51 protein-coding genes and 1 pseudogene (1 of these 52 running past the window's edge) are annotated in these 57,671 nt (G+C 49.8%); 31 read left to right on the forward strand and 21 right to left on the reverse strand.

All coding sequences use genetic code 11. The features are described from left to right. Window positions 1–246 precede the first annotated feature (246 nt). The 10 genes from E5987_RS04565 (at window position 247) to E5987_RS04610 (ending at window position 9,081) form a co-directional block, all read left to right on the forward strand. Entirely contained in the window at window positions 247–1,785 is a 1,539-nt protein-coding gene (locus E5987_RS04565; RefSeq protein WP_160334914.1) for a COG3014 family protein, read from the forward strand. Continuing rightward, window positions 1,785–2,285, forward strand: coding sequence for a DUF1425 domain-containing protein (locus E5987_RS04570; RefSeq protein ID WP_160334915.1), 501 nt, complete (start codon window positions 1,785–1,787; stop codon window positions 2,283–2,285). Before E5987_RS04565 ends, E5987_RS04570 begins: the two co-directional genes overlap by 1 nt. A gap of 21 nt (window positions 2,286–2,306) precedes the next feature. After that, window positions 2,307–2,843 (forward strand): hypothetical protein, encoded by a 537-nt coding sequence (locus E5987_RS04575; RefSeq protein ID WP_160334916.1) that lies wholly within the window; start codon window positions 2,307–2,309, stop codon window positions 2,841–2,843. A 531-nt stretch (window positions 2,844–3,374) separates the two neighbouring features. Further along, window positions 3,375–3,587 (forward strand): AbrB/MazE/SpoVT family DNA-binding domain-containing protein, encoded by a 213-nt coding sequence (locus tag E5987_RS04580; RefSeq protein WP_160334917.1) that lies wholly within the window; start codon window positions 3,375–3,377, stop codon window positions 3,585–3,587. 221 nt (window positions 3,588–3,808) lie between these two features. Continuing rightward, complete coding sequence (locus E5987_RS04585) at window positions 3,809–5,122, forward strand: circularly permuted type 2 ATP-grasp protein (protein ID WP_160334918.1); 1,314 nt, start codon at window positions 3,809–3,811, stop codon at window positions 5,120–5,122. Beyond that, window positions 5,104–5,778, forward strand: coding sequence for an alpha-E domain-containing protein (locus E5987_RS04590; protein WP_160334919.1), 675 nt, complete (start codon window positions 5,104–5,106; stop codon window positions 5,776–5,778). The genes E5987_RS04585 and E5987_RS04590 overlap by 19 nt, the downstream gene beginning before the upstream one ends. A 3-nt stretch (window positions 5,779–5,781) precedes the next feature. Beyond that, the gene (locus E5987_RS04595; RefSeq protein ID WP_160334920.1) at window positions 5,782–6,552 is read left to right on the forward strand and encodes a transglutaminase family protein; all 771 of its coding nucleotides are present in this window, start codon (window positions 5,782–5,784) and stop codon (window positions 6,550–6,552) included. A 1-nt stretch (window position 6,553) separates the two neighbouring features. Continuing rightward, window positions 6,554–7,495 (forward strand): M14 family metallopeptidase, encoded by a 942-nt coding sequence (locus E5987_RS04600; protein ID WP_160334921.1) that lies wholly within the window; start codon window positions 6,554–6,556, stop codon window positions 7,493–7,495. Further along, window positions 7,492–8,427, forward strand: coding sequence for a M14 family metallopeptidase (locus E5987_RS04605; RefSeq protein ID WP_160334922.1), 936 nt, complete (start codon window positions 7,492–7,494; stop codon window positions 8,425–8,427). Before E5987_RS04600 ends, E5987_RS04605 begins: the two co-directional genes overlap by 4 nt. Window positions 8,428–8,439: 12 nt before the next feature. Continuing rightward, on the forward strand, window positions 8,440–9,081 hold the full coding sequence (locus E5987_RS04610) for a YigZ family protein (protein ID WP_160334923.1): 642 nt from the start codon (window positions 8,440–8,442) through the stop codon (window positions 9,079–9,081). A gap of 46 nt (window positions 9,082–9,127) precedes the next feature. Here E5987_RS04610 and E5987_RS04615 read toward each other — a convergent pair whose 3' ends face one another. From E5987_RS04615 to E5987_RS04625, 3 genes are all read right to left on the reverse strand, one after another. Then, window positions 9,128–12,553 carry a coiled-coil domain-containing protein gene (locus tag E5987_RS04615; protein WP_160334924.1) on the reverse strand — a complete coding sequence of 1,142 codons (3,426 nt, stop codon included), beginning with the start codon at window positions 12,551–12,553 and terminating at the stop codon, window positions 9,128–9,130. A 21-nt stretch (window positions 12,554–12,574) separates the two neighbouring features. Beyond that, window positions 12,575–12,853 carry a lysine transporter gene (locus tag E5987_RS04620; protein ID WP_160334925.1) on the reverse strand — a complete coding sequence of 93 codons (279 nt, stop codon included), beginning with the start codon at window positions 12,851–12,853 and terminating at the stop codon, window positions 12,575–12,577. Window positions 12,854–12,978: 125 nt separating this feature from the next. Further along, the gene (locus E5987_RS04625) at window positions 12,979–13,392 is read right to left on the reverse strand and encodes a DUF3597 domain-containing protein (RefSeq protein WP_160334926.1); all 414 of its coding nucleotides are present in this window, start codon (window positions 13,390–13,392) and stop codon (window positions 12,979–12,981) included. Window positions 13,393–13,634: 242 nt separating this feature from the next. On the opposite strand from E5987_RS04625, the gene E5987_RS04630 reads away from it, so the two are divergent. The 4 genes from E5987_RS04630 to E5987_RS04645 all read left to right on the forward strand — a co-directional run bounded on the left by E5987_RS04630 (window position 13,635) and on the right by E5987_RS04645 (window position 18,336). Next, complete coding sequence (locus E5987_RS04630) at window positions 13,635–14,288, forward strand: tetratricopeptide repeat protein (protein WP_160334927.1); 654 nt, start codon at window positions 13,635–13,637, stop codon at window positions 14,286–14,288. Between the two features lie 44 nt (window positions 14,289–14,332). Continuing rightward, window positions 14,333–16,204, forward strand: a complete 1,872-nt coding sequence (locus tag E5987_RS04635; RefSeq protein ID WP_160334928.1) for a heme lyase NrfEFG subunit NrfE — start codon at window positions 14,333–14,335, stop codon at window positions 16,202–16,204. Then, the gene (locus tag E5987_RS04640; protein WP_160334929.1) at window positions 16,201–16,590 is read left to right on the forward strand and encodes a cytochrome c-type biogenesis protein; all 390 of its coding nucleotides are present in this window, start codon (window positions 16,201–16,203) and stop codon (window positions 16,588–16,590) included. Before E5987_RS04635 ends, E5987_RS04640 begins: the two co-directional genes overlap by 4 nt. Window positions 16,591–16,689: 99 nt before the next feature. Further along, a complete protein-coding gene (locus E5987_RS04645; RefSeq protein ID WP_160334930.1) occupies window positions 16,690–18,336 on the forward strand; it encodes a M20/M25/M40 family metallo-hydrolase in 1,647 nt (548 codons plus the stop codon). Between the two features lie 85 nt (window positions 18,337–18,421). On the opposite strand, the gene E5987_RS04650 is transcribed toward E5987_RS04645, so the two are convergent. From E5987_RS04650 to E5987_RS04670, 5 genes are all read right to left on the reverse strand, one after another. Beyond that, a complete protein-coding gene (locus E5987_RS04650; protein WP_160334931.1) occupies window positions 18,422–20,491 on the reverse strand; it encodes a glutamine--tRNA ligase in 2,070 nt (689 codons plus the stop codon). Window positions 20,492–20,554: 63 nt separating this feature from the next. Then, the gene (locus tag E5987_RS04655; protein WP_160334932.1) at window positions 20,555–22,063 is read right to left on the reverse strand and encodes a tripartite tricarboxylate transporter permease; all 1,509 of its coding nucleotides are present in this window, start codon (window positions 22,061–22,063) and stop codon (window positions 20,555–20,557) included. A 15-nt stretch (window positions 22,064–22,078) separates the two neighbouring features. Continuing rightward, window positions 22,079–22,549, reverse strand: a complete 471-nt coding sequence (locus E5987_RS04660; protein WP_160334933.1) for a tripartite tricarboxylate transporter TctB family protein — start codon at window positions 22,547–22,549, stop codon at window positions 22,079–22,081. A 59-nt stretch (window positions 22,550–22,608) separates the two neighbouring features. Beyond that, complete coding sequence (locus tag E5987_RS04665) at window positions 22,609–23,589, reverse strand: Bug family tripartite tricarboxylate transporter substrate binding protein (RefSeq protein ID WP_160334934.1); 981 nt, start codon at window positions 23,587–23,589, stop codon at window positions 22,609–22,611. 374 nt (window positions 23,590–23,963) lie between these two features. After that, on the reverse strand, window positions 23,964–24,701 hold the full coding sequence (locus E5987_RS04670) for a cyclic nucleotide-binding domain-containing protein (RefSeq protein WP_160334935.1): 738 nt from the start codon (window positions 24,699–24,701) through the stop codon (window positions 23,964–23,966). 142 nt (window positions 24,702–24,843) lie between these two features. Between E5987_RS04670 and hemN the strand changes: the two genes are divergently transcribed. From hemN to E5987_RS04730, 12 genes and pseudogenes are all read left to right on the forward strand, one after another. After that, window positions 24,844–26,235, forward strand: coding sequence for an oxygen-independent coproporphyrinogen III oxidase (gene hemN / locus E5987_RS04675; protein WP_160334936.1), 1,392 nt, complete (start codon window positions 24,844–24,846; stop codon window positions 26,233–26,235). Window positions 26,236–26,473: 238 nt separating this feature from the next. Beyond that, entirely contained in the window at window positions 26,474–29,101 is a 2,628-nt protein-coding gene (gene alaS / locus E5987_RS04680) for an alanine--tRNA ligase (protein WP_160334937.1), read from the forward strand. An 831-nt stretch (window positions 29,102–29,932) separates the two neighbouring features. After that, window positions 29,933–31,981, forward strand: coding sequence for a multiheme c-type cytochrome (locus E5987_RS04685; protein WP_160334938.1), 2,049 nt, complete (start codon window positions 29,933–29,935; stop codon window positions 31,979–31,981). A 63-nt stretch (window positions 31,982–32,044) separates the two neighbouring features. Next, window positions 32,045–32,470, forward strand: a complete 426-nt coding sequence (locus E5987_RS04690) for a rhodanese-like domain-containing protein (protein ID WP_160334939.1) — start codon at window positions 32,045–32,047, stop codon at window positions 32,468–32,470. A gap of 48 nt (window positions 32,471–32,518) precedes the next feature. Beyond that, a complete protein-coding gene (locus tag E5987_RS04695; protein ID WP_160334940.1) occupies window positions 32,519–33,286 on the forward strand; it encodes an FKBP-type peptidyl-prolyl cis-trans isomerase N-terminal domain-containing protein in 768 nt (255 codons plus the stop codon). A 131-nt stretch (window positions 33,287–33,417) separates the two neighbouring features. Then, window positions 33,418–34,179 (forward strand): 4Fe-4S dicluster domain-containing protein, encoded by a 762-nt coding sequence (locus E5987_RS04700; RefSeq protein ID WP_160334941.1) that lies wholly within the window; start codon window positions 33,418–33,420, stop codon window positions 34,177–34,179. A gap of 2 nt (window positions 34,180–34,181) precedes the next feature. Continuing rightward, a complete protein-coding gene (gene nrfD, locus E5987_RS04705; RefSeq protein WP_160334942.1) occupies window positions 34,182–35,117 on the forward strand; it encodes an NrfD/PsrC family molybdoenzyme membrane anchor subunit in 936 nt (311 codons plus the stop codon). Window positions 35,118–35,213: 96 nt separating this feature from the next. Then, window positions 35,214–35,708 (forward strand): nitrous oxide reductase accessory protein NosL, encoded by a 495-nt coding sequence (locus E5987_RS04710; protein ID WP_160334943.1) that lies wholly within the window; start codon window positions 35,214–35,216, stop codon window positions 35,706–35,708. Beyond that, on the forward strand, window positions 35,708–37,003 hold the full coding sequence (nosD, locus tag E5987_RS04715) for a nitrous oxide reductase family maturation protein NosD (RefSeq protein ID WP_160334944.1): 1,296 nt from the start codon (window positions 35,708–35,710) through the stop codon (window positions 37,001–37,003). Before E5987_RS04710 ends, nosD begins: the two co-directional genes overlap by 1 nt. Before the next feature lie 52 nt (window positions 37,004–37,055). Next, window positions 37,056–37,727: pseudogene (locus tag E5987_RS04720) on the forward strand (ABC transporter ATP-binding protein); the annotation flags it as partial. After that, complete coding sequence (locus E5987_RS04725; RefSeq protein WP_160334946.1) at window positions 37,724–38,527, forward strand: ABC transporter permease subunit; 804 nt, start codon at window positions 37,724–37,726, stop codon at window positions 38,525–38,527. The pseudogene E5987_RS04720 and the gene E5987_RS04725, both read left to right, overlap by 4 nt. A gap of 30 nt (window positions 38,528–38,557) precedes the next feature. Further along, the gene (locus E5987_RS04730; protein ID WP_160334947.1) at window positions 38,558–39,172 is read left to right on the forward strand and encodes a TlpA family protein disulfide reductase; all 615 of its coding nucleotides are present in this window, start codon (window positions 38,558–38,560) and stop codon (window positions 39,170–39,172) included. Between the two features lie 280 nt (window positions 39,173–39,452). Here E5987_RS04730 and E5987_RS04735 read toward each other — a convergent pair whose 3' ends face one another. The 6 genes from E5987_RS04735 to lpxK all read right to left on the reverse strand — a co-directional run bounded on the left by E5987_RS04735 (window position 39,453) and on the right by lpxK (window position 45,123). Then, a complete protein-coding gene (locus E5987_RS04735) occupies window positions 39,453–41,105 on the reverse strand; it encodes an IS1634 family transposase (RefSeq protein WP_160334948.1) in 1,653 nt (550 codons plus the stop codon). Window positions 41,106–41,282: 177 nt separating this feature from the next. Beyond that, window positions 41,283–42,302, reverse strand: a complete 1,020-nt coding sequence (galE, locus tag E5987_RS04740; RefSeq protein ID WP_160334949.1) for a UDP-glucose 4-epimerase GalE — start codon at window positions 42,300–42,302, stop codon at window positions 41,283–41,285. Between the two features lie 52 nt (window positions 42,303–42,354). Next, complete coding sequence (adk, locus tag E5987_RS04745) at window positions 42,355–43,008, reverse strand: adenylate kinase (RefSeq protein ID WP_160334950.1); 654 nt, start codon at window positions 43,006–43,008, stop codon at window positions 42,355–42,357. A 99-nt stretch (window positions 43,009–43,107) separates the two neighbouring features. Next, window positions 43,108–43,878 (reverse strand): 3-deoxy-manno-octulosonate cytidylyltransferase, encoded by a 771-nt coding sequence (gene kdsB, locus E5987_RS04750; RefSeq protein WP_160334951.1) that lies wholly within the window; start codon window positions 43,876–43,878, stop codon window positions 43,108–43,110. Further along, window positions 43,875–44,069 carry a Trm112 family protein gene (locus E5987_RS04755; protein WP_202074548.1) on the reverse strand — a complete coding sequence of 65 codons (195 nt, stop codon included), beginning with the start codon at window positions 44,067–44,069 and terminating at the stop codon, window positions 43,875–43,877. The genes kdsB and E5987_RS04755 overlap by 4 nt, the downstream gene beginning before the upstream one ends. Window positions 44,070–44,082: 13 nt before the next feature. Beyond that, complete coding sequence (gene lpxK, locus E5987_RS04760) at window positions 44,083–45,123, reverse strand: tetraacyldisaccharide 4'-kinase (RefSeq protein WP_160334952.1); 1,041 nt, start codon at window positions 45,121–45,123, stop codon at window positions 44,083–44,085. A gap of 466 nt (window positions 45,124–45,589) precedes the next feature. On the opposite strand from lpxK, the gene xseA reads away from it, so the two are divergent. Beyond that, on the forward strand, window positions 45,590–47,206 hold the full coding sequence (gene xseA, locus E5987_RS04765) for an exodeoxyribonuclease VII large subunit (RefSeq protein ID WP_160334953.1): 1,617 nt from the start codon (window positions 45,590–45,592) through the stop codon (window positions 47,204–47,206). A gap of 58 nt (window positions 47,207–47,264) precedes the next feature. Then, window positions 47,265–47,852: a superoxide dismutase gene (locus E5987_RS04770; RefSeq protein ID WP_160334954.1), complete on the forward strand. Its 588-nt coding sequence runs from the start codon at window positions 47,265–47,267 to the stop codon at window positions 47,850–47,852. Window positions 47,853–47,935: 83 nt separating this feature from the next. On the opposite strand, the gene E5987_RS04775 is transcribed toward E5987_RS04770, so the two are convergent. Next, on the reverse strand, window positions 47,936–48,373 hold the full coding sequence (locus tag E5987_RS04775) for a DUF192 domain-containing protein (RefSeq protein ID WP_160334955.1): 438 nt from the start codon (window positions 48,371–48,373) through the stop codon (window positions 47,936–47,938). A gap of 59 nt (window positions 48,374–48,432) precedes the next feature. Next, window positions 48,433–48,639, reverse strand: coding sequence for a cold-shock protein (locus tag E5987_RS04780; protein ID WP_160334956.1), 207 nt, complete (start codon window positions 48,637–48,639; stop codon window positions 48,433–48,435). Between the two features lie 301 nt (window positions 48,640–48,940). On the opposite strand from E5987_RS04780, the gene E5987_RS04785 reads away from it, so the two are divergent. Together E5987_RS04785 and E5987_RS04790 are read left to right on the forward strand one after the other, a co-directional pair. Continuing rightward, complete coding sequence (locus tag E5987_RS04785) at window positions 48,941–49,249, forward strand: ATP-dependent Clp protease adaptor ClpS (RefSeq protein ID WP_160334957.1); 309 nt, start codon at window positions 48,941–48,943, stop codon at window positions 49,247–49,249. A 12-nt stretch (window positions 49,250–49,261) separates the two neighbouring features. After that, window positions 49,262–51,439, forward strand: coding sequence for an AAA family ATPase (locus E5987_RS04790; RefSeq protein WP_160334958.1), 2,178 nt, complete (start codon window positions 49,262–49,264; stop codon window positions 51,437–51,439). A 7-nt stretch (window positions 51,440–51,446) separates the two neighbouring features. Here E5987_RS04790 and dut read toward each other — a convergent pair whose 3' ends face one another. Genes dut through E5987_RS04815 form a run of 5 tightly spaced genes read right to left on the reverse strand, consistent with a single transcriptional unit; the run spans window position 51,447 to window position 57,457 of the window. Next, a complete protein-coding gene (gene dut / locus E5987_RS04795) occupies window positions 51,447–51,893 on the reverse strand; it encodes a dUTP diphosphatase (protein ID WP_160334959.1) in 447 nt (148 codons plus the stop codon). Further along, window positions 51,865–53,088 carry a bifunctional phosphopantothenoylcysteine decarboxylase/phosphopantothenate--cysteine ligase CoaBC gene (gene coaBC / locus E5987_RS04800; RefSeq protein WP_160334960.1) on the reverse strand — a complete coding sequence of 408 codons (1,224 nt, stop codon included), beginning with the start codon at window positions 53,086–53,088 and terminating at the stop codon, window positions 51,865–51,867. The genes dut and coaBC overlap by 29 nt, the downstream gene beginning before the upstream one ends. Window positions 53,089–53,105: 17 nt before the next feature. After that, window positions 53,106–53,609 (reverse strand): signal peptidase II, encoded by a 504-nt coding sequence (gene lspA / locus E5987_RS04805; RefSeq protein ID WP_160334961.1) that lies wholly within the window; start codon window positions 53,607–53,609, stop codon window positions 53,106–53,108. Further along, window positions 53,609–56,476 (reverse strand): isoleucine--tRNA ligase, encoded by a 2,868-nt coding sequence (gene ileS, locus E5987_RS04810; RefSeq protein WP_160334962.1) that lies wholly within the window; start codon window positions 56,474–56,476, stop codon window positions 53,609–53,611. The genes lspA and ileS overlap by 1 nt, the downstream gene beginning before the upstream one ends. Window positions 56,477–56,509: 33 nt before the next feature. Further along, window positions 56,510–57,457 (reverse strand): bifunctional riboflavin kinase/FAD synthetase, encoded by a 948-nt coding sequence (locus E5987_RS04815; RefSeq protein ID WP_160334963.1) that lies wholly within the window; start codon window positions 57,455–57,457, stop codon window positions 56,510–56,512. 192 nt (window positions 57,458–57,649) lie between these two features. Here E5987_RS04815 and purN point away from each other — a divergent pair, with 192 nt between their 5' ends. Beyond that, window positions 57,650–57,671: the start of a phosphoribosylglycinamide formyltransferase gene (gene purN / locus E5987_RS04820; RefSeq protein WP_160334964.1), read on the forward strand. 632 nt of this gene lie beyond the right edge of the window; 22 of the gene's 654 nt are visible here — the first part of the coding sequence; the start codon lies at window positions 57,650–57,652; its stop codon lies beyond the right edge, outside the window.

The raw sequence follows: 57,671 nt of genomic DNA on the forward strand, positions 1-57,671 counted from the left end.
GGCGCCACCCTTGCAAGTAGAAACAAACATAGACCACCTCCAATAATGATCTAATTATAACATACCTACTACATATCCACAAGCGAATAATGAATAAAAAGGCAAAAAAACAGACCCCATGGCCGTTGACGACCAAGTGGTCAGTTAGAATCTGCCAAACTCAGGAGCAGAGATGCCGTTTCTAAGAAATCGGCAGTCACCTCTGCGCTAGATGTTTTTTAAACCTATAAAGTCCAGGGAAATCCCATGAAATTAAAAAGAAAACTTCTTATAACAGCAATTTTGGTTTCCGTTGCTGCGATGTCCGGTTGTGCGACGCACAGCGACCGCATCGGAATGACCGGAGAGGCTGAAAGTACGCAAACTTATGCTCAGGCATACCAGCCGGCACGAGAAATGCTGAACTCCGGGAAGGTTGAGGACCTGAGAGCCAAGATGCTGGAAAATGATAAGACTGCTGACGGCAAAGTTCTGACAAATGAAGAAATGAAAGAAAAGCTTCTTGAAACAGCAGGAGAGCTTGCTATTTTGGAAAGAGCTCTTTTGGCTTTGAATGCAGGAAGTCCTGAACGTGCCCGTTTCTTCTTTGATGTTGCAGAAGAGAAGCAGGCTAAAACAGAAAGCAGCGGCGTAACAGGAGCGTTAAGTTCGTTCGGCAAGAGCGGCGCGGCAGTTCTGACCGGCGCAGAAGAGATGCGCAATTATGAATTAAGAGGCTATGAAAAAGTCATGCTTCTTAACTACAAGTCGCTCACCTACCTGCTTACCGGAGATACGGAAAAAGCATATAACGTAGCTCGACGCGCTATTGACGTACAGCAGGAAGAGCATGAGAAGTTTGAAAAAGAATTAGCCGCTCTCAAAGAAAAAGGAGAAGAGGCTAAAGAATCTGGAACAGATGTCACCAAAGAACTGGGTAAATACAAGAAAGAGATTCTTAAGGACGCTAACAGCACTATGAGCTCCGCAGACGTCAAGAAAGCGAAACTTGTTAAATCCGCGTACGTCAATCCGTTTGGCGACTACATGGACGCGCTTATTCTTGAATTAGACGCAATCGGACAGCAGGCGGCCGATCTTGGCAGCGCGAAGACAGCTTATAAAAAAGCTCTGGAAAATAATCCTTCCTGCGGCGCGGCAAAAGAAGGTGTAAACAATGTAGAGAAGGGAGTTCCGGAAGGAAAGAAAATCGTTCAGGTTATCTTGTCTGACGGCTTCTCACCGGTAAGAGAGGAAAAGACGGCTAAGTTCAAGGTCGGCACTTATGCAGGCGAAATTCATTACGCCGATCTTGAATCTCAGCCGACAAACTTTGGTTCCGCAAGCGTTTCCGTTGGCGGACAGACGAAGAAGATGTCGAGTTTAACCAAGATGGAAAGTTTGATCTATCGTGATGAACTCGATCGTATGCCTTGGCGCCAGGCCATGTTCTTTGCGGCCTTTGCTCGTCATGTCGCTGCCGGCATCGCTCAGGCAGCCGCAGAGAAGAAGGCTGGTGTTTTCGGAACACTGGCAGGAAATATGGTTAGTAAGACGATCGGTGCGGCTCAGCATCCGGACACCCGTTCTTGGATGACTCTGCCGAATCAGATCATGGTTGCTCGCTTTATCGTTCCGGCCAATCAGCAGTCTCTGACGATTACTACCTATAACAAGGCTGGCGGAAAGCTCGCTTCTAAGTCGGTGAAACTGGAAGGCACTGACTCGACAGTGGTTTATGCCACGAGTTACAACAAGAACTTAACGGTTTCCGAGTTCCAGAAAAAAAGTAAGCAGGAAAACTAATGAAAAATATCTCTAGAAAAATTGCGCTGGTTTTGAGCCTGAGTGCAGTTCTGGGCCTTTCAGCCTGTGCAACTCAGGAACCGCAGCCGCCGGTTGCTCTTGAAGATACTTCTGTTTCTGGTTTAACGATCATCTACGGAACAGAGCCTTTGGCCAGATCCGTAGGATTTCTCGGCGGCAAGGTTTATCAGGACGGCAGCCTCAAACGAATGAGCGGCTCTATTAAAAACCTGACGCAAGCGACCTTCCCGGTAGAGTATCAGGTAACGTGGCACGACGTGAATGGTGCTCCGCTGCCGAATGCTTCATCCTGGACCCGTGTTACGTTAAATCCGAGAGCTCAGAAACCGATTTCCAGCTTTGCAAAGGGCACTGAAGGGCAGAGCGCTGTCCTGACGTTTAAGGTTCCTGCCGATGTCGAAATTTTTATTCCGGAGCCTGATCCGGTCGAAGTGATGAGATATCAGCAGGAGCAGGCAGCCAGAAATGCCGCTCAATAAAAATTCAAGGAATTAACTTATATGAAATTAAAACTTTTATCGTTGGTGTTGGCGACTGCTGCTTTAACCGGATGCGCAACAAGCGACAGTTCCAACACCGGATCTTTCCTGCCTATTGGGCGGACTCAAACAGTGTCCATTCAGGATTCTTCTGCAAGAATTCATTTAGATACCAAGGTAGCATTGAATGACATCATTGCTTTTTCTGAGAATCTGACCAACAAGATGCTTGCATCTCCGGTGTTTAAAAACGCCAAAAACAAGCCCAAGATTGTGGTTGGCAAACTTAGAAATACTACACACGATGAGAACATTCGAATCCAGGATATTCACGACAGAATTCAAGAAACCCTTTTCAATTCCGGAGTCGTGAGAGTTTTGGACGGATCTGCAACGAATTTCAACTACATTATGCAGACTGAAATTACAGACACCGTGCAGCGTGCACCTGACGGCCAAAAGATGGTCGACTACTCCATGAAAATCAAACTTTTCAACGTGAGCGGCGAACTGGTCGGACAGTGGAGTGATGATCTGTCTTTATTTAAGTCACGGTAACAAGTCATTCGGTCTCTTTTGTGTGAAAAGCGGTTTTACTACTACAGCAAAAGGGACTGAGCTTGTTATTGGCAGGGATGGATATGAGTCCGTCCCTATGACTGATGAGAAAATTCGAAGGTCTCTAAATCATTAAGAGCTCGCTTAATGCGGGCTTTTCTCATAACTGGATTTAATAAACGAATTCAGATCATGATTGCCGGAAGGCATGCGGTTTTCGTTATCACGGTCTTCAGAACGAATGAGCAGCGAGCAGATTCCTCGCCGGAGTGTGTTGGCGGTACGGTCTTACAAATAAGCCGCAGAATGGCAGCAATCATAGAGCTCACGTCGTTTTCGGACTGTATTTTTAAATACAAAACTGTGCCGAAGATTGAGCTTCAAGGTCTGTTGCTCACATTAGGGAAATCCCTTATTAAGATCAAAACTAAATAGTAAAATCAAATCATGGAAGTTGATTTGATCGCAGGGTTCTGCTAACGCAAATAAGAACGGACGCAGTCAAAGAAGTTGAGAACATAGGAGGCTTTTATGTCGAACAGTTTTTCTTCTAATTCTGTTGTTTGGGTGGACGGCCAGGTAACTCTTCCGAAACACATTCTTAAAGCGCTGGGTATCGAGAGCGGCCGCCGTTCAAATGTCACGTTTATTGTCGAAGACGGTCAGGTGCGCATCGTCAATAGTGCGGAATTCGCAATGAGCAACCTCAAGAAATATCAGCAGGACAGCAAAGAAGCTGCATAAGCAGCTGTCTTCATTCACCCGCATAATTGAGCGTCGTTTCGAGCGCTCGCCCCTTTAAGTTTAGCCTCTGGACCTTATCTTCAGGATGAGGGTTACAGGGGCTGTAATTTCTTATGTCGCAGATAAATAATTCCCTGAGAAACTGAATAAAAGCTGTAATTTCATATAATGAAAGAAGAATAAAAAATCCCTCAACTGTCCATTACCCACAAGGAGCTGATATGGATGCATTACTGTCCAATACCGCGGCAATTAATCAGCTGTTGGCACGTTACGGAGTGAAATTCGGAATTTATAAAGATGGGCAGTTCCATGAACAGCTTTTCCCTTTCGATTCACTTCCTCGCGTCATAAGTGCTGAGGAGTTCGCAGAACTGGAGAATGGCCTTATTCAGCGCGTTGACGCGCTCAACGCGTTTCTCAGAGATATTTACAGCAAAAAGCAAATTGTGGCCGACGGAGTTATTCCCGAAGACTTTGTGTTTTCCTCCGGAGGCTTTTTACCGGCTTGCGACCAGTTTATCCCGCCTGCGGGTATCTTCTCTCATATCTCCGGGATCGATCTGGTTCAGGCAAAAGATAAAACATGGTATGTCCTCGAAGACAATCTGCGGATTCCTTCCGGGGCTTCCTATCCGCTGATCGCTCGAAGACTTTCACGCATGGCTTCTCCTGAAACCTTTAAAAACAATGCGGTTTCGAGCAACAGCAATTACGGACTTCTGCTTCGTGAAGCAATGGAAAGCGTCAATCCCGGCGGAAAATGCGTCATTATGACGCCCGGACGCTATAACGCCGCTTTCTTTGAACACAGCTATCTTGCTGAAGTCACCGGTTATCCCCTTGTCATGCACAATGATTTGTTCGTTCAGGACAATAAGCTCTATTTCAAGGGCCGTTACGGCGTGCAGCAGGTCGGCGCGGTTTACCGCCGCATCTCCGATGATTTCCTTGATCCGCTGACTTTCCGAGCGGACTCACTCATCGGCGTGCCGGGAATTATGAATGCTTATCGCGCCGGCAATGTCGCGATCATTAACGCGCCCGGAAACGGCGTCGCGGATGACAAAGGCATCTATTACTTCGTGCCGAAGATGATTGAATACTATCTCCACGAAAAGCCGATTCTCAAAAATGCTCCGACTTATCTGCCTTTCTACGAGGAAGACCGCAAGTACTGCCTCGAGAACCTCGAAAAGCTGGTTATTAAAGATGTGGCAGAAGCGGGCGGCTACGGAGTGCTCTTTGGAAAAGATCTTTCTGCTGAAGAGCTTGAAGACTGGAAAGTGCGTCTGCAGACGGAATCTCGACGCTTCATTCTGCAGGAGGTTATCGATTTTATTGACCTTCCGGTATTGGAAGGCGCTGAAGTGAAGGACAGAAAGGCTGATTTGAGAGCCTTTGTCATCACCTCGGCAAACGGAACAAAAGTTTGGCACAGCGGTTTGACACGCTTCTCCCGCGTCGCGGATTCTTTTGTCGTCAACTCTTCACAAGGCGGAGGCTTTAAAGACACATGGGTTTTATCTCGATAGAACAAAGCGATAACCTCTTCTGGTTAGGCCGGTATGCCGAACGTGTATACCGCACGATTCGTAGCTTCGAAGCCTTATGCGACGTGATGCTTGATATTGATGAACAGGCATACAAACCGTTCTGCGCTGCGCTGAATATCCCGGATATCTACAAGGATTCCCTCGACTTCATCGACAGCTATCTGTATGAGCCGCAGAATCCGGATTCTCTTTACAGCAATCTGTCCCGCGCTTACGACAATGGATTGGTGCTTCGCAACACCATTTCGTCTCCGAGCCTTTCCTATCTTCAGCTCGCGATGAACTGCATGGAAGAAGGAAGAAGAAATCGGGCAAACGCGCTGGTCGGACGACAGGTTATGGATTACCTGCTCGCGTTCTGGGGCAGTGTCGATGAATACGTCGCGTCAGGCCAGGAGCGCTGTCTGATCAAGGCAGGCCGTTACCTTGAGCGCTTGGATATGCAGATTCGTCTTGGCGAAAGCTGGGAAAGCATCGGAGTGACGCTGGGCAAACTGGAAAGACGCCTTATCGGCGCGAAACTTCTTTACGATACGAATAAATTCAGACTCCTGCTCAACTTCGCTCAGTTGGCAGACGATGATGAAGAAGTAAGAGAAATTGCTTTAGAAAATATAAGAACACTTCTGCTCTAAACAATGAAAAAATACCTCTATATGCTGCGCGCGGATTTGTTTTTTTCCGAGCCGGTCACCGAACATACTTTTGTGCTTCGTGCGCTCCCTGTGAGCGACGTGACTCAGGAAATTACCCGAGCGTCATTGACTTGCCAGCCAAACGCGCGCCTCTCCAACGGGACCGACAGCCAGGGAAATAATATTTCTCTCGGTTATATCGCTGAAAAACATTCGACGTTCTCCTTCTGCTCAACCGGAGAAGTGCAGCTGAATCCGCAGTTTCGAAGCCGCGAAGGCGCTTATCCGTATTATCGGTACTCGACAGCACTAACCCGTCTGAGCGGCGGCTTGGAAGACTATTATCTGACGAATCAGATTTCGGGGACCCCGACAGAAAAGGCCTATCACTGGATGGATCTGCTCTCACGCGATCTTCGCTACGAAAAGGGTGTGACAACCACCGAGACGAATGCGGCGGCCTGCTGGGAAATCGGCGCCGGTGTCTGTCAGGATTTTACGCATGTCATGCTTTCGCTCTTACGCGCTGACGGGATTGTCTGCCGATATGTGGCCGGCCTTCTCAAGGGTGAGGGCGCGACACATGCGTGGGCTGAATATTTCGACGGAGAGTGCTGGATTCCGATTGACCCAACACACAACCGAGTCTGCGGCAATGAATATATGAAAATCTCTCATGGATTGGACTTTAGCTGCTGTGCGCTTGAAAGAGGAATTTTCCACGGAGGCGCTCATCAAAGCATGTTCTCAAAGTGCGCGTTGACAGAGATCTGAAATGATTGAAAACGTTGTGACGGTCAAACTCCCCGTGGGTGAGTCTTTGGTGATTCGTAAAAACCGACATGAGCCGGCCGCTGCGGGAACTAAAAAACTCAAAAGACTCTGCATAGTCTCGGGCACCCACGGCGACGAGCTTGAAGGCCAGTGCGTCTGCTACTTTCTCAATAGAATTCTGAAGGAAAATCCTCAGCACCTTAATGGGATTGTCGATATTTATCCTGCGCTCAATCCGATGGGTATTGATACGATTCAACGGGGCTTCCCCGGGTTCGATCTGGATATGAACCGAATCTTCCCGGGAAGCGCTGACGGAGCGCCGACCGAGTGGGTCGCGAGTCGTTTGATGGATGAATTTGCCGGTGCGGATTTTGCGATCGATATACATGCAAGCAATATCTTTCTCCGAGAAATTCCTCAGGTCAGAGTCAATATCACGACGGCTGACTCACTGGTTCGTTACGCCAAAATGCTCGACGTGGATTTTGTGTGGGTACATCAGGCCTCAACCGTTTTGGAGTCGACACTGGCCCACAGTCTGAATTCGATCGGAGTGAAGACTCTGGTAGTAGAGGCAGGCGTCGGTATGCGCATTACAGTCGATTACTGCCAACGGCTCACAAACGGCATACTGAATCTGATGAAAAACGAGGGCATGTGGACTGGTCCGGTGCGCCCCGTAAGCGCTCCGATTATTTCCTTGGACCGTGCGGTCAGTTTTGTTAACGCTTCTGTCCCGGGTGTGTTTATTCCGAGTGTCCGACACAGTGACAATGTGAAAAGAGGCGAAGAATTCGGAACAATTGTGGATCCGCTGACAGGAGAAGTTCGTCAAAAATGCGTCTCCGAAGTTGACGGGCTGCTGTTTACTTTGCGTGAGTATCCGATCGTTAATGAGGGCTCGCTTATCGCAAGAATTCTTCAGGAGGCGTCGCGATGAGAGAAGAACTTCTTTATCGAATGGAGTCAGCCTATCGGGAGGACTTCGAAATTAAGGCCTTCCATTTCGGAGGAACAGAAAAGACGCTTTGTATCGTCGGCAGCCTTCGCGGCAATGAAATCCAGCAGCTCTATATTGCCGGCTGTCTGGTTAAGAGATTCAGAAAGCTGGAGGAAGAAGGCAGGATCTGCCGAAAACACGGTCTCACGGTTGTTCCCTGTGGTAATCCTTACTCTTTAAATGTCCGCAAGCGATTCTGGGCGATGGACAACTCCGATATTAATCGGATGTTCCCCGGTTATGACAAGGGTGAGACGACACAGCGTATCGCCGCGGGCCTTTTTAATAAGATCCAGGGATACAAGTACGGTGTGCAGCTTTCATCCTTTTATTTGCCGGGGGACTTTGTTCCGCATGTTCGCATGATGCGCACAGACTATCAGGATATCGGTCTGGCTCAGCTCTTCGGTCTTCCGTTTGCGGTGCTGCGCAAACCGATACCGTTTGATACCACAACGCTGAATTTTAACTGGCAGGTTTGGGACACAAAGGCGTTTTCTCTTTACAGCCGCTCAACGGATCGGATCGATCCACAGGGTGCAGAGCTTGCGGTATCAGCGGTCTGCCGCTTCCTTGCGCGAATGAATGTGATTACGGACAACGTTTACGGCGGTTATGAATCAACCGTACTCTTAGAGGAAGAACTGCTGACCGTCAAGTCTCAGGCTTCCGGATTGTTTGTGCCGCTCGTCAGTTCATTCACTTCCGTGGAGAAGGGCCAGCCGCTCGCCAATATCATTGATCCGCTGAGCGGAGAAATTATTTCTCAAGCCGTTTCTCCGGATGTGGGCATAATCTTTTTTGCTAAGGACGACTCTCTGGTCATGGAGAATGAAATTCTCTTTAAAATTGTGGGCAAGCTTCACAAGTAACAGAGAGAATCAATGGCTGATGAAAGTTATAACGTTCCGAACCTCGCCGACGGCGAGGTTTTTCGGGTTGAGCAGACTATCAAGCGCAGCCGTTTCATAACTTCAGTCGGCCGTACTGACAGTGTGGAATCAGCCAAAGCTTTTATCGAAAAAATTAAAACGGAATTCGCGGACGCCCGCCATAACTGCTGGGCCTATTGCGCTGGCGCAGCCGGTTCCTCCGATCGTGTCGGCGCAAGCGACGACGGAGAACCGCACGGAACCGCAGGGCGTCCGATGCTGACCATCGTGACGCACAGCGGAATCGGAGAACTTACGGTGGTTGTGACACGTTATTTCGGCGGCATCCTTTTAGGAACGGGCGGCTTGGTTAAAGCCTATCAGTCAAGCGTCAAGATGGCGCTTGAAACGCTCCCGATTCGTAAAAAAGTGCCGGTAGAAGTAATCACGCTCAGTATTGAACACCGATTTATCAACCAGTTTCTAAGACTCCTTGAAGACTTCGAGGGGCGTGTCCTCAGTAAAGAATTCGCGATGGATGCGGAGTTCTCTTTAGAAGTGCCGAGAGACCGCGCTGATGATTTTTGCAAAAAAATCGAAGAAGTCACAGCGGGCTCTCTCCTGCTTGAGCGGGAAAAGAGAGCGGAATCCTAGTCTGTCAAAGCGGTCGCCGAATTGAACTTCGGCGGCCGGACGCTGTTTAACTGACGAGAAGACGAATGTTGTTTGCGGAAAGCTTATCCGCAATATCTCGGTAAGCGCTCTTATTTTCAGAAGATGATTTCACCAGAACAAATCCTTCCGTTATGGCCTGCGGAGCAATGAGCTGCGTGCGGGCAAGCTGAAGTGCCATGGCAAGCCTTGATCGTTCTTGTTCAGAAAGTGCGGAAATCGGAGAAATCGTCGGACCGTTTAAAGTGGAACTGGTTTTGACGAGCAGACTGCTGCCTTGGAAACGAAGCTTAAAGCCGGCCTCTAAGAGTCCGAGATACTCGTTAGCGAACTGAACCAGTAGTTTGCGGGCCAGTTCAACCGGGTTTTCAGGATGCTCGGACGTACCGATCAGAGACTTCCAGCCCTGAATTTGTTCACTAAGGGAAGTAGATTCTTTTTCTTCGCGTCTTCTTCTGTTTCTGTTGTTAAGATTGCTGGCGACTTTCTCCCGCAGAACTGCGGCTTGCCCGCTTACGACGTGGAACTGATCGCTCTTCTGATTCAGAATTTCATCGAGCTGAGATCGTGTGAGATGCGTCAGTTCAAGTTTTTCAAGTCCCGCAAGCTCTTCTTTCTTTTGATCGAGCTGCGTCTCGTAAGTTTTAAGCCTTTCGCTGAGTTCAGTGCTCTGACGTTCAAGTTCGCTGAGCTGTGTAGACGAAATCACGGAAGAGAGGAAAGTGACTTCGTTCGGGAAACCGTATTTGTTCAGGTTCAGCACAAAGTTAGCGGAAAGCTCAGCCACCTTCAGCTGAATCTCGTTTCGCTCACCTTCAAGTGAATCAATTTTTTCCAGGTTTTCATTTAAGGCGTTCTGTCTGGCTTCGTAGACGGTCTGAGCCTCGTCTTTAAGCCGCTTCGCGTTCTCGCACTCGGACTCTATCGCACCGATAAATTCGTCCGGGCTGTGGTTGGCGATGGCTTCGTGACGATCCTTCTGCAGTTTTTTGAGTTTCTCTGCAATTGCTTCGAGGTTCGTTTCGATGTCTCCCACAGTCTTTTTCTGGACGGTATAAAGCTCGTTCTCACTGCGAAGCTGCTCCGCATCTTTAGCGATAGCCGCAGAGAGCTCTTCATGCTCGCTACTCCACGCAAGCCACTGTTCGCGCCGTTTCACCAATGTCGGGAAGTTCTGCTTCTGCATGGCCGGCGTCGAGGCTTTAAGGCCGTAGCGGGCAAAGGTGCGCTCTAAAAGTCGGGTTGTGTTGACGCGGGCAAGCTCGGATTCTTTTTCTTTTTTGTAGAGCTGCTGGAGTGAATCCGAATCATTTTTAATGGTCAGTTCCAAAGAGTCGCAGCTTTGACGAAGTTTGCGAAGTTCTTCTGACGTTTCGGAAAGCGCTTCTTCTAAAGCGGCTATCTGCTCTAAACCTGCGTCAATTTTTTCTAACCGGGTTTTGAGATCATCGCGCCGATTGACAAGTGCTGTCTGCTTCTGGCGAATGAGCGGTCCCCATACGATGGGCTTTTTCTCTCTTAATCCGGTCAGTCCGAGCTCAGCGGTTTCGCTCAAAATAAAATCTTTTTCGCTTTCGAGTTTTTTCGTCAGATCGCTGAGCCTGGTTTCGTGCTCGTTTAAGCTCTGCTGCAAAGCGAGGTGATCTGCCTCTAAAGATTCTTTGGTTTGTTTTGCGGCAGCCGCTTCAGCTTTTGCTTTTTCAAGTTTCTCAGCGGTGTTGGTGTCGAAATGAAGACCGGAGGCATAAGGATGATGAATCGCGCCGCAAAGCGGACATGGTTTTCCGTTCATGAGCTCGCTTCTGGCCTTTTCATAAGAGAGGACCTGAAGATAGAACGCATGGGCTGAGGAGGTTGCTTCAACCAGAGCCTGCTTATCCCGCAATGTCTGGATTGCCGCGGACAGTGAGAGCGACGAGATGCGAAGGGCATGCTTGGTTCCCTCGAGCAGCTCTTTCTCCTTAACTTGTTCTTCGTGATCCATGGCCAGAAGAGAAATTCGTTCGACCATTTCATTGACCTTGGCAAGATGCGCTTCACGCTCGGCGAGTAGGACATGAAGCGATTCGGGGGAGTCATGTCCGACCGTTTTAATGAGAATTCGCTTTTTTGTCGTGAGTTCGCTCTGCAGCGAAAGTTCTTTCGCTTTTTGCTGAGACAGTGCGGCTTGTGTTGCGGTCAGCTGAGAGCGGTTGAGTTCGATTGTTTTCTGAAGTTTGCGCTGATCTTCCTGAAATTTTTCAATATTGCTGTTTTCATCCTCGATGATCAGGAGCTCTCTTTCATATTCGTCGAGCTCGGAGACAAGCAGCGAGTCGCTGCTCTGTTCATTCATCTTTTTAGCAAGCAGCTGCTCGCGCATATTGGCTTGAGAAAGCAAAGCTTTCAGTCGGTTAACGTTTTCCTGAATCAGACGCAGTGCGGTTTGTTCGCGAACCAAACTGTCTTTGGTGTTCTTCTGTTCAATTGAAAAAGAAGAAATATCCTCATCAAGCGTACGCACTCTTTCGACAATCGTGCGCTTTTCATGGAATTCTTTTAGCGTGAGCTGGTAGTTCTTATCCGCTTCGTTCAGTGCTGAGGCGGCCGAACGAACTTTTTCCGACAGAAACGGCGTAGTTTTCTTCAGGTCGGATAGATCTTTCTGGATTTCTTTTTCATGCTCCCTCTGCTGAACGATAACGTCGTATTCGGGCTGGAGCTTGTCCGCTTTCCTGGCCTTCTCGAGGACGGTTTGCTTGACGCGGAATCGGGCGATGTCCGCATCAACGACGGCCTTCTGTTTGGAGAGCTTAGAGATTTCCTCCTTGAGTAGAGCAATTTTTCCAACCCATTCAATTTGGGACTGATTTTTTTGAACGTCGCGCTGAAGCGCGGCAAGTTCCTGTTCCGTTCGCACGAGCATCTGGCTGAGGTTTTGCTCTTCCTCCTGAGAAACCGCGGGAATGGAGGCGATGACTTTCTCGGAAGCCTGAAGCATCGCTTCTTTTTGTTTCACGATGCCTTCTGCCGCGAGCTGTAGTCGCTGAGTGTCAGTGTTTGGCGCGCTCAGGCATGATCCAAAAGCAAAAATGCCGTCACTGGCAGAAAGTTTATGGTTCCAGTGTTTCGCGTCTAAGAAAATTGCGCTGAAAAATTCTTCTGAAGAGAGGCTGGTCAGCTGTGAAATTTTCCATTTGGCTGAAGAGTCGTCTTTTTTTGTCAAAACGGCTTCCGAGCCGTTCCATTCAGCATCGAAAATTCCCTCTGAGGATTCGAGCTCAGCCCGCACTGACTTAAATTCAGTGCCGCCGTCTTGATCGGAGCGTCCGAATAGGGCGAGCCTCAGGGCGCGTGCCGCGGATTCCGCATCCGCGCTCTTTTCGGCGAAGTAATTTTCCTCAACCGTGAAATCAACATGAAAAGGAGATCCCGAAAAATCTGAGGGAACTGCCTCTAAAGAAAGAATTTTCATGCTTACCTTGATATTTTTTCGTTAGTAGGTGACTTTAGTCAGACCGTAGCCAAGTACAAAGAAAATCACAGACAGAATGATCCACATGATCGTGAGGATGCGTGTTGTCTGCAGAATTTTTTCACGCTGATATGCGGAAAGATCAGGGGTCAGAAGAAGTCTTCCGAACTTGCTGAAGTAGCTGCCGCAGAAGCCGCCGATGAGCACAGGGATAATGCCCCACCAGTAACTGAATCCGATCCAGCCGATTAAAGCTCCTGAACCGACAAGAAAAGCAATAAGAATTGGGTACGCAAACATTGAATATAACCTCCACACAGCACTTTACCGCAATCGACCGATGTACACAAAACGGAGATTTCAAGGAGTACAAAAATGCCATAAAAAAACGCCGCGAAAAGCGGCGCTTTGGTGGTTAAATCAGTTTACTTGGTTAGATCGGCCGGTACTTTGCCGCCGTTCTCAGCAAGCTTCTGCATCACGGCTTTGTGAAGCCAAACATTCATTTGAGCATAGTCTCCGCCGATGAGATCTTTCGGGCATCCGAGCTCTTCAGCCAATGTTTTGCGATTAGCTAGAGAGGAATCAATACCGAGAAGCTTCATCAAGTCAACGATAGAAGTTTTCCAGTTCAGATTTGCCCCGTTCTTGCTTGCAATCTCTTCGCATACTGCAATGACGTCAACGGTCTGGGGAGCTTCAGAAGCAGAGACCTCGGGCGCAGCGGGTTCAGCTGCGGCTGGGGCTTCCGCGGCTGCGGCTTCAGTGCCGGCAACAGCTTCAACTGCCTTATCTTTCACTAAACCGAGTTTTTCCATGATTGTATTGAAAATGCCCATATGGCCTCCTGTATCTCAATGACTAATTAAACGGAACTACCGTGTTCTTAATTCTGAATATTACTCTCAGCCTCAAAAACGGATTGGTACAAACCCCGATTTAGGCAAAGGAAGCTGATTGCCTGAGATTAGATATTTATCGCAGGTCGGCTAAAAAGAAAATCAGCCGGAATAAACAATCGGTAAACTTAGAGTCGGATCACGAAAATATCCAAAAAGAAGTTAATCTAAGGAGAATTCGCTTGTTTACGCTAACTCTGCTCATGGCTGCGGCATCTGTCTTTACAGCGGCAGTGTTTATCTATTGCTTTAAGAAGCAGAACGCGGGGCGGATTTCCTTTTCGATACTTCTTTTGACGGGCGTAATCCTTATTGCCGCATCTGCCCTGTATGCGGGACTCGGCCGCTTCAGTGATTGGCAGGACGCTAAGGTTGAGACGCATATCGATCCTCGGCTTGCGGCAAAAATCACCGAAGCAAGAAGAGAAGTGCTGCGGTTTCCGGACAGTGCGGATAAGAAAATCGAACTTGGAAGACTGCTGCTTCAGGGCGGACGCTTTAGTGATTCGGCACAGGTATTTGAGCAGGCGATTGCCCAATATCCGCAAAGAGCTGATCTGTACGGCCTAAAGGCAAGAGCGCTTTATTACGCAAACGGAAGAAAAATCACGGACGATGTTCGGGAGAGCATTGATGCGGCCCGGGCGTTAAAACCCGCGGAAGCTGAAAGCACGATGCTCGTTGCAGAAGACGCTTATCGAAGAGGAGAGTACAGGGTCGCTGTTGAAGAGTGGCAGAAAGTGCTGAAATCCGGTTCAGCCGGGATCAATCGAGAGGCGGTCGCAAATGCGGTTAGAAGCGCACAGACAAAGCTTCAGAAGTCGGAGCAACAATAACAGACCGTTTGGATATCGGTGAAAGCGACAAAGAGGAGAATCACGTGTTACCTGAGTTCGGACATTTTCTTTTAATCCTTGCGGCAGTGATCGCTTTCGTTTTTCCATGGACAATACTCTACGGCGTTCTGAGGAAGCCTCCTGCATTCACAGGGCTCTGGCGTCCTGCGGTTCTGACGGTGTTTTCCGGTCTGACGCTTTCGCTCTTTTCACTCGCATACGCTTTCCTGACCAATGACTTCTCCGTCACTTATGTTTCAGAGAACTCAAATTCGTACTTGGAGACTTTTTATAAAATCGCGGCGGTTTGGAGCAGCCACGAAGGTTCCATGCTGCTCTGGATTTGGCTGATTTCCTGCTGGACAACCTTGTTTGCGCTTCTGACGAACGAATCCGAAGAAGTGAAAGCGCCAGCCGTCGCTTCAGCGCTGCTGATTATCGGTCTGCTGTCTCTTTTTCTCGTTTTTACTTCGAATCCGTTTGCGCGTCAGCTCCCGATGGTACCTGCCGAAGGCAAGGATCTGAATCCGATTCTTCAGGACATCGGAATGATTTTTCATCCGCCGCTTTTATTTTTGGGTTACGCAGGGATTTCTCTCTCGTTTGCTTTCTCAATCGGCTGTCTTCTTCGCAGGCAGCTGACTCCGACTTCTCTGAATTCACTGACTAAAATTTCGAGCATAGCCTGGGGCTTCTTGACGGCGGGCAATGTTCTCGGTTCCTGGTGGGCTTATAACGAGCTCGGCTGGGGCGGCTGGTGGTTCTGGGATCCGGTTGAGAACTCCTCATTTATCCCGTGGCTGCTTGCAAGTGCTCAGCTTCATGCGCTTTTGCTTGCCCGTAAACGCCACAAACTCTGCAAGAGCGTGCTTTTTATCCCGATTGCCGCTTTTACCGTTTCACTCATCGGCACCTTTATTGTGCGCTCAGGCGTGATCCAGTCGGTTCACGCCTTCGCTTCCGATCCGAATAAGGGGCTCTTCCTGATTGCAATAACGGTGCTCATGGCACTGCCTGCGCTGATTCTTTTTGCCAGAAACGCGGTCTTTTTTAAAGGCGATACTTCAGAAATCAATGCTTATGATGCCGCCGTATCCGTGGCTGTCATGATTCTTAGCGCGGCTGCGGCAGTGGTTTTATTCGGAACCGTGTTCCCGCTTATTTATCAGGGGTTCGGACTCGGAAGTCTGTCTGTCGGGGCTCCGTACTTTAATTCTATCTTCGCGCCGCTGACGATTGCCGCGGCTTTGCTGATCAGCGGCTTTACGCTGTTTAGACAAAGAGCAGCCTCTGCCGCCGCGGTTATTGCGGTAAGCGCTGCCTCATCGGTTGCGATCGCTTTTTTCCTGCATCCGAAGGATCCGATTATGACGGCCTTCGCGGTCTTTTCCTGTGCAATGCTGTTTCTGAGCCTTATCACAGAGGCGCTGACAAAACGCGCCGGACAAAATTGGTTTGCGTTTCTCGCTCATTTGGGCATCGCGGTATCAATGGTCGGTGTGATCGGCGATACGCAGTTTCAGCAGGAGGCGCTGGTCCGAATGGGGCCGGGCTGCGGAAGACCGCTTGGCGACGTTATCTTTGTCTACGACAGAACGGATAAAGTTGACAGCAAGTCTTTTTATGCGGACGAGGGTCGCATCATTGTGCTTGATAAGAATGAAAAAGAAATTACCGAGCTTCGCCCGCAGCGTCAGACGTTTAAGAGCAACGGGATGCAGATGACGCATGCCGGCATCAGTCATGGCCTGTTCCGTGATTTGTACGTTTCAATGGGCAATCAGCTTTCCGCGGAAGAGTATCTGATGCGTCTGAATATTAAACCGATGATGATATGGCTTTGGCTTGGCGGACTCTTGATGATATTCGGTCTTTTCTTTGCTCGGACGTTTAGAAGAGAAAAGGATCTCTCATGAAAAAAATTATCTATGTCCTGACATGCTGTTTGGCTTTGTGTTTCGCATCCCTGTCGTTAGCGGCGGTCTCAAGTGCTGATATCCGCACTCAGGCGATAGAGATATCCAAAGAGCTGAGATGTCCCTCCTCAATGACTCAGTCTCTTTATGAGTCGGAAGCGCCTATCGCGGCTGAGCTGAAAGGGCTTATCTATAAAAAGTTAGCGGCAGGGGAATCAAAAGAGCAGATTCTTACGTTTCTAAGCGAGCGCTATGGTGAGCAGATTCGATATGAACCAGCGATGAACGCTTCTACTGCAATGCTGTGGCTCTTTCCGGCGTTTTTATTTTTAACGATTTTCTTCTGGTTTGTCATCGCAGTCCTGCTCAGGAAAAAATTAAAGTAAGCGGGTTAATAAATCATGGGCGAAGTTCTGTGAAGAGAACGCAGAAAGCGGGATAATCATAGATTCGCACTATCTGTTTTTACTGTGAATATATAGAAAATGAAAACGCCCGATTCCGCGCGCATTCTCGAAATTCTAAAGCAGCTTTGCGCAATTGCTTCTGTTTCCGGTCGAGCCGAACAGGAGAACCGCTGCGCTCAATATATTGCCGATTTTCTTAATCGTCTCATCCCGGAATCCGAAGGCCGCCTCTCGGTCAGATTGGTTCCCTGTGAGGGAGACGCGCTGGGACGAAATGCGGTGATTGCCCTTTTGAGGGCTTCGCGGGCAACCGACAAGACGATTATTCTGACCGGCCATTTTGATGTTGTGGATACAGCGGTCTGCGGCGAACTTCGCGAGCAGGCTTTTAATCCCGACGCTTACACAGAATCTCTGAAAGGCTTCGCGATTTCTCAGGAAGCGAAGAAAGATCTGGAAAGCGGCAACTGGCTCTTCGGACGCGGAACGATGGATATGAAGGCGGGACTTGCTCTTTTTCTTGCCTCAATGGAGCAATGGATCAGAGACCGAGATCTCGCAGTCAACATTCTCTTTTGGGCGGTTCCGGATGAGGAAGCCAACAGCGCGGGCATGATCGGAAGTCTGAGAGCTTTCAGTGATTTATGCCGCAGCGAACATTTAAAGTGTGTTGCTGCGCTGACCGGAGAACCGTGTTTCTGGACTTCCGAGACGGAAATGACCGAAGCGGTTCGTCCATATTATTTGGGGACTACCGGAAAACTCATGCCGTTTTTCTATGCACTCGGGAAACCCGCACATGTCGGCAATTATTTCGAAGGCTTGAATGCCGCTCTCATGCTGAGTGAAATCGTTACCGAAGCGGAGACGGATATCAAACTCTTTGAAGGTGAGGGGCTTGATTTGCTTGCTCCGCCGACCTGTCTGTATATGCAGGTCAGACGCGAAAGCTATTCGGTCACGCTGCCCGAAGCGGCAGTGGCGTACTTCAACGTTTTAACCGCCCGAAAAGATGTCGAAGACATTATGCGCTGGGCATGCCTGACAGCGGCGAGCGGAACCGCAAAGACCAGAAGAAGAATCGAAGAAGCGCGCCTCTTTGCCCTCACAAAAGGCGCGGATTATCCGGATTGCCCGCAGGTGAATATTCTTCAGTACAAGCTTTTGAGAAAAATGGCGGCAGCCAAATGCAAAGAGCGTTTTGAGGAGGAACTGGCCGGTTTCTGGAAGAGTGTTCCTTCAGACATCGATGCCCGGGAAGCGGCGATCAAAGAATGCGAATGGCTGATCAGCAAAGCGAATCCGCCTCGTCCCGCGATCATTGTGGGACTTCTGCCTCCGTACTATCCCGCCAGAGTCAACCGCAGCGCCTCGGAAGAAGAGCGCGAGCTCAGAAGCCGGATGGAAGAAGTGGTGGCGCAGGCCAAAGAGATGAGTTCCGACGGTGCGGTGCGCATGCATGAGGTATTCGGAGGAATTTCCGATCTCTCGTTCCTCGGCTTTAAAACGTTGAACGAACAGGCCTTGAGAGCGGCGCCAAACATGGCCGGCTGGGGCAGAGTATTCCATCTTCCGACCGACATTGATTTCAGTGAAGAGATTCCGGTCGCGAATATGGGCCCCGCGGGCAGGGACGCGCATCAGATGACTGAAAGACTTGAGCTGGATTATTCGCTCAATATCGCGCCGAAACTGCTTTTGGAATTAATCCGCAAACTCTCCTAAAAACACCAAAGCCCGCTTGTTGCGGGCTTTAGTGACTGAGGACTGCGGAATTTACTGCGGCGCATCCCGCACCGCAGTAAACCGACTATTTGCCGAAGCTGTCCTTAAGGGCAACGGCAAGGTTGAATACAAGATTATCTGCGGAGAAGTCCTTCTGATCGGCGACATAGTAGCCGTTGCGCTCAAACTGGAAGCGATCTTCTGGTTTGGCAAGCTTCAGAGAGGGTTCAACGTAGGATTTGCAGACTGTCTTGCTGTCCTTATTGATGAGTGTGCGGAAATCTTCCTCTCCGCTGTCAGGTTTCGGAACGCTGAATAAGCGGTCGTACAGTCTGATCTCGGCAGGCAGCGCCTCCTTACAGGAGAGCCAATGGATTGCAGCCTTCGTCTTGACGTTGTTGGCGCCGGCCGAACCGCTGCGGGTTTCCGGATAGTACTTGGCGTGGACTGTGACGACTTTGCCGTCCGCATCTTTTTCCACAGAGGTGGCTTCAACCACGTAGGCATGACGCAGACGGACCGGTATTGCGGGCTTCTCTGCAGTTGCCAGAGTAAGACGGCGATAGCCTTTCGGAGGATTTTCCGAGAAGTCGGAGCGCTCAATCCAAAGTTCCTTAGAGAACATCAGGCTGCGCGAGCCTCTTTCAGGATGCTGCGGATGATTCGGCGTTTCAACCTCTTCGGTCTGATCTTCCGGATAGTTGTCGATGACCAGTTTGATCGGGTCTTGCACGGCAATTCTTCTGTCGGCCTGAGCGTCAAGAACTTCTCTGAGGGCACCTTCCAGCACAGAGTGGTCAATCCATGCACCGGTCTGTTTAGAAACTCCGATTCTTTCACAGAAGAGTCGGATCGCCTCAGGTGAGTAGCCGCGGCGGCGAAGACCGACGAGTGTCGGCATGCGCGGGTCATCCCAGCCGTCGACCAGACCTTCTTTGACGAGCGCGATCAGTTTGCGCTTGCTCATGACCACATAAGTTAAGTTCAGGCGATTGAATTCGTACTGATGCGGAAGCAGGAAGTAGTTAGCTTTGACCGTCTGACTCAGAACATCCTGAAGCAGCGGAGTGAAGACGGCCGGGTTTGCGCTGACCGCATCAAGAACTGTTTTAGCGGTTTCCGCGCTGAGTTTCGCCGGGTCTTCTTTGATCGCCGTCAGAATTTCAAAGACCTTTCTTTCATCAGCGGTCTGTCCGAGTTTCCACTTGAATTTAACCGCGGCTTCCATAAAGGGCTTCTGCGCTTCAAAGTCTTTGCCAGCAAGCTCACCGATATAAGCGGCGGCTTTTTCAAAAAGCGGAGCTCGGGTGATTGGAACTGAGCGTTCGGTAGCCCAATTGTAGAAAGCACGCTGATCTTCGAATTCCAGCGTGCAGATCGAGTGCGTAATATTTTCCAGAACGTCTTCGAGCGGATGCGCGAAGGTATACATCGGATAGATGCACCACTTATTGCCTGTGCGGTGGTGTTCGGCAAAACGAATACGGTAGATCGCCGGGTCACGCAGATTGATATTGCGGGAAGCCATATCGATCTTGCTGCGGACAACCATGCTGCCTTCAGGATGTTTGCCTTCTCTCATCTCGCGGAAAATGCGAAGATTTTCTTCCGGAGAACGGTCGCGGTACGGAGAGTTGACACCGGGAGACTTGAGCGTGCCGCGGTTTTCACGAATTTCGTCTGCGCTCTGTTCGTCAACATAAGCGCAGCCGATCTTGATTAAATGCTCCGCGATCTCATACATGTAATCAAAGTAATCGCTCGCGAAGTAGTAGTTGATTTCTTTATCGTCTTTCCAATCAAAGCCGAGCCAATTGACAGAGCCTAAGATGGAGTCGACATACTCCTGATCTTCTTTGACGGGGTTCGTATCGTCAAAGCGCATGTGGCAGCGGCCCTGATAGTCTTTGGCTAAACCGAAGTTAATGCAAATACTTTTGGCGTGACCGATGTGAAGATAACCGTTGGGTTCCGGCGGGAAACGCAGACGAACTTTGGCTTCGTCAACCGGTCCTTCCATTTGCTCGGTGTAGGTGCCGGGAGCGCCCCTCCAGTGACGGGGTTCATTTGTCCCCTGTTCCAGATCTTCGTTAATGATATTGCGAAGAAAATTTGTAATGTGGCTGGATGCCGTCTTTTCTGTAGTATCGCTCATTGTTTTCAATCGGTTTGAATAGATTCAGACTTTTTATTTTACCGTTTTAAAGACTGAATCGCCTTAATCTTCCTGGAATGCGGTTTCTCTGGTCTTCTTAATGCTCGGAAGCAGAATCAGAAGAAGCAGGAAGAGCGCGAACATCAGAAGCACAAGTGAGATCGGACGTGTCAGGAAGGTCGTCGGGTCACCGCGGGAGAGCAGCATGGCTCGGCGAAGGTTTTCTTCCATCATGGGTCCGAGGATGAAGCCTAAGATCAGAGGCGCCGGTTCGCATTTCAGTTTGTAGAAGAGGTAGCCGAGGGCGCCGCAGACAATCGTGATGTAAACGTCAAACGGATTGTTATTGATGGAGTACACGCCGATGCAGCAGAAAGTCAGAATCATCGGGTAGAGCAGACTGTAAGGAATTCTGAGCAGCTGCACCCAGATGCCGATCAGCGGAAGATTCAAAATGACAAGCATCAGGTTGCCAATCCACATGGAGACAACCAGCCCCCAGAAGAGGGAGGGGTTGGAGCTCATCACCTGCGGGCCCGGTGTGATGTTGTGAATCATCAGGGCGCCGATCATCAGCGCCATTGTGGCGTTGCAGGGAATGCCCAGCGTCAGCATCGGAATAAAGCTGGTCTGCGCTCCGGCGTTGTTCGCGGATTCGGGGCCCGCGACGCCGGCAATGTTGCCATGGCCGAAAGGCGGTTTCGCGTTCTCGCCTGCGACTTTCTTTTCCAGTGTGTAAGACGCGAAAGACGCAAGCAGAGCGCCCCCGCCGGGAAGGATGCCGAGGAAAGAACCGAGCAGGGTTCCGCGTGTAATGGCGGGCGCAGCTGCCATCAGCTCCTTAAACGAAGGCCAAATAGAGCCCACTTTCTCTGTTAAAGATTCTCGGGTTTCACCTTTGGAAAGGTTCACGATAATTTCGGTGAATCCGAAGAGACCCATGGAGATTGCGACGAAGTCGATGCCGTCCTGAAGCTCGGGCACGCCAAAGTCAAAGCGGAACGCGCCGGAGTTGACGTCAGCGCCGATAATGCCGAGCAGCAGACCGAGGATGATCATGGCAAACGCCTTGAGAACCGAGCCGTTGGCAAGAACAACCGCTCCGACAAGGCCGAGCACCATCAGACTGAAGTATTCCGCAGGGCCGAATTTAAAGGCAAGTTCGATCAGCGGGGGAGCGAATGCGGCAACGAGAACCGTAGCAAAGCAGCCTGCGATAAATGATCCGATGGCCGAGAGCCCGAGGGCGGTGCCGGCCTTGCCTTGACGCGCCATCTGATACCCGTCAAGACAGGTCACGACAGAAGCAGATTCTCCTGGGAGGTTGACGAGAATAGCTGTTGTGGAACCGCCGTACTGAGAACCGTAATAAATGCCCGCGAGCATAATCAGCGCGGAAGTCGGATCGAGAGAGTAGGTGATCGGGAGCAGCATCGCGAGAGTTGCGACGGGACCAAGACCCGGCAGAACCCCGATCAGCGTACCGAGCGTGACGCCGATGAAACAGTAAAGAAGATTGTGCAGTGAGAGGGCGGTTGTGAAGCCGATCGCAAGATTATTAATTAAATCCATCTCAGACCTCTCGAATTATTGAACCAGGAAGGCGGGCCAAATCGGTACCATAAGGTTGAGCCCGAAAACGAAAATAAGCCAGACAAGCGCGCTGAGAAATACGCAGAGAATCAGCGTCGGCTTCCAGCGGAAAGGCAGATTGCCGAAGGAGGACAGAAATACCATGATCGCGGTCGCCGGAATCAGTCCGGCCGGCCGCAGCAGTACCGCAAAAATAGCGACGGAGCCGAGAATGACGATAAAACTGTACCAGTCAAATCGGCCGAACTTTCCGCCGTCATCTTCTTCGCTTTTGAAAAGAAGCGATTTCAGCGTGATTAAGAGACCAAGGAGGAACAGAAATCCGCCGAGGAGCATCGGAAAATATCCCGGCCCCATTCGAGAGGCGGATCCGAGTTCGTAATGCGTGATGGAATATAAACAGAAGAATGCGCCGAAACCCATAAATAAAAGGCCGGCCCAAAAATCTCTTTGGTCTTTAATCATGGCTGCAAAATAAAGAAGAAGGCTGCAAAACAGCCTTCTGAGGTTAAAGATAAAAATGGTTAGTCGATTTTAGCGCCGCTTGCCGCAACGATCTTCTTATACTTAGCCATTTCTTCTTTGACAAAGCTGCCAAGTTCGGCCGGTGTTCCGGCTTTTTCCTGTGCGCCCATGGTTTCAAAGCGCTTGGCCATGGACTGAGACTTGATAGCTTTGACAAATGCTTTGTTCAGCTTATCGAGCTCTTTCTGGTTCAGACCTGCGGGAGCGAAGAAAGCGTACCAAGTGGAGATATCAAATCTGGGAACTCCGGCTTCAGCCATTGTCGGAACATCCGGCAGGGCAGGCGCTCTGAAGCTTGTTGTGACGGCAAGCGGAATGAGTTTGCCGGCTTTGATGTCCGCGGAAGCGGAGGCAAGATTGTCAAAAATGAGGTCGGTATCACCGGCGAGAACACTCATTCTCGCAGCGGCTGCGCCCTTGAACGGAATATGGACGAGCTTGATGCCGGAATCGGCTTTCAGCAGTTCGCCCGACATGTGGCCGGCTGAGCCGTTGCCGCCAGAGGCGTAATTGAGTTTGTCCGGGTTCTTTTTAGCGTAAGCGATCAGGTCTTTGACGTTCTTGATACCGGTTTCTTTAGAGAACTTGGGTGTAATGACAAGAACGTTCGGAGTCTGAGCGATCAGAGTGATCGGAGTGAAGTCCTTAATCGGGTCGTAAGGAAGCTTACTGAAGAGATTCGGGTTCACCGCGTGTGTGGCCAGGGCGCCCATGACAATGGTCTTGCCGTCCGGAGACTGTTTGGCGACATAGTCAACACCGATGTTGCCGCCGGCACCCGGCTTGTTTTCAACAATAATATTTCCGAGATCGGCGCGGGCTTCTTCTGCAACAGCTCGGGCGGTCACGTCAAGCGGTCCTCCGGGAGGATAAGGAACGATGATGCGGATCGGATCGTCCGCGAAGGAAATTCCCGGGATAAGAGCGGAGCCCATGGCGGCAGCGCCCATGAGGCAGATTTTTCTTCTAGTAAATGTCATTTCTCACCTATTAGTAGGAAGATTTGTTAAAAAGCAGATACAAGCCTACATTCTCAACATTCTAAGAAAAAAATACCTCTCTATCTGAAATATTAATGAAAAGACACTCGGCTACTAGGGTAAAACAGTACATTTTCCCTTTTCTATTCCGTATTTCGGTAAAAATTCTCGTTACTGCGGATTTTTGTGACTGATTTTTGCTGAAAAGAAAGGGTACGAGAGCTTTTCTCATTGCGCACAGCTTGTTGTTTTGCGTTCTAGTGATCAGAGAAGGAGGGAGCTGCGCTCATTTACTTATGCGCGCAGTGTGTTTCAGGCGCATTTAAGGAGAAGAAATTAATATTTTAGCGTCAGGAGAGATGCGGTACTTAGCTTTAAATCCGCTTGTGCTCTTGGAGGATGGAGCGTAGTCCTTTCGGGTTGACGATATGGACGTGCTTTTGATGGATTTCAATTAGTCCGAGTTCTGTGAATTTGGAAAGAGCACGGCTGATGGTTTCCAGTTTTAAACCTAAGAAGCTGCCGATATCGGCGCGCGTCATTCTCAGGACAAACTCTGTGCGTGAGAAACCTCTGGTTTCAAAGCGCTTGGACAGGCTGAGAAGAAAAGCGGCAAGCCGCTCAGTGGAGCTCATGGAGCCGAGCATCAGCAGATTATGGTGCTGCAGAACGATTTCCCGGCTGAAGAGTCGGCGTACATGCGAATCAATCGCCGGGCTTTGTCCGCAGAGGGCTTCAAGGTCTTCATAGGGCATGACGCAAACTTCGCTGTCCTCCAGCGCGGTTGCGGTGCATGTATGAAAGCCGTGGTATATGCCGTCAATGCCGAGCATTTCGCCGGACATATTGAATCCGATGACCTGCTCTCGGCCTTCGTCGGTGACAATGGAGCTTTTGACGGAACCGAGCTTGACGATATACAGAAAGCGGAGCGGATCGCCGGCATGGAAGAGTCGGCTGCCCTTACTGATTTTTTTGTTGAAGGTGACGATGTTTGAACAGTTAACGAATTCTTCGTTCGAGAGGCCTTCGGGCAGACAGAGCGTTTTTTGTTTGCAGGCGCTGCAATCGGGCGGCAGGAAGGGTGTTTCGTTAAGTTCGGTTAAATTCATCACTTGTATGATTGCTGTGCCGAGGTTTGTCTTAAACTCACGGAATTTATAAACAATCCGCTGGATAGTCTGCAATAGACTGATGCGGTGATGATATCAGAACTTAGTTAATTTCAATAGCCTTTAGAGGCGAAGGAAAACGATGAAAAAAAACTCACTCCTATCGGTAGAATTTCCTGATCTGGAATTGCTGCAGCGATTCGATGTTCCGGGTCCGCGCTATACGTCATATCCGACTGCGGACCGTTTCAGCAAAGACTTCGGCGCAAAGGATTTTGAGTCGGTTTTAGCTGCTCGTCCCGAAGGCAGAGACCTGTCCATCTACGTGCATATCCCCTTCTGCTCGAACATCTGCTATTTCTGCGGATGCAATAAGGAAGTCACGAAAGACCATTCCCGTTCCAAGGAATACATTGAAGTGCTCGCTATGGAATGCGACAACGTCGCGAAGGTCCTCGGCGGAAGCAGAAAAGTTGAACAGCTTCATTTCGGCGGCGGCTCTCCGACTTTCCTGAATAACGATGAAATTCTCGAGGTCATGCGCGTCATTACGGAGCGTTTTCCTCTGGCCGAAGGAGCGGAAGTTTCGGTTGAAGTCGATCCGAGAACGACTCCGGTCGATAAAGTCGCCGCGCTTGCCAAGGCCGGCTTTAACCGCATGAGCGTGGGTGTTCAGGATTTCAACGAACGTGTTCAGATTGCGATTAACCGTGTTCAGCCGTTTGAGCAGACTAAGGCGGTTTTTGACGCGGCAAGAGCCAACGGTTTCCACTCTATTAATATGGACCTTATCTACGGTCTTCCCTTCCAGAGCAGAGAAACCTTTGCGCACACGCTTGACAAAGTAATTGAGCTGAGCCCTGATCGTATTGCGCTGTACCACTATGCGCACCTGCCCGAACATTTCAAGGCGCAGAGAAGAATTAACGCGGCGGACCTGCCTCCCTCTCCGGAGAAAGTCGGCATTATGATGGATGCGATCACCCGTCTGTCCGAATCCGGCTACCACTATATCGGCATGGATCATTTTGCCAAACGCACTGATGAGCTTGCAAAAGCTCAGGAAGAGGGCACTCTGCAGAGAAATTTCCAGGGCTACTCCACAAAACCTGAGTGTGACATGGTTGCGCTCGGCGTTTCTTCGATCAGCAAGGTTCACGGCTGCTATGCGGCAAATCCCCGCGATCTGCCTTCTTACTATGAAAAAGTCCGTTCCGGCGCTCTTGCGACGGTACGCGGCTATCTTCTCAATGACGACGACAAACTGCGCTCAAAAGTCATCATGGAATTGATGTGCCAGTTCAGAGTTGTGAAAGCGGACATTGAGAAGCAGTTCGGCATCAATTTCAACGAATACTTCGATTTTGAGCTGAATAATCTCAAGCATTTTGAGAAAGAAGGATTGGTAACGCTCGCCGAAGACGCCGTCTCGGTGACTCCAAAGGGCAAACTGCTTGTCCGTGCTGTGGCGATGAATTTCGACCGCTATCTGCGCGAGGATGAACGAGTCAGACGTTACTCCCGTATTGTCTAGGTCAGCTGATCACAGGAAAGAGCCGCTTCGAGCGGCTCTCTTTAATTCTTCTGTGCAAAGCCGTCTTTCTTTATAGATTGTCAGCAGCCGTTCTGATCGGATGTGTCCGTGTTTACAGCGGCAGCTTATTATTTTGAGCTCTGAGATTGTCGCCTTAAAGACGGTGATGCAGAAGGCTGTCTGATAAAATATATAAATTGTGTTGCTGAAAAATTCAGCTTTTTTTGAGAAATTACAAATGTTCACTGCATCAGAAATTCGATCGACATTTCTGAAGTTTATGGAGTCCAAGGGGCATACGATTGTTGCCTCCAGCCCTGTTGTTCCCGGAGATGATCCGACTCTGCTCTTCACGAATGCCGGTATGAACCAGTTCAAGGATGTTTTCCTTGGATTTGACAAGCGTCCCTACAAACGTGCGACGACCAGTCAGAAGTGTGTTCGCGCAGGCGGAAAACATAATGACTTGGAAAACGTCGGCTATACCGCCCGTCACCATACTTTCTTTGAAATGCTCGGCAATTTCAGCTTTGGTGATTATTTCAAGCGCGATGCGATTAAGAACGCATGGGAGCTGCTGACACAGCACTTTATGCTTCCGCCGGAAAAGCTTTGGGTCACCGTGTACGCGGAAGACGATGAAGCCTATGACATTTGGAACAAGGAAGTCGGCGTTCCTGCTGAACGAATCGTTCGTATCGGCGACAACAAAGGCGCTCGTTACGCTTCCGACAACTTCTGGATGATGGGCGACACAGGTCCATGCGGCCCTTGCTCTGAAATTTTCTACGACCACGGTGAGGATGTCGCCGGAGGTCCTCCGGGAAGCCCCGACGAAGACGGCGACCGTTACATTGAAATTTGGAACCTCGTGTTCATGCAGTTCAATCGTGATGAAAAAGGCGAAATGCATCCGCTGCCCCGTCCGAGCGTTGATACCGGCATGGGACTTGAGCGTATTTCTGCGGTTCTGCAGCATGTTCATTCCAACTATGACATTGACCTTTTCCAGAACCTGATGCGTGCGGTGGTTAAGGCGGTTGAAGAAGCGGGCGGTGAAAACGTCGATCCGAATTCGCCTTCTGTCAAAGTCATTGCTGACCACATTCGTGCTTGTACCTTTATCATTGCTGACGGAATTCTTCCCGGCAATGAAGGCCGCAGCTACGTGCTTCGCCGTATTGCTCGCCGCGGTATGCGTCACGGCTTCAAACTTGGCGCCCGTGATCTCTTCTTCAGCAAGCTGGTTAAAGCGGTCGCCAAAGAAATGGGCGATCAGTATCCTGAAACCCGTAATCCTCATATCGAAGAAGTCCTGCGTCAGGAAGAAGTTCGCTTCTCCCAGACGCTTGCCAAGGGTCTTGATATTCTTAACGAAGCTCTTGCTGACGGAACCAAGGTTCTCGGAGGCGATGTCGCGTTTAAGCTTCACGACACCTATGGCTTCCCGGTTGACCTGACTGCGGACGTCTGCCGTGAAAGAGGCGTGACGGTTGACTTCGAAGGCTTTGACGCGGCGATGGAAAAACAGCGTGAAAAAGCCAGAGCGACCGGTAAATTCAAGATGGCTCAGGGCCTTGAATATGAAGGCAGCCCGACGGAATTCCTCGGCTACGAAACCCTCGCGGTTCACGCCTGTCGTGTAGAAGCAATCTACAAAGACGGCGAGCCGGTGAAAGACGCAGATGCCGGAGATGAAGTTGTTGTTGTCTTTGACAAAACTCCTTTCTACGCTGAAAGCGGCGGTCAGATGGGCGACAAGGGCGTCTTTAAAAACAATACAACTATTCTGAAAGTTGACGACACCTTCAAGATCAAAGCGGATGTGTTTGGTCATATGAGCTATGTCGCCGAAGGCAGTGTCAAAGTCGGTGATCTTTTCAGCGCCAAAGTTGATGAAGAAAACCGAGAAGCGACAGCCAGAAACCACTCTGTGACGCACCTGATGCACAAGGCGCTGCGTGAAGTGCTCGGTCAGCACGTTCAGCAGAGAGGCTCGATGGTTAACGGCGATCGTACCCGCTTTGACTTTGTTCACACCAGCCCGATGACTGCAGAACAAATTTGCGAGGTCGAAGACATCGTTAACAAAGAGATTCTGCGCAACACAGCGACACACGTACGCGTCATGCCTCTAGATGAAGCCAAGAAGACAGAAGCGGTCATGCTGTTCGGTGAGAAATACGGCGAAAACGTTCGTGTTTTAAACATTGGTTCCAGCTGTGAGCTCTGCGGCGGTACTCACGTCCAGAGAACCGGCGACATCGGCATGTTCAAGATTGTTTCCGAGTCCGGTATTTCCGCCGGCGTCAGACGTGTAGAGGCTGTGACCGGTATGTCCGCGCTGCGTTATACACAGAAGCAGGAAGCCATCATTCATGAAGTCGCCGAAGAGTTCAAAGCGCCGACAGACGAAGTGGTCTCCAAAGTTGTTGAAACCGTTGACCACCTCAAGCGTGCGGAAAAAGAACTCGACACCATCAAGGTTCAGCTTGCACAGGCAGGCGCTTCCAGCGTTGCAGCCAAGGCTGAAGATATCGGCGGCGCCAAGCTGCTGGTGACGGAAATGAAGGGCGTTGAGACCAAAGCGCTTCGTGATTCTGTTGACAGTCTTAAAGATCAGCTCAAGAGTGCTGCGGTTGTGCTTGTTAAGGTTGAAGACGGCAAAGCAAGTATTGCGGTCGGCGTGACCAAGGACCTGGTTTCCAAGGTCAAGGCCGGCGATGTCGTTAAGTTCATCGCTGAAAAACTTGGCGGTAAGGGCGGCGGTCGTCCTGACTTTGCTCAGGGCGGCGGGAACGCTCCGGCCGATTTAAGCGCGCTGCTTGCTCAGACTAAGGCGTTTGTCGCTGAAAAACTGCAGTAAGCATTAGAGCTTTAAAGACCCGCTTCGGCGGGTTTTTTTATGTCTTGAAAGTTTAGAAAACAGTTTCGGCCTGTACTGAATAAACTTTTGAATATGTCCTAAACAGTCCATCGACTGCTTAGGATTACCTGAGGCCTCCAGGGCATTTTTTCACGGAGGCAGAGTTGGCAGCTTCTTAAAGCGAAGGCAAAAACTTATTTACAGAGCCTCGACGTCCGTCTCGTCGCTGAACAAGGCTGAACATCTCTCGGAAGCAGAGAAAACCTAAGTGCTGGAAACTGGTTTCAATGGATTAAGCCTAAACGTAAATAAATATGTCTAATTTAAATATGCACTGTTTGAAGGCAACCCCCTGTACCACAAGGTGTTGTTAATATATTGAAAAATATACAACCCTGAAATCTAATAAAATAGTTATATATAGAAAATTAGATAAATCGAAAACTGAAGAGGTTTCATTTGTTAACAATGAAAATAATAAAAATCAAGTGTTGAAGCGTGTTATCCCATGTATTTCATAGGGAAATCATCTTAATTAATAAATAATTAATTCTTTTGCGAATATTAATTGTTTGAAAAATATACCAATAACTAATTGAATATAAATGAATATTAATATTATATCGAACAAATAACACGAATATTGGGGAATACCCGTTTTTTGACTGGGATATTTAACCAGTATCACCTAAAAATCATAAAACGTAAGATGGAGCTGTGGAATTGTGGATGTCTCATCATCGTTTGCTTTCCCATTTTGCCTCATCGAAGACAATGGACTGGATCTCCTCTTCACTTTATCCAGTTCGGCGTCTCCAAAAGGAGAACATCATGTTATTTAACTCTAGTTTTACTGCTGCCGCGATTGCGGCTGCAGCTACGCTTGCGGTGACTGGAGCTTTTGCCCAAGAGGGCGGCACCCCGCTGCCGCCTCCGAAGGTCAATGCGATCACACAGAAAGTATTGGACAACCCTGATTTAACAGAACCGACAAAAGGTATTCGTACCTTGCAGGACTACATCGTTCAGGAAAAAGAAATGTGGGAATTTCTTTTCCAGAACCATCCGATTTTTGCCACATACGGTAAAGACGGCAGAGTTGTCGGAACACCCGCTATCTCAACGCGCGGATCTGAATATTTAGGCGAAGGCAATGCACAGAAGTATTCATCGCATCAGCCGGGCAACCGCCCCATGGCGTCCCAGTATCGTCTCGGCCAGCGAAGCATTCTGGACTTCCCGAATAAATTCGTCGGTCCTGAAAAGTGCGGTGAATGTCATGCGATTCAGTACGAACGTTGGAAACGCTCCCGTCACGCTCAGACCGTCCGCTTCCCCGGAGAACATCCCGAAGTTGACAACGATCTGAAGAAAAAGCTTTATGGCTCTGACGCTTCCATCCTGCCTGACGGCATCACACCGGATGTGATTTACGCCACAATCGGTACGCCGCGTACTAAATACGGCTACATCGACGGATGGCTCGTCCGCGGTTCGTATCACGTCAGAGACGGTTTGCTCAAAGACGGAACCGGTAAGGTCGTCGCCGGCGGCAACCAGTTCTCTCGCGGCTGGGCTGAATGGCTGACGCCGGAAAGAGCAAAACAGATCCATGCCGTGATCCCGGACTTCCCGGTTGAACTGAAAGATTTCGGACCGTCTGCCTCTCATCAGTGGGGTATGACTTCCTACGGTTCGACTTACGAAGGCAAACTGCTCTTCCAGTCGGCAACATCCTACTGCGAAGTCTGCCACGCCTTTAAGTTTGACTTTAAGGATAAGAAGGAATTCTTCGCTGCTTTAGGCAATCCGAAAGAGCTCCAGAAACACACTATTTCCAAGGGCATCTCCTGCGAAGAATGTCACGGTGAAGGCGGCCACTTGGTCGGCAACACCAACAACATGAGCACAAACTGCGATCGCTGCCATCAGCGCCTGAACTTCATCGAAGACGAAGTTAATCGTCCCGATGCACAGGGCAAGCTCGAACGCGCGTTCAATGCTAAGACAAAATCTTCCTGCCCGTCCTGCGGTACAGAAGGTGCTCAGCTTTTCATGTCCAAGCACTACGAAAAAGGTATGCGCTGCGTGACATGCCACGATCCGCACGAAGTGACCAGCAACGATTGGAAGTCCGGCGTAACACGTCCGGCTATCCGTCAGAGCTGCCAAGACTGCCACACTGTACAGGCTGAAATGGTTGCGAATGCCGACACACACAGCAAGGTTGACTGTATCGCCTGCCATATGCCGTTCACGATGAGCTGCGAAAACTTCACAGCGATTCAGCGTCCTGATATGGCCGGTTTCGACGCTGTTCGCCGCTCTCACCTCTTCAAGATCGAAGTTGATCCTGAGAAGAAGATGATGAATCCGGCTCCGGGTCAGTCCCGCGCTTCCAACTCTAAGGGCTGGCGTATTGCCCGCGACGAAGAAGGTCACGGCTACGTTGACCTGATGTGGAGTTGCGCACGTACATCCATCGCTGACTTCACAGTCGTTGAAGGACAAGGCTGCCACAGCCCGTTCCAGTCCGAACTCGATCAGGGCCTGATCTATCAGGACCAGAAAGAGATTTACGGCGAAGTTATGAAGTGGCAGAACCCGATTAAGGAAGGCCATAAGAAGAATGTCGAAGCTCAGACTCGTATCAACAAGCTTCTTGAAGTGACGAAGCTGACGCCGGAACAGAGAACTGAAGCTATGCTTCTTCTTGACAAGGCTGCCGACATTATCAAACAGGTCGAAAAAGACGGTTCTTGGGGTGTCCATGCGTTCAATTACACGAAACAGCGTGTTGATACCGCCCAGGCTTACCTCACGAAAGCTCAGTCCATTATTGACCAAGGCGGTTACGTCAAGGCCTCTGCAGCTAAGTAGTAGTTAAGCACAGTGTTAAATGCGCTATGGGCTTCGGCCCATAGCCCAATCGAAGTAAAAATGATGAAATTGAAGTTAATTGGGGTGGTGTTCTCCTCTGCAATGCTCCTGTTCGCTCCTGCCGCTCACTGCGGCGGGGGAGAGGAGCTGGTTGAAGCACCCGTTTATGACGAGCTCCTTAACCAAATATCCATGCGCGAAGCAGAAATGCTCTGGCAGGCTGGAGTTCCGTTCTATGACGTTAATACCCTTGAAGTTTGGACAGAGGGATTCATTCCGGGCGCGATATTTTTCAACGTTCGTGATTGGAAAAAACTCCTTCCGGCCGATAAAGACAAAACCATTGTTTTCTATTGCGCTAACAAACTTTGTACTTCCAGTGAAATGGCTGCCCGAGAAGTGATGAAGCTTGGGTATACGGATGTTCGGCAGATGCCGGACGGCATTGACGGCTGGAAGCTTTCCGGCCGAAAAGTAGAAAAACCGTAAGTGCCTCTCATCATTGAAGCATCAAACTCATTTATGAAAGAAGTGATTATGTTGACCCTAGATAAAACATTACTGTCAGTCTCCCTAGCCTTTGCTCTTGCAGGAACGGCTTTTGCTCAACCGATGGACCAGGAGGCTAAAGAGTCTTACAGCTTAGGGGCCTCGGTAGGAAACTACTTATCCTCTCAGATCTACAAACAGACCGAGCTCGGAGCCTCCGTCAATATGGATCAGGTGATGGCCGGCCTGCAGGACGCGATGAAGAACAAGAGCAAACTCAGCGAGGATGAAATGCTTCAGGCCTTAAACACCCGCGCAGAGAAGCTCAATAAGCTCTTTACCGACAAACTGAATAAGATCAAAGAGACAAATAGAAAAGCGAGCAGCGACTATTTGGAAACCAATAAGTCTAGGAAGGGCGTCAAAGTAACGGATTCCGGCCTTCAGTATGAAGTGCAGAAGGAAGGCGCCGGACCCCAGCCTAAAGAGGAAGACATCGTCACGGTGGATTATTCCGGCAGATTGATCGACGGAAAAGTCTTTACCAGCCCTGACGGGAAGGTTAGAGAAGAGAAGTTTGTCATGATGACGCTGATCCCCGCACTTAAAGAAGGTTTGACAATGATGAAAGAGGGATCGAGTTACACGTTCGTCGTCCCGGCCTCGTTAGCCTATGGTGAAGAAGGCGCCGGAGATATTCCGCCCGAATCAGCTCTTATCTTCGATGTAACACTGAAAAAGGTTGAAAAGCCGGGTGCGAATAAGGATGCAGCAATGCCTGCCGGCCATCCCAAGATGGCTTGGCCGCATGGCTAAGCATCATAACCGCACTATCCGAACCTAACGTTCGGAAACCGCTCCGCCTGGAGAGAGAAAGTTTAACTTCAAGCGGATTCGCTCGGCGAAATAAATTACGACAGATCTCAAATCTGTCATGGAGAATAACCGTGAGCTTACAAATCGACAGAAGAAAATTTCTAGCCGGTACGACTGCTGGATCGTTGTTCGTGCTCACCTTAGGCGGCTGCAAGCCGGAAGATAAAGGTTCTCCGCAAGCTGCGAAGTCCGGCGCCTCGGGCGCTAAGACCGGCAGCGGCGGAACAACCGCCAGACCGCACTATGCGATGGTCTTTGATCAGAACAAGTGCATAGGCTGCGGTTTGTGCAAGACAGCTTGCAATGAAGCCAACGACTTGCCTAAAGGGCGCTCGCGCCTGCTGCTGGAGCGGCAGAGTACGCACGTACCCGGCACGCCGTGTCCGCAGTGCGGAAAACTGGAAGGATGCGACTGCGAACGCATTTACGTTCGTGTTTCCTGTCAGCAGTGTCAGGATGCGCCCTGCGCACGCGTCTGTCCGACCGGTGCCGCACATGTGGACAGCAAGACCGGAATCGTTACGATGGACCCGGATCGCTGTGTCGGCTGCAAGTACTGTATTGCGGCTTGCCCTTACAACGTTCGCTTCATCAATGAAAAGACAAAAACAGCGGAAAACTGCGACTTTTGTCTTAAGACCAAACTGGCTAACGGCGAGGAACCGGCCTGTGTTCAGGCATGTCGTCACGGAGCTTTGTACTTCGGCGACTTAAATGATCCTCAGTCCATTATCAGTCGTCTGCTGCGTGTGAAGGATACCGTCCGCATTCGTCCGCATCTTGGTACCGAACCGAGTCTGCGCTACATCCCTGTAACTAAAGAAGGAGTCTAGTTATGGACTTTACAATCGGTTTGACAGAAGGTGTCGCATGGCCTTGGCCGATTGCGGTGTACCTTTTCCTCGCCGGTATTTCAGGCGGTGCCGTCGCAGTCGCGATCTGTATGAATCTGTTCCGAGGTGTCCATCAGGATACCCCGATCATGAAAGCAGCCAGTTTAATCGGCTTCGTCACGATCGTCCTCGGCATGATCTGTCTGGTTCTGGACCTTACCAATCCGCTGTTTTTCTGGCGAATTCTGGTCTACTACAACCCGACTTCCGTCATGAGTATCGGTGTCATGGCTCTGCTGTTTTACATTCCGCTGGTATTCGTCCTGATGCTTGTTTCACTGCGTCAGGAGATAACCTCCATCGGATGTCTGAAATGGCTTGACCCGACCATCGGTTTTCTGGCTAAGTTCCGTGTCGCGCTCGACTGGATCGTTCTGATTCTTGCGATCGCAATCTGCGCATACACAGGCTTCCTGATCTCCGCTCTGATCCGCTTCCCGCTGATCAACACCGCCGTTCTGCCCGCGCTCTTCGTCGCTTCTGGCTTCTCTGCCGGCTGCGCTGCGACCAAAGTGCTTGCCGCTTGGCTCTTCGGTGCTGATCGTCACGGTGAAGATCTTCATGCGCTCCACGCAGCTGAATGGCCGATTATGGCTGTTGAAGCAATGTGTCTGCTCATGATCATCATCGCTCTGGTAAGCGGTAACGAGGCCGCTAAGGCTGCCGCTTCGGCATTCTGCTTCGGCCTTTGGGCACAGGTCTTCTGGATCGGTGCTGTGGGTATCGGCTTCATCGTCCCGTTGGTTCTCAGCTTCTTCGGAAGCCGGAATTTCCGAGACAGTGCTGCCGTGTTCTACACCAGCGGTTTGGCGGCAATCTGCGGCATGATGTGCCTTCGCTTGTTCATCATCTACGCAGGCCAGATCAATTCGATCTAATGTTTTAACTCTGCTTCGGGTTTCTTCGGGAACCCGAAGCTTTTCTATCTCAAATTCTCAATTGCGGTTAAGATCCACTGAGAACACAGGATTTATATGTACCGACGCTTTTTCTTACTCACCGTTACCTCAGCAGTTTTATCGGGATGCTCTAAACAGTCGCCGGCTCCGGAATTGAAACCGCTTCCTTTTTCAAAACATGACCGCTGCCATATCTGCGGCATGGTTATCCTTAACTATCCTGGCGCAAAGGCTCAAATCTTTATCAAAAACGAAAAAGAGCCTCTAAAATTCTGCTCCGTAAAAGACGGATTTACCTTTATCCTCCAGCCGGAAAATGCACGACGCGCCGCGGCTTTCTTTGTCAGTGACTTCGGAAATTCAACAGAAGCACAGCTTCATGAAAAAATGCTTTCCGCCAAAGACGCCTTCTATGTCGCAGGATCCGATGTCCACGGCGCTATGGGTAAATCGATCCTCCCCTTTAAAACGAAGGATCAGGCGCAGGCCTTTATGCGCGAACACGGCGGAAAACTTCTCTCTTATACGCAGGTAACCCTTGAGGAAATCAAGGCGCTGAAAGGTCATTAATGAAGCGGTTGGTCCTCTGCGCTGCGGTCATCATGCTGTCGTTCTCGGCAGCTGCGGCCGATTTTTATGTTTCTTCCGCGCCGGAGCTTTCTCAGGCGCTTGCAGCCGCAGCCGACGGAGATAGGATTGTTCTGCGACCCGGCGAATACGCCGGAAACTTTGTTATTTCCAAAAAAATAAAACTCAAGGGCAGCCCCGGGGCCTTTATAGACGCTAAGGGGAAGGGTACTGCACTTTTAATTCGCTCTTCAGATGCTGAAGTCTCAGATCTGGGGATAAAAAATTTCGGTTCAGACCTTTATGAGCGAGACGCCGGAGTGCGCATCGATGAAGGCTTTAAAAATGTCCGGCTTCATCAATTAAATATTACAGGCCCCGGCTTTGGGGTCAGAGCCGATCGCACTGAGAATGTCACGGTTGAAAACTGTGAGATTCGCGGGGAGAGAAAAATGCATGTTCTGGACAGAGGTGACGGCGTTTATTTCAATTATGTCAAAAACGCTTCTCTCAGCGGCAATAAAGTTCTCTATACCCGTGACGGTTTCTATTTTGAAAATACCGACAATACGGACAGCCGCGGCAATAGTTTCGCCGGGCTTCAGTACGGTATTCATTATATGTTTACGCGCGGAGACCGCGCTCAGGACAATAAGGCAAGAGCCGTGATCGGCGGCTATGCGCTGATGAGTTCGGAACGAATTCGTCTGGAAAATTCCGAATCTCAGGGCGCGGTAGAGTTCGGAGTTCTGCTTAATGAAACCAAGGACAGCATTGTTCGGGGCAATAAGGCGGTGAAAACGCATAACCGACGGGGCAGGAGAGAGCTCGATACAGAGGGCAAAGGTCTATTCATATATGGAGCCGGCGCCAATATTGTCGAAAACAACACGTTTGAAGGCAATGACGTTGGAATCGGCATCGCACTCGGCGGAGAAGAAAGTACACTGACCCGAAATCGAATTATTAATAATCGGCTTCAGGTGCGTTATGTTGGCTCGTCTCGCTTGGAATGGAGCAGCGGCAAAATAGGCAATTATTGGAGCGGTTATCAGGGCTGGGATTTGAATAGGGACGGCATCGGAGATGTGCCGTATCAGCCGAACGATTCTTTAGATCGCCTTTTTTGGCTCTATCCGCAAATCCGCTTTCTCATGGAAAGTCCGCTGATTGTGCTGTTAAAGTTCATGACCGCAAAATTCGACTTTGATAAAGACAAAGGCGTCACAGACTCATATCCCCTGATCGTCGATCCCGATTCCGTATCAGCTGAAAGGGTGTCAAATGAACGCAGTTGAATGCAGAGATTTATTTTTTAACCGGGGCAAACGATCGGTGCTCAAGGGCATATCCCTGCAGATTGCGCCGGGTGAGCTGGTCGCGCTGATCGGCCCGAACGGCGCCGGCAAGTCGACATTGATCAAGCTGCTTTTAGGCCTTCTAAAACCGGCTTCTGGATCGGTTCGAATTTTTGAAAAGGAAGCCGGTTCTGATCCGCTCAACGTCGGCTATCTTCCTGAGAATGTTAGTTTTTACAGCGGAATGACATTTGAAGAGCACCTCTCATATTTTGCGTCACTGAAAGGCGTCGGCAGAGACAGGGTAGAGGAACTGATCAGCGTCTTAGGCCTGGAATGTGTCAGGAAGCAGACACTGAATCGAAGCTCAAAAGGTCAGAAGCAGCGTCTCGGCCTTGCACAGGCGATTCTCTCCAAGCCCGGTCTGCTGCTTTTGGATGAGCCGACGGTTGGGTTGGATCCGCAGGCGTCCGCCTTTATGTATCAGGAGCTGCATCGTCTTAAAGAGGCTGGATGCGCGGTTCTTGTCTGCACGCATGAGCTTCTGCTCGCGCAAGCCTATATGGATCGGGCTTTAATGATTTGCGGCGGTAAAAAAGCCGCTGAAGGTACGTGCAGAGAAATGATCCGGCAGAGCGGCTTGTCTGAAGAGACTGCTGAAATGTCGCTTTTGGATATTTACTGCCGAGTGCTGGACAAAGAGAACGGTAAAGAGGTTTTATGAAAGTACTGAGTTCAGCGCTTCTGGTTGCTGCAAAAGAATTTAGAGACTGTTGGCGTAATCTTTGGCTGATTACCGGAACGCTTCTTTTTGCCCTTCTCTCGCTCGGCATTGTGTTCGGAACCGCTGCGATCGGAGGAGATTTTTCTTTCAGGCCGATGACGGCGGTTTTAAATTCCCTTGTCTCTCTATCGGTCTTTCTGATTCCTTTGATCGCCATTCTGATCAGTTACGACGCTTTCGTCGGAGAAGCCGAGCAGGGGACGCTGCTTTTGCTCCTAACCTATCCGATCAGTCGAACATCTATTTTGCTTGGAAAACTGATCGGTCACAGCGCTGCGCTTTTTTTGTGCATCTTTTTGGGGTTCTCTGTGCTTTTGATTCTGACGGCTGCCAGACTACTTCCCTATGACTTCAGCGCACTGCTGAGGCACTTGGTCTTGTTGGCATTAAGCGGCTGGATGCTTGGCGTCATCTCGATTCTGCTCTCTTATTTAATCAGCATTCTCAGTCCGTTCAAAGCGTTTGCGCTGGGCATTCTTCTGGTGATCTGGCTCGCGCTTGTGATTTTTTACGATTTAGCTCTGCTGATTCTTGCGATTGCGGATGATTCTCTGACGCAAGGGGCGCTGAACTTCTTTATGGTTTTGAATCCTGCCAGTGCTTTCCGATTGCTCAATCAGGAATCGTTAGGTATCGTAACGACGTATATTGCCCCCGCTTATCTTGGGTTATATTTGCTGCTCTGCGCGGTGGCCTTATTTTTGGCCGATCGAATTAGTTTCGGAAGAAGGAGCCTGTGACAGATCGTCACCAATAGAAAGGATATACAAATGAAAATTGCAAAAGCACTTGTCGCTGCGGTTTGTCTGGCAGTTTCCGCGGCAGCCTGGTCACAGGCGATGCTTCAGGAAAAGGTCTACAACACCGGAGACGCGCTTAAAAAGCCGATGGTGATGACGCCTTTTACCGAATTTCAAAATGCCCGCAAAATTCCGGCGCTTGATTTATACACGCTTAGCGGCGAGCCAGTTGATCTCAGGAACTATCGCGGCAACGTTGTGATCCTGAATATTTGGGCGAGCTGGTGCGCACCCTGCATCAGAGAGATTCCCGCGATCACAAAGCTTCAGCAGGAGCTGAAGAATTCGAAGATAAAGATCATCGGAGTCTCTGTGGATGATTCCGTAACTGGTCTTCCGCGTTTTTTAAAGCGTAATAAGGTTTCTGATTTCATGACACTGGTTGACCCGAGGAAGACGGTTGATAATGTCATTCCTCTGACAGTTGTACCTACGAACTACATTCTGGACAGAGACGGAAATATGGTCGGTGTGCTGAGAGGCTATCTTCCCTGGGAGGATCCGGACGTTCTGACCTTCCTGAAGAAGCTCGAGGCGAAGTACGCTGATCCCGCAAAACTCGAAGAAAGCGGCAAACAGCAGTAAAGGATCTGAATTCCCGTTCATGTAAAAACAGGGCGGGAATTTTTATTTTCAGCTTCTGTTTAACGTTTTGAAACCTTGGCTCTGTCGGTGCGATCTCGGTGATCTTCCTACATTTACGGCTTCGCGTGTTCAGGCATTAGGGCCGGCTGAGTAGCCTGAGGCTATTTGAGGTTGAACTTACGCCTTGTTTCTTCTTTGTTTTTTGTATCATAGTTTTGGGGTAAACGCAGCAGGTGCGATGAGATAGTGCGCTTCGAGGCCCAACCCCAACTTTCCTTTCCTAGATTGTACAAATCGGGCAGGGAATTTTAATTTTCAACTTCTTCATAAGGTCCTCGTAACGTTTTGGTATCTTGTGCCAGAGGTATGTGACATGTCCCTCAGTGACGAACTTATTGATGGTTAATGCATTGAGTTCACTTATCAGGCGAGGTGCTCGCTCCGGATCAATGTCGGCGTCCTGAAGACGTTTATGCAGTATCAGGCTTAGAGTCAGACCTAAATACGTGATAAAGACTTTTCCTTCAAGAGCTCTTTCAGAATACCCCAGTCTTCTGCCGCTGCATCTGTCTTTGTAGTTATTAAACGATTTTTCAACAATGCCCTTTTGTCGGTAAATATTTAGAGCTTTGTCCGGATGCGCAATCCTGTCGGAACCAAGTAAGAAGAAGCCGCAGCTCTGGCAGAACTGAGTCCAAGCTGGAACATTAAATACGTATCTGTTCTTGCCGTCAGCTCCTTCCTCAGGGTTGAAAAATTGTCTGAAATACGGAGAGTTCGGAACTTCTCCATCTGTTAAACGCCGCTTAAAATCTTCGATCAATTGAGTCATGTTCATGACGCAGTCGGCTTCTCTTTCTTTGCTGTAATAGACATGGAGAAACAACTTATCTTGCTCGACACCGGAATGCCGCAGAATTTCGCGCATTGCACAAAAGCAGTTAACACTGCTCTTAAAGGCTGCGGGCAAACATAGTCTGAGGGAGCCGGCTTCTGCCTCAAAGGTTTGCTCAGCAATTTTCAAGTCAGAACGAAGCCCGCAGACAAAGCCGACGTGATTGCGGAACATCATCTGCAAATTTTGATCAGAGCAAAACTCTCTATCCGACACCAGGCTGATATCTTCCTCATCAATTTTGGCCGAGCGCGCAAACAGGTTCTTCAGTAAAACAACATCTGTGATAGAACTGTCCGGCACCTTGTAGTAAAGAGGCTCGGCTGTCTTCTCGTCGATCAGCAGCGCTAGCTTTAGCAGGGCCTCTTCGTTGTTGAGTCCGTGGGCTGCGTTATGAACTGTTTGCGAGAACGAGGATACCGAAGTGGCATCGAATACCCAGTAATTGTTTTTGCCCGATTCTTTATTAGAGGCAAGACGAAGCTGCAGGTATTGTTCGACTGAGGGTTGGTAATTGATGGATTCAAATAATTCGGAGATTCTCTGCGAAGGTATAACGGCAGCCGGATAGAGTGAGCTTTGAGCAATTACGTCGTAGTTAGACAAAGAGGTGTCCGGGTGGATAACAAAGAATATCGCTAAGGAAAGCAGCTCCTGCCAATGCTTTGGAAAGACGGTTTTTAAGGTTTGAGTTATTCCAGTTTGTATGGCAATTTGCTCTAATACATAGCTGGCTCCGGCGTTTAGTGTTTTTGTTCGATTTAAAACCATTTGAGCCGTCGACAGACTGACTTCCGGCATGCCAACCGGGCAGAGCTTGTTATCGGCAAAAGTTAGTTCGACATCCTTGTATTGAGGATTGTCTCGAAGAAATTTCCTCCCTAATTCCACCTTGCCGTCGATCAGACAGCCAAGGGTAATTCGGTGCTTGCTAAAAGAACGACGTTTAACCGGGTCCCATGCATTCTGAAATTGATACAGATAGTCTTTGCCCTTGATATTTACCTTGATGACATGCTCAATTGCCTGCGGAAGCATATGAAACCCTCCACTTGGATTAAATGATCATAATCGGTTAAATAGACAAAGATAATGTTCAATGCCCGATTTGCGGGCGTTTGGGGCACTGTATACGGCCTACTTATGATCGGTTTTTCAGGGATTCAGTAAAGAGAAAGCCCGCCGAGAAGCGGGCTTTACATACGGGAGAGCTGATTATTCGTCCGGATAACCGTTCGGATTCATCATCTGCCAGCGCCAGGTGTCTTCGCACATCTTTTCAATGCCGCGTTTGGCCGTCCAGCCGAGAAGTTCGTGCGCTAAGGTCGGATTCGTCCAATAGGCTGCTTTGTCTCCAGGGCGTCTCGGACAGATTTCATAAGGGATATTGCGTCCGCTCATTTTTTCAAACGCTTTGACGAGCTCTAAAACCGTTGTATTGCTGCCGGTGCCGAGATTTACCGTAATTAGCTGAGGCTTGTGATTCAGAACTCTGAGCGCATCGAGGTGACCGTCCGCAAGGTCTTCCACGTGAATATAATCGCGGGCGCCGGTACCGTCTCGGGTCTCGTAATCATTGCCGAAAACCTTCAGACAGGGTCTGCGGCCGACTGCGACCTGAGAAATAAAGGGCATCAGATTGTTAGGGATGCCGTTCGGATCTTCTCCGATCAGACCGGATTCGTGCGCACCTACCGGATTGAAGTACCGAAGAATCGCGATCGACCAATCCGGCTCTGCTCTGAAGAGCTTTCTAAGCACTTCTTCAATCATCCATTTGCTCAGACCGTAGTTGTTGATCGGAGCAAGCGGCGTGGATTCGTCAAATTCATCGTACCCCGGATCGCCGTATACAGTCGCGGAAGAAGAAAAGATGAATTCTTTCACGTTGAACTTCTTCATGACGCGAAGCAGAACAATGGTGCCTTCGACGTTATATGAGAAGTAGAGCAGGGGGTCGCTCTCAGATTCTCCGACTGCCTTTCGCCCAGCGAAATTGATGACGGAGTCAATCTTGTATTGGGTGAAAAGATCTTCAAGGGCTTTCTCGTCACGAATGTCTCCGACAACAAGCGGAGGACGCTTGCCGGTGATTTTTTCGATTCGATCGAGAACAGTACGCTTCGAATTGCTGAAGTTGTCAAAAATCACGGGCGAATACCCCGCCTCAATCAGTTTGACGACCATGTGGGATCCGATGTAGCCGGTTCCGCCTGTAACTAGGATATAGCTCATATGCTCAGAAAAAGAGAAAGACCACCGAAGTGGTCTCTCGGTTTAGGAAGGATTATTTATCGAGGGCGTCGAAAATACGGCGGCTGATTTCTTTGACATCACCGACGCCGTCAATGCGGACATATTTGGTGTTGTCTTTGCCTTCTTCAGCGGCTTTCTTATAGAAGCCGACAAGCGCTTCAGTCTGATCGTGATAAACGCGAAGGCGTTTTTTAACGGTTTCTTCGCTATCATCAGGACGCTGAACTAAATTTTCACCGGTGACGTCGTCTTTTCCGGGAACTTTCGGCGGATTGTAGACAACGTGATAGGTACGGCCGGAAGCGATGTGGACGCGTCTGCCGCTCATGCGTTCAAGAATGACTTCATCGGGAACTGCGATTTCGACAACATAATCGATCGGAATTCCGGCTTTAACCAGAGCTTCGGCCTGCGGAATAGTGCGGGGGAAGCCGTCAAAAAGGAAGCCGTTCTTGCAGTCGGGCTCCAGCAGTCTTTCTTTGACAAGACCGATGATGATATCGTCGCTGACGAGTTCTCCGGCGTCCATAATCTTCTTAGCAGCCAGGCCAAGAGGAGTACCGGCTTTTACCGCGGCGCGGAGCATGTCCCCGGTCGAAATCTGGGGAATTCCATAGTGTTCTTTAATGAGGGCTGCCTGTGTCCCTTTACCGGCTCCCGGGGCTCCGAGAAGAATCAAACGCATGTGTGCCTCCGAATATATATAGTGTGGTTGGGTCTAAAGATACCATTTTGGACTGATGTCCTTAAGATTTCAAGAGACTTGGGTTAAAAGCAATCGGTGTCAGCTGTTAAATTCCTTAGCGGCGCAGAAAGCTCGGACCCTTTCGAGGTCCTCAGCGGTATCAACGCCCGGAGGAATTTCATCATTGAATACAGACACCGCGATCTTGTAGTCATTCCAAATCGCGCGAAGCTGCTCGAGACTTTCAAAGGCCTCCAGAGGAGACTTCGGAAGTGTCGGGTAGCTCTTCAGGAATCCGCATCGGTAACTGTAGATGCCGACATGTCTCAAACCGAGGTCTTGGGGCAGAACTTCTTGTTTTTTTGCGAATTCATCGCGTGCCCACGGAATCGGCGCTCTGCTGAAGTAAATCGCCCGGTTGTTCTTATCGAGAATCAGCTTGACGACGTTCGGATTAAAGAATTCCTCGGAACTTTTGATGCGGATCGCGGCCGTTCCCATGACGCTCTGCGCGTCATTAACCAAGAGGTCGGCAGCCGCAGAAATGATATTGGGCGGGATGAGCGGTTCATCGCCCTGAACGTTCACAATGATTTCATTGTCCGGAATACCGCTTTTCTCTGCGGCTTCGCAGATGCGGTCGGTTCCGCAGGCATGATCCTTGCGTGTGAGGACTGCCTGAACACCGAATTTTTGACAGCACTGAAGGATGCTTTCATCGTCCACAGCGCAGATCACGCGGGAAGCTCCGCTTTTGAGCGCTTGTCTGGCAACGCGCACGATCATGGGTACGCCGCAGAGGTCTGCGAGCGGTTTATTCGGAAGCCGAGTGCTTTTTAAGCGCGCGGGAATAATGACGGTAAAACTCATTTCTTCTCCAGTTTTTCAACTTCTTCCTCAGTCATATCGCGCGCTTCGCTCGGAACCATCGCAGGGATGTCGTCGACAACGGGAAACGCCTTTAAGTCGCTTTTGCAGTAGAACTCTTTTTTGTCTTTGTTCCAGCGAAGAGGTCCTTTGCAAATCGGACAGACCAAAATTTCTGTAATTTTCGGATCCATTTGAATCTACCGGTTAGTGGTTATTTGTTTTGTAACGTTCGGAAGCAGCCGTGATTTTCTTTTCAATAAAATCAACGAGGAATTTATCCAGCTGCGTTTCTAAAGGAACGACATAAATTCGTTCATCATTTTTGATTTCCGGATGCTTTCTGCACTTCACAGCATCTTTCTCAGTAATAAAAATGAGATCAGCCTTGCTTTCAGCAAAAGGATTTTTTGTGAAGCTGTAATGATCGGGCAGAGGAATCGGGTTGATTTCAAGGTCGTGCGCGCGAAGCATTGAGAAGAACCTGTCCGGAACGGCAATACCCGCCATCGCGTCCGCTTTCAGCTGTTTTTTTGCCTGCATGCGCGCAAGCGTATCCAAAGTAATCTTTTCCCCGCTCGCATAATTGATCGCGTCGGAAAAGCCGCTTGTTGCGGCGTAGCGAGGCGTAGATGAAGTCACAACATCTTCGGTGGCGTTAAGCACAATGGCGTCAACTTCGTCAAGCCGAGCAGGTCTTTCGCGAAGCGGTCCGGCAGGAAGCACCCAGCCGTTGCCTAAACCGCGAGCGCCGATGACAGCGAGCTCGACATCTCTGCCAAGTTCATAATGCTGCAGACCGTCGTCACTGATGAGTACGTTGACAAGCGGGTATTCTGCCAACAGGGATTTGGCGGCATCAACACGCTTTTTGCATACGAAGGTCGGAGCTCCGGTGGATTTTTTGATGAGCAGCGGTTCATCGCCGACGATGTCGGGATTACTGTTTTCCTCAACTTCGACAGGAGCGTCGGCGGCCCCTTTGTAGCCGCGTGAAATGACGCCGGGATTCCATCCTCTTTCCCGAAGAGCGCGAACAAGAGATATGGTTACGGGTGTTTTGCCGGTTCCGCCGACATAAATATTCCCAACCACAACAACCGGGACGCCGACATTCGTGACTTTAGCGTTTTTGCGCCGACGGCTCGAAGCCCACATAAAAACCGCAGAAGCGGGAAGCAGGAGCCAGGAAATTATTCCGCGCTTATCCCACTGTTTATGCAGGAGTGTTTCTAGTTGTACGTTCATTAGACAAGAAGAAAAAATAAAGTTCTATTCTAAATTCTAAACGTTCTGAAATAATCACTCGAGAAAAGCAATTTTTGAACAGCGGGTATCTGTACTGTCGACTTTTTGTTGACGAATGTCCTAAGAGGATTTTTGAAAAAGTCAAGATTTTTCATTCTTCAGATGCAAAAAAACAATTACTTTTGAGTCAATAGGATAGTTATTAAACTTGTCCTCCACATTGTGGATAACTTTGTGAATAAGTGAATAACTTAATGGAAAAATGACAAATGATTTTTGTGCCTTACTCGAATTTTAGATACGAGCCTTTTTATAAAAATTACGTAAAAACAAATAGATATAAGCCAAAAACAAGATTGACAATTAAATTATCTTCCTCCACAGCAGCCGAGTCGGATTGTGAATAAAATTGTGAGTAACTTTTGGGATAACTATTAAATCGCCTGAAAATCGGCTGATTTTTCATATGGATAACGCAAAGATGTCGGTTAAGTTCCTTTCTGTGTATGAAGCGGTTCGTTTGCTGAACAATGCGCTTGCCAACCTAGGGTTCATTTGTGTAGAAGGTGAGGTTTCTGCCTTTAAGCAATACAGCTCCGGTCATTGGTATTTCACGATTAAGGACAGCGACGCAGCCTTGTCCTGCGTTTTGTGGAAAAGCCGCAGTTATGGAATTAGGCCTCCTAAGCTTGGAGATAAGGTCCGATTAAAGGGATCAGCTAACGTTTGGGAGAAGAGTGGCAACCTGTCATTCGTTGCCTCAGAATTAAGTTACGCCGGAGAAGGCGAGCTCTATGAAAAATTTCTGCGCCTGAAAAAAAAGCTTTCAGATCTCGGCTGGTTCGATCATCACAGAAAGAAGGCGATTCCAAGAGTGCCTCACCGCATCGGCATCATCACAAGCCGACAGGGCGCCGCGGTTAGAGATGCGATCCATCGGCTGAGAGAGCGGGCACCGTACGCGTCCATAACTGTTTATGACACACCGGTACAGGGCGTTCGCAATGAACTCAAGATCGCTCGGGCGATCCGATATGCTAATCTTTACGGCAATGATGATGTACTGCTGCTGATTCGAGGCGGAGGAAGCATCGAGGATCTTTGGAACTTTAATGAAAGGGTTGTGGCCGAGGCAATTGTGCAGAGTCGTATTCCGATCATATCCGGAATCGGTCATGAGACAGATACGACGATCTCGGACTTAGCTGCGGACCGAAGAGCTCCGACTCCGACCGGGGCAGCTGAAGCGGCCGCCGAGAAACTGGACGTGCTTCGATCGGAAATCAATACCTTCTGGGACCGCACCGAGCTTACGTTCCGCAAAGACGGAGATCAGCGGTATTTTGATCTGGAGCATTTTTCAGCACGCTTTGAAAACGGCCGGACGTTTCTTGAACCCTTTGCCCGTCACGTAAACCTTGCTTCCCGTTTAGTGCGTGTGGATTTTGCCCGCCTGCATAAAGAGACGTCTTCAAGTTTGGGTGTTCTGGCTCAGGGATTGTCCTCGCTCTTGGAGCAGGAGAAGTCTCGTACGCGGTCCTCGTACCGACAGGCGCAGCAAAGCCTTACCGAAACCGTTCGTGCCGCATCAATGAGCGTGAACTACAGCGGCCGTCCCTTTGAAAAGGCGGAAATGCTGCTTCGCCCCTTTATTCACTCGCTTAAATCGGTTCGATATGGCTTTCAGTGGCCGATGGATCTGCAGACGAATCGTATTCAAACGGCCTTTTACAGTCTGAGTAACAGCTGTACCGAGAGGATGAACGGCCAAAAGGACGATGTGGGACGAAGCTATGCCTGGATACGCAGTTTCCGACCGAATCTCAGCGCTGCGAAAGCGGATGCCGCGGCTCAGTCTATGCGAATGGTGCTCAGCCAAAAACTCTCGACCGGAAAAACTCATTTGTCGGGACTGGATAAATTAATTAAAGTACTCGATCCGAAACTCAGACTGCCTGAAGGCGCCGGCTACATTTTTAAGAACGGTCAGCCGGTGAAACGCGCAAGCGAACTCAGGTTCGGAGACTTGATAGAAATTGAAATGAAGGATGGGAAATTGGTTGCTCGTGTTGGGGCCTCATAAGAGTCCGCTTCGGGTAAACAACCGATAATATCCGAGTATTGATAAGGAGATAAAGAAGATGGCTTTTACAGTTCCGCCCCTCCCCTATGAACAAAACGCGCTTGAACCGTACATGAGCGCTAAAACACTTTCATACCACTACGGCAAACATAATCAGGCTTACAACGACACACTGAACAAGCTGATCGCAGGAACCGAATACGAAAAGATGCCTCTTGAAGAGATCATCCGCACCACTCAGTCCGGTCCGATCTTTAATAACGCGGCTCAGTGCTTTAACCACACTTTCTTCTGGAACAGCATGAAGCCGAACGGCGGCGGCCAGCCCGACGGTGCGCTTGCTGACGCGATCAACGCAAAGTGGGGCAGCTTCGATGCCTTTGCTGAAGCGTTTGCCAACAGCGCGGCCGGAAACTTTGGCTCTGGCTGGACATGGCTTGTTCAGAAAGAAGACAGCACGCTCGACATCGTAAATACCAGCAACGCCGGCACTCCGGTTACCGGTACCGCCACACCGCTTCTGGTGGTTGACGTTTGGGAACATGCCTACTATCTGGATTACTACAACGTCCGTCTGCAGTATGTGAAGGTTTTCCTGGCAAATCTCGCAAATTGGGACTTTGCAGCAAAAAATTTCTCTGACTAATTAGAGAAGTCTAAAAAATAAGGCCGTAGCTGATCTAGGCTGCGGCTTTGTTTTTGCGCGGCAGTTTTCGTCGGAAAATTCGATCAATACGTGAGGACAGACTTTAGAGGGAGCCCCTTGACCTCATACTGTTTTGCCGGATCTAACGCTCCGAACCAGCCTTTGTTCATTTCGAGGGCGTATTTTGCGGGTGCTCGACTGCAATGGATATCGGTCGTTTCGGGTTCCATATCCTCGATATTGATAATTTTTCCAAAGGCGTCAATAAAAGCGACAGAAAGCGGAATTTTGGTGTTTTTCATCCACATGCAGGCGCTTTCTTCGCCGTCCATAATGAACAGCATTCCGTGGTCTTTAGCCATGGAGGTACGGAACATCAGGCCTTTCTGACGCTCAGCTGCCGATATGGCTACTTCCGCCTTAATGGTCTTATTGCCGAACTGAAGCGTGACAAAGTCAGCGGCCTGACAGAGGCCGGAGAACCAAAGCGCTGAGAGCAGAGCGATAGATGTTTTTTTCATAATGAAAACTCGAAAAGCCTTGCGGGGCTTTTCGAGCTTGGATGCAGTGAGAAAGAGGATTACGAGGCCGGTTTGATGTTGTCAGCCTGTTTGCCCTTTTCACCTTCCTTCAGATCGAAAGTGACGCGCTGACCCTGTTTCAGAGTCTTAAATCCGTCCATTTTGATCGCAGAGAAATGCGCGAAAAGATCTTCGCCGCCGTCATCGGGAGTGATGAATCCGAATCCTTTTGCGTCGTTAAACCATTTTACGGTTCCTGTTGCCATATTTAAACTTCTCCAAAAAATAACGGCGATGTCCCAAAATCTCACGCGCCCTGCATATAACGAATTTGACTGCCCTGTGAGTCAAGACGAACAGTCTATGTAAATTGTTAATGGAGTGTTTCAAAATGTCAATTAGTGTTTTACGTGCAGAATAACTTTCAGAAATTGCATGAAAATAACAAATCAAGTAATTATTTGATTAATTGAAATAAAAAACAATTCCCTTCTCGACGGTAAAAAAGAAGCGGATAATCAAATCGTTTCTGCGTTGCACAATAACCACAAAACAAAAGCCGATCATATGAACAGTGATACTGAAAAAGAACAGGTCCGAGTCGTCTATGCGGAGCCGGAATTCCGCATGCCCTCCCTATGGAAAGTTTTTATTCTGAATGATGATGTCACGCCGATGGACTTTGTTGTCGAGGTCCTTGTCTCAATTTTCGGAAAGGAGCATGACGAGGCGCTGGAGCTGATGTATGAAGCGCATAAAACCGGACAGGCTCAGGTCGGTACTTATTCTAAAGACGTTGCTGAAACTAAAATCTTTGAAGTGACGGAGCTCGCTGAAGAAAATGGTTATCCGCTTCGCATGAAAATGGAAAAATAAAAACAGTTAAGCATGGCTAAGTTTTCAAAAGATCTGACGCACGCTATCGGCGCCGCAGCTGACAGAGCAAGCGCCGACAAGGCGGAATTTATTTCGCTCGAATATTTGCTTTGGGCGCTTATTCAGGAGCCCGAGGTAAAAGACGCACTAAGAAAAGAGGGTTTGAGAGAGCGCCGGCTTGAAGCAGGACTCGATCGTTTTCTTCGGGATCAGACGGGCTTTAATCGTCTGGGCGAAAAAACCGATCCGAGACCGACGATTGGTGTCGAGAGAGTGATTAATCGGGCTGCGGACACATTGGTTAAAAGCAATTCGCTCAGACCGCTTAACTGTCTGGATGTTCTTGTCGCGATCGAAGAAGATGAAGATTCCGACGCGGCTTTCTTTCTGAAGCAGTTCGGCATCAGACCGAGTGAGCTGACGCAAACCGATGATCGTGAAATCTCGCAGGAGCAGCCCGAAGATGAAGGCGGAGCCGTGTATGCCCGCTGTGATATTTGGGCCGCCAATGACGCATTTGATCCGCTTGTCGGCCGACAGGAGGAAATCGATCGGCTGATTCTGGCATTCTCCAGAAAAATAAAGAGCAGCGCTTTGATCGTGGGCGAACGCGGCGTCGGAAAGACGACGCTTGCTCAGGGCATTGCGCGCCTCATCGCGCAGGATCTTATGCCCGACAGGCTGAAAGGGATGAAGTTCTGCGCGCTCAATTTCAGCGCTCTCAAGAGCGGATGCCTCTTCTATGGAGATTTAACTAAACGTTTTCGAGACTTTATCGACTCAGTCACGAGAGACAGCAGCGCTATCGTCTTTCTTGACGATATGCATAAGATTCTTAACGGCAGCAGTGCTGACGAGTTCGCTGATTTGCTCGCGATGATGCTCGCGCACCCCAAAATTCATGTGCTTGGCGCTTCTACGCACCGCGGTCTGCGCACAGCGGAAAAAAATATCTCTTCCCTGATATCGTATTTCCAAAAAATTGACTTGCGGGAGCTGTCGGCAGAAGATTCGCTCAAAATTCTCTCCCAAAAGAGAAAATACTTTGAATCATTCCATCACGTGAAATACAGCGACGAAATACTCTCGAAGATCGTCAAACTTTCGGAGTATGTCTCTAACGGAAAACTGCCCGATAAAGCCGTGGACATCATGGACGAGGCGGGCGCGATTCACTATCTGAGCAAAAGCGCGGATCCGCTGGTGACGACAGACGAAGTTGAACGAGTGATCGCTAAACTCGCGCGTATTCCTGAGCAGAAGGTCTCGGAAAGCGGCGGGGAGCCGCTTCGTAATCTGTCCGATAATCTGAAAAAAGTAATCTTCGGCCAGGACCATGCGATTGATGCGGTTGTGAATGCGATCAAACTCTCAAAGAGCGGTTTGGCTGATAAGGAAAAGCTGATCGGCTCCTTCCTTCTTGCCGGACCGACCGGCGTAGGTAAGACCGAATTGGCTAAGCAGGTCGCCAAGCAGATGGGGATGGAATTTATCCGTTTTGATATGAGCGAATATTCGGAAGAGTATTCAGTTTCCAAACTTCTTGGCTCCGCGCCCGGCTACGTGGGCTATCAGGAGGGAGGCCGGCTGACGGAAGCAGTCAGCCGCACGCCCCATGCGGTGCTCCTGCTCGACGAAATCGAGAAGGCACATCCGGCAATCTATAACGTTCTGCTTCAGGTCATGGACTACGGGATGCTGACCGACTCAAGCGGCAAGACCGTGGATTTCAGAAATATCCTCCTGCTGATGACGACCAATGCGGGTGCAGCTGACTACGAAAAGCGAACCATCGGATTTGACAGCACTCAGGGCGCGGTCAACGGCGCTCGGGGCATCAGTGCCGCGTTTGCGCCTGAATTTAGAAACCGACTTGACGAAGTCCTGCACTTTAATCGTTTGGGTCGAGAACAGGTCGCGCTTGTGGCGGATAAACTCCTCAAGGAACTCAGCCGTCAGCTTGCGGAAAAGAATATTTCTATGACATACACCGAGGCGTTGAAAGCGCATCTTATCGCGCACGGTTTTGATCCGCTTCTCGGCGCCCGCCCGATGATTTCGTATATTCAGCGCTCGATCAAGCGCGAGCTCGCCAATGAGATGCTCTTCGGACGCCTGCAGAAAAAAAACAGCGTCACGATTGACGCTGATGAAAAAGATCAAATTCGCTTTGTGTATGAACACGAATAAGCGCGGCTTAGGATCGGCCTGAAGAGCCGAAGCCGCTGCTTCCGCGTTCACTCGCCTGGAATTCTTCTACGATTTCAAATTCAGGCTGAAGCACCGGAACGATAACTAGCTGCGCGATGCGTTCCATCGGCTCAATGGTGTACGGTTTATCAGAGCGGTTCCAGCAGGAAACCATCAGTTCGCCCTGATAATCCGAATCAATCAGTCCGACCAAGTTGCCGAGCACGATTCCGTGTTTGTGGCCAAGACCGGAGCGGGGAAGAAGCATTGCTGCGTAAGACGGATCGTTTAAGAAGAGCGCAAAGCCGGTTTTAATCAGCTCGCACTTTCCGCTTTCAATCGTCAGCGGCTCGTCAATGGCGGCTCTGAGATCCAAGCCGGCGGAGCCCGCAGATGCGTATGAGGGCATATTGCCGCTGATGCGTTTATCTAGAATTTTGATTTGTGCTTTCATGCGTTTTTTGAGAAAGAATGTTGGATGCCTCAAGAATAATGCGCTGAGCAAGTTCTTCCTTGCTCATTTCTTCAAGCGCTTCGGCGCCTGCCTTGGTGATGAAATAAGCCCGGTTGCTGTCCTGTCCGATTGCTGAGGAGTGATTGGCGACAATGAGATCGGCGCCTTTTTTCTGAAGCTTTTTCATGCCGTTTTCGACGAGATCCTCGGATTCGGCGGCAAAGCCGACGCAGACTCGACATAAACCGCTTTTGGCAGTTTCCTGCAGAATGTCCGGATTTTTAACGAGCGTTAGTGTGAGCGTCTCAGTGCTGTCCTCTTTTTTGATTTTTTTCGCAGAAGGATTTTCGACGCGGAAATCACATACTGCGGCAACCGAAATAAAAATATCCGGATGCTGATGCGCGGCTTCCTGAAGGACGGCGCTCTTCATATCCTGAGCGCCTGTCACACCGATGAGCCGCACGCCGTGCGGTATCCGGGCGGAAACTGCACCGGAGACGAGCGTGACTTCCGCACCCGCGTTGCGGGCCGCCTTAGCAATGGCGGCCGCCTGCTTGCCTGAGGAAAGGTTAGTAATTCCGCGCACCGGATCAATCGCTTCAAATGTCGGACCGCCCGTTATGAGAACACGTTTGCCTTCAAGAACTTTGGGCGTAAAAACCGCTTCAATGTCTTCAAGAAGGTGCTGAGGCTCGCTCATTCTGCCGCTGCCGTTCTCTCCGCAGGCGAGTTCTCCACTATCCGGCCCGCTGAAAAAAACTCCGTCACACTGAAGCTGACATACATTTCTCTGTGTTACGACGTTATTCCACATCCGGACATTCATCGCCGGCGCGATAAGAAGTGGGCAGGCGCGCGCGAGAATTGTCGTACTGACCAAGTCGTCGGCAATGCCGCAGGCGGTTTTGGCGATGATATTGGCGGTCGCGGGTGCGATCACCATTAAGTCGCATCCGTCACGAAGTGCAATATGCGCAAGCGGTACCGACGGATTGAACTGATCGGTTTCGACCGGATGGCCGCTGAGCGCTTCAAAGGTGGTTTTTCCAACGAACTGCTCGGCGACCTTGGTCATCATGACCCGAACTTCAGCACCGGACTTCACGAGAAGACGGACGAGCTCACAGGCTTTGTAAGCGGCAATTCCGCCGCTGACGCCCAGCAGGATCCGTTTGTTTTTTAAGACGGACATGTTATTCCTTTTAAGTGCTATTTCTTAGAAAAGAAAAATTCCACAAGGACAACAATAAAGGCTCCGACACAGATGCAGATGTCGGCGACATTAAACGCAGGCCAATGGTAGCCCGCGAGGTGGAAATCAAGAAAGTCAACGACGACTCCGATCGTGAGTCGGTCGTAGGCATTCGCAAGCGCGCCGGACATAACAAGCGAGAGTCCGAGGCAAAGCAGTTTTTCTTGGCTTTTTCTTGCGATCAGAATACAAATAACAAAGCTGACGACGAGTGCGAGTCCGGCAAAAAGGGGTTTCTGCCAGCCGCCCGCGTCTGCAAGGAAAGAGAATGCCGCGCCGCTGTTGTAGGCAACGACAAGATTAAAGAAATCAGTGATTTTGCGGCTGTCGCCGACAATCATCTGATGCTGGACCCAATCCTTTGTCCACTGATCAAGTCCGAACAGAAGCGCTGCAAAAACCAGCCAGCCCAAAAGGGCCGGCCAGTTCCAGCCGCTGTTGATAGCGGTATTTTTTTTCATCAGGCGAAACGTCTGGTTTCAGGAGTTCCGAAAAGATTTCCGATGCAGCGGCAGCAGAGAGTCGGATAGTTCTTGTCACAACCAACGTCTTCCTTGTACTGCCAGCATCTTTCGCATTTCGGCGCGGAGCTCGGTTTGACCGTGATTTCGCGTTTGTCGCTGACACCGTCAAGTGTTGCCTTGCTGGTGATCATGACAAAGGAAAGCTCATCGCCAAGCTGAGAAATGACATCGTATTCGGGCTGAGGAAGCTTCATAGAGACTTCGCCCTGCAGTGAGGAGCCAAGCTGACCCTTTTCACGCAGTCTTTCCAGTTCAACCTGAACGTCAGAGCGCACCGCTCGAATCAAAGCCCACTTGTTGAGAAGCTCGGCGCTTTCTTTAACGTGCGGCAGATCGGTGAATTTCTCAATGAAAATCGAGCCCTTATTGTTCGGGTTGAAGCAGGCATAGGCTTCTTCCGCGGTAAAGGACAGCACCGGAGCGAGAAGCTTCAGAAGCGTATCAGTGATGTACCAAAGACCGGTCTGTGCACTGCGGCGAGCTTGTCCGTTGGCTCCGGTCGTGTAGAGACGGTCTTTAAGAATATCAAGATAGAATCCGCCTAAGTCATCACTCGCAAAAAGCAGAAGCGCTGAGCAAGCGGTATGGAACTCATACTTCGAATAACGTTCGCGGATTTCCTGCTGAAGCTGCTGCATGCGCGCAATCGCCCAGCGGTCAATTTCAACCATGTCTTCAATTGCGACCGCATCCTTGTTAATGTCAAAGTCGGAGACGTTGGCAAGCAGGAAGCGGATGGTGTTGCGGAATCTTCTGTAGCCCTCTACGGTGCCTTTGAGAATTCTTTCGCCAAGACCGATTTCAGCGGTGTAGTCGGAGAGACCAACCCAAAGACGAAGAATTTCAGCGCCGTAACGGTCAGAGATTTCAGACGGTGCAATGACGTTACCGAGAGACTTGCTCATCTTTCGGCCTTGCTCGTCAACTGTAAAGCCGTGTGTCAGAAGCGCCTGATACGGAGGCCTGCCGTCGATGGCGGAGCCGGTGAGCAGAGAAGAGTGGAACCAGCCGCGGTGCTGGTCGCTGCCTTCAAGATAGAGATCTGCCGGGTAGGTCAGCTTGTCGGCATGCGAGCCGCGCATAACGGTGACGTGCGTTGTGCCGGAGTCAAACCAAACGTCCAGAATGTCACTGGATTTTTCGTATTTATCCGTGTCTTTGTCGATCAGATCTTCGACTTTGACGCGTGTCCATGCCTCGATGCCGTCTTTTTCAACCATATCGGCAACTTTGCGCAGGATAGCGAGTGTATCCGGATGTAGCTTGCCCGTCTCTTTATTGATCAGGAAAGGCAGCGGCACGCCCCAGTTTCTCTGTCTGGAAATACACCAGTCGGGACGATTGGCGATCATGTTGTGCAGTCTGGCTTCGCCCCATGCAGGAATAAACTCGGTACGGTCAACCCCTTCAAGCGCGGTTTTACGCAGAGGATCTGCAGGAGCGTCAGCGCTGAAGACTCCTTTGGTGTCCGCATTGGGTTCATCCATGCGGATAAACCACTGGTTGGTGGCACGGTAAATCAGCGGTGTCTTATGACGCCAGCAGTTCATGTAGCTGTGCACCATGCTGCCGCGGGAGAGCAGGTTGCCGGTAATCTGGAGCGTGTCCAGGATCTTGTCTTTGGCTTTCCAAATGTTCAGTCCGCCAAAGAGCGGCAGAGACTCGCTGTAGCTGCCGTTGCCCATCACAGGGTTCAGGATGTCGTCATTAGTGATTCCGTTTGCCTTGCAGGAGACAAAGTCATCCACACCGTATGCAGGCGCAGAGTGAACGATACCGGTACCGGCAGTGGCGTCGACGTAATCGGCGAGGAATACCGGAGAGAAGCGGTCGTAGAAGGGGTCCATCTCGCAAAGCGGATGTTTAAAGCGCAGTCCCTGGAACTCGCTGCCTTTGGCTTTAGCGACCGGTTTGCCTTCGAGGCCGAAACGCTTCAGGGATTCTTCGTACAAAGATTCCGCCAGAACGAACATGCGGTTGGGCGTATCAACAAGAACGTAATCCAGTTCGGGATTCATGTTGAGCGCTTGGTTGGCAGGGATTGTCCACGGAGTGGTTGTCCAAATCACAGCGGCGACAGGCTTATCGCATTTGTAATTAAAGATCTGTTCCAGACGAGGTTTGTCTTCCGCGGAAATCGGGAACGCAGTATCCAGTGTCGGAGAAGACTTGTCCGCATATTCGACTTCAGCTTCCGCAAGCGCGCTCTGGCAGTCAAAACACCAGTTCACGGGCTTGAGGCCGCGGTAAACAAAGCCTTTTTCAAGGATGACGCCAAGCGCACGGATTTCTTCGGCTTCGGTTTCAGGACGCATCGTCAGATACGGATCGCTCCAGTCACCGAGCACGCCGAGACGCTGGAACCCAGCCATCTGGTTTTTGATCTGCTCTTTGGCGTATTCACGGCATTTCTGCATGACTTCTTCTTTAGGAAGATTCTTGCCAAATTTTTTCTCAATCTGAATTTCAATCGGCATTCCGTGGCAGTCCCAGCCCGGAACGTAAGGTGCGTCAAAGCCTTCAAGCGTCTTTGTCTTGAGAATGATGTCCTTCAGAATTTTGTTGACAGCGTGGCCGACATGAATGTTTCCGTTGGCATACGGAGGGCCGTCATGCAGCAGGAAGCGCTTTTCGCCTTTTCTGGCTGCGCGAATTTTCCCGTACACGTCTTTTTCCAGCCAATCCTTAATCCAGCCGGGTTCACGGGCAGGCAGATTGCCTCTCATGGGAAAGGGTGTATCAGGAAGATTCAGCGGATATTTTTTAGCGGCTTCCTTAGCCGCGGCGTCATTTTTTTTACTCATCTTTATTCCTTGGCCCCCTCGGGCTCTTCAAGGTTAAACGGATAATCCTAAGATTTGTTTTGCTTTGCGCTGGTCTTCTTCGATCGCAGCTCTCAGCTCTTCAAGGGAATTGAATTTCTTCTCTTCCCGAATCTTTGCAAAAAATTCCACTTTGAGAACCTGGTCATAAAGGTCTCCGTGGTAGTTAAACAAGTGTGTTTCCAGCAGATACTCTCCGTGATCGATGACGGTGGGACGTCTGCCGACACAGGCGACGCCTTCAATCGGTCTCGGCCCGATGCCGTGAACTTTGACGGCGTATACGCCTTCGATCGCGGGTTTCGATTTGGAGTAAGGCGGCAAAATGCGCTGATTCATTGTCGGAAAGCCGATCGTTCTGCCGATTTCCTTGCCGTGAAGCACGCGGCCGCTGATCATATAAGGACGGCCGAGCATGTAGTTGGCAGACGGGATGTCGCCTTCAGCCAAAGCGTGCCGAATTCGAGAGCTCGAGATCGGCGCGACAGAGTGATAAAGCATCGGCATCGGATGAACTTCGAAATGAAATTCCTTCCCTAAGCTTTCCAGCAGTTTGATATCTCCGGCTCGTTTGGCGCCGAAGCGGAAATTCTCACCGACAGTAACCCAGCGGGCGTGCAGTCCGTCGACAAGAATCTCACGGACGAATTCATAAGGCGAAAGCGAAGCAAGATGCGGTTCGAACTTAAGAATGTAAACGCGTTCGATGCCGCAGGCCTGGATAGCTTCCACCTTGTCATGAAGACTCAGGATGCGGCGCGGAGCGTCGTCGGGGTTAAAGTATTCTCTCGGATGAGGCTCAAAGGTCAGAACGGCCGGACAAAGCAGACGAGCACGAGCCGCATCTACCACTTCGTGAAGAAGCGCTTGGTGGCCGCGGTGCACACCGTCAAAATTGCCGATCGCTAAAGCGCAGTCAAGCCGATCTTCCGGCTTAGGCAGCCCTCTAAAAACTTTTTTCATCCAAACCTCCGGGCGCGCGCTGCTGAGACAGGCGCACACCGCCCTTTAATGCACACAAAAGAACAATTATAAAAGAGGCTGAGATCGCTTTGAAAAAACAGCAAAATAAACTTGAAGCGTCAGTAGCGGAAAGTGAGTGAAAATGCTTATGAACGTGGCACAATCTCACTGTTTTACTCTTGGTGCGTAGCGATGAAAAAAAATATAGTTGTCC

Origin of the sequence: Parasutterella muris (genome assembly GCF_009767915.1) — a bacterium.
Taxonomy (GTDB): domain Bacteria; phylum Pseudomonadota; class Gammaproteobacteria; order Burkholderiales; family Burkholderiaceae_F; genus Parasutterella; species Parasutterella muris.

Bases quoted from the DNA above. Each gene is read 5' to 3' on its own strand.
- E5987_RS04565 (WP_160334914.1), top strand. From the start codon at position 247: ATGAAATTAAAAAGAAAACTTCTTATAACAGCAATTTTGGTTTCCGTT.
- E5987_RS04570 (WP_160334915.1), top strand. From the start codon at position 1,785: ATGAAAAATATCTCTAGAAAAATTGCGCTGGTTTTGAGCCTGAGTGCA.
- E5987_RS04575 (WP_160334916.1), top strand. From the start codon at position 2,307: ATGAAATTAAAACTTTTATCGTTGGTGTTGGCGACTGCTGCTTTAACC.
- E5987_RS04580 (WP_160334917.1), top strand. From the start codon at position 3,375: ATGTCGAACAGTTTTTCTTCTAATTCTGTTGTTTGGGTGGACGGCCAG.
- E5987_RS04585 (WP_160334918.1), top strand. From the start codon at position 3,809: ATGGATGCATTACTGTCCAATACCGCGGCAATTAATCAGCTGTTGGCA.
- E5987_RS04590 (WP_160334919.1), top strand. From the start codon at position 5,104: ATGGGTTTTATCTCGATAGAACAAAGCGATAACCTCTTCTGGTTAGGC.
- E5987_RS04595 (WP_160334920.1), top strand. From the start codon at position 5,782: ATGAAAAAATACCTCTATATGCTGCGCGCGGATTTGTTTTTTTCCGAG.
- E5987_RS04600 (WP_160334921.1), top strand. From the start codon at position 6,554: ATGATTGAAAACGTTGTGACGGTCAAACTCCCCGTGGGTGAGTCTTTG.
- E5987_RS04605 (WP_160334922.1), top strand. From the start codon at position 7,492: ATGAGAGAAGAACTTCTTTATCGAATGGAGTCAGCCTATCGGGAGGAC.
- E5987_RS04610 (WP_160334923.1), top strand. From the start codon at position 8,440: ATGGCTGATGAAAGTTATAACGTTCCGAACCTCGCCGACGGCGAGGTT.
- E5987_RS04615 (WP_160334924.1), bottom strand. From the start codon at position 12,553: ATGAAAATTCTTTCTTTAGAGGCAGTTCCCTCAGATTTTTCGGGATCT.
- E5987_RS04620 (WP_160334925.1), bottom strand. From the start codon at position 12,853: ATGTTTGCGTACCCAATTCTTATTGCTTTTCTTGTCGGTTCAGGAGCT.
- E5987_RS04625 (WP_160334926.1), bottom strand. From the start codon at position 13,392: ATGGGCATTTTCAATACAATCATGGAAAAACTCGGTTTAGTGAAAGAT.
- E5987_RS04640 (WP_160334929.1), top strand. From the start codon at position 16,201: ATGAAAAAAATTATCTATGTCCTGACATGCTGTTTGGCTTTGTGTTTC.
- E5987_RS04645 (WP_160334930.1), top strand. From the start codon at position 16,690: ATGAAAACGCCCGATTCCGCGCGCATTCTCGAAATTCTAAAGCAGCTT.
- E5987_RS04650 (WP_160334931.1), bottom strand. From the start codon at position 20,491: ATGAGCGATACTACAGAAAAGACGGCATCCAGCCACATTACAAATTTT.
- E5987_RS04655 (WP_160334932.1), bottom strand. From the start codon at position 22,063: ATGGATTTAATTAATAATCTTGCGATCGGCTTCACAACCGCCCTCTCA.
- E5987_RS04660 (WP_160334933.1), bottom strand. From the start codon at position 22,549: ATGATTAAAGACCAAAGAGATTTTTGGGCCGGCCTTTTATTTATGGGT.
- E5987_RS04665 (WP_160334934.1), bottom strand. From the start codon at position 23,589: ATGACATTTACTAGAAGAAAAATCTGCCTCATGGGCGCTGCCGCCATG.
- E5987_RS04670 (WP_160334935.1), bottom strand. From the start codon at position 24,701: ATGAATTTAACCGAACTTAACGAAACACCCTTCCTGCCGCCCGATTGC.
- hemN (WP_160334936.1), top strand. From the start codon at position 24,844: ATGAAAAAAAACTCACTCCTATCGGTAGAATTTCCTGATCTGGAATTG.
- alaS (WP_160334937.1), top strand. From the start codon at position 26,474: ATGTTCACTGCATCAGAAATTCGATCGACATTTCTGAAGTTTATGGAG.
- E5987_RS04685 (WP_160334938.1), top strand. From the start codon at position 29,933: ATGTTATTTAACTCTAGTTTTACTGCTGCCGCGATTGCGGCTGCAGCT.
- E5987_RS04690 (WP_160334939.1), top strand. From the start codon at position 32,045: ATGAAATTGAAGTTAATTGGGGTGGTGTTCTCCTCTGCAATGCTCCTG.
- E5987_RS04695 (WP_160334940.1), top strand. From the start codon at position 32,519: ATGTTGACCCTAGATAAAACATTACTGTCAGTCTCCCTAGCCTTTGCT.
- nrfD (WP_160334942.1), top strand. From the start codon at position 34,182: ATGGACTTTACAATCGGTTTGACAGAAGGTGTCGCATGGCCTTGGCCG.
- E5987_RS04710 (WP_160334943.1), top strand. From the start codon at position 35,214: ATGTACCGACGCTTTTTCTTACTCACCGTTACCTCAGCAGTTTTATCG.
- nosD (WP_160334944.1), top strand. From the start codon at position 35,708: ATGAAGCGGTTGGTCCTCTGCGCTGCGGTCATCATGCTGTCGTTCTCG.
- E5987_RS04725 (WP_160334946.1), top strand. From the start codon at position 37,724: ATGAAAGTACTGAGTTCAGCGCTTCTGGTTGCTGCAAAAGAATTTAGA.
- E5987_RS04730 (WP_160334947.1), top strand. From the start codon at position 38,558: ATGAAAATTGCAAAAGCACTTGTCGCTGCGGTTTGTCTGGCAGTTTCC.
- E5987_RS04735 (WP_160334948.1), bottom strand. From the start codon at position 41,105: ATGCTTCCGCAGGCAATTGAGCATGTCATCAAGGTAAATATCAAGGGC.
- galE (WP_160334949.1), bottom strand. From the start codon at position 42,302: ATGAGCTATATCCTAGTTACAGGCGGAACCGGCTACATCGGATCCCAC.
- adk (WP_160334950.1), bottom strand. From the start codon at position 43,008: ATGCGTTTGATTCTTCTCGGAGCCCCGGGAGCCGGTAAAGGGACACAG.
- kdsB (WP_160334951.1), bottom strand. From the start codon at position 43,878: ATGAGTTTTACCGTCATTATTCCCGCGCGCTTAAAAAGCACTCGGCTT.
- E5987_RS04755 (WP_202074548.1), bottom strand. From the start codon at position 44,069: ATGGATCCGAAAATTACAGAAATTTTGGTCTGTCCGATTTGCAAAGGA.
- lpxK (WP_160334952.1), bottom strand. From the start codon at position 45,123: ATGAACGTACAACTAGAAACACTCCTGCATAAACAGTGGGATAAGCGC.
- xseA (WP_160334953.1), top strand. From the start codon at position 45,590: ATGGATAACGCAAAGATGTCGGTTAAGTTCCTTTCTGTGTATGAAGCG.
- E5987_RS04770 (WP_160334954.1), top strand. From the start codon at position 47,265: ATGGCTTTTACAGTTCCGCCCCTCCCCTATGAACAAAACGCGCTTGAA.
- E5987_RS04775 (WP_160334955.1), bottom strand. From the start codon at position 48,373: ATGAAAAAAACATCTATCGCTCTGCTCTCAGCGCTTTGGTTCTCCGGC.
- E5987_RS04780 (WP_160334956.1), bottom strand. From the start codon at position 48,639: ATGGCAACAGGAACCGTAAAATGGTTTAACGACGCAAAAGGATTCGGA.
- E5987_RS04785 (WP_160334957.1), top strand. From the start codon at position 48,941: ATGAACAGTGATACTGAAAAAGAACAGGTCCGAGTCGTCTATGCGGAG.
- E5987_RS04790 (WP_160334958.1), top strand. From the start codon at position 49,262: ATGGCTAAGTTTTCAAAAGATCTGACGCACGCTATCGGCGCCGCAGCT.
- dut (WP_160334959.1), bottom strand. From the start codon at position 51,893: ATGAAAGCACAAATCAAAATTCTAGATAAACGCATCAGCGGCAATATG.
- coaBC (WP_160334960.1), bottom strand. From the start codon at position 53,088: ATGTCCGTCTTAAAAAACAAACGGATCCTGCTGGGCGTCAGCGGCGGA.
- lspA (WP_160334961.1), bottom strand. From the start codon at position 53,609: ATGAAAAAAAATACCGCTATCAACAGCGGCTGGAACTGGCCGGCCCTT.
- ileS (WP_160334962.1), bottom strand. From the start codon at position 56,476: ATGAGTAAAAAAAATGACGCCGCGGCTAAGGAAGCCGCTAAAAAATAT.
- E5987_RS04815 (WP_160334963.1), bottom strand. From the start codon at position 57,457: ATGAAAAAAGTTTTTAGAGGGCTGCCTAAGCCGGAAGATCGGCTTGAC.